This is a genomic window from Acetobacter tropicalis (assembly GCF_030644465.1).
In the GTDB taxonomy this organism is placed as follows: domain Bacteria; phylum Pseudomonadota; class Alphaproteobacteria; order Acetobacterales; family Acetobacteraceae; genus Acetobacter; species Acetobacter tropicalis.
Genome location: NZ_JAUYUW010000001.1, coordinates 2167501 through 2224266 on the forward strand (window position 1 = coordinate 2167501; position 56766 = coordinate 2224266).

The 56766-nt window shown below is 61.1% G+C and carries 54 protein-coding genes, 1 tRNA gene, 2 rRNA genes and 1 pseudogene (2 of these 58 cut by a window edge); 49 read left to right on the forward strand and 9 right to left on the reverse strand.

Annotated features, from left to right (window positions below):
• From QWU00_RS09775 to QWU00_RS09785, 3 genes are all read left to right on the forward strand, one after another.
• Positions 1-1931: ribosomal RNA gene (locus QWU00_RS09775) — 23S ribosomal RNA — on the forward strand (it extends 810 nt beyond the left edge of the window).
• A gap of 111 nt (positions 1932-2042) precedes the next feature.
• Positions 2043-2158: ribosomal RNA gene (gene rrf, locus QWU00_RS09780) — 5S ribosomal RNA — on the forward strand.
• Positions 2159-2187: 29 nt separating this feature from the next.
• Positions 2188-2264, forward strand: a tRNA-Met gene (locus QWU00_RS09785).
• Here the strand turns inward: QWU00_RS09785 and QWU00_RS09790 are convergent.
• Positions 2221-3945 (reverse strand): recombinase family protein, encoded by a 1725-nt coding sequence (locus tag QWU00_RS09790; RefSeq protein ID WP_081938986.1) that lies wholly within the window; start codon positions 3943-3945, stop codon positions 2221-2223. The two genes, QWU00_RS09785 and QWU00_RS09790, sit on opposite strands and share 44 nt — an antisense overlap.
• Positions 3946-3957: 12 nt before the next feature.
• Positions 3958-4113: a hypothetical protein gene (locus QWU00_RS09795; protein WP_156105403.1), complete on the reverse strand. Its 156-nt coding sequence runs from the start codon at positions 4111-4113 to the stop codon at positions 3958-3960.
• Between the two features lie 491 nt (positions 4114-4604).
• On the opposite strand from QWU00_RS09795, the gene QWU00_RS09800 reads away from it, so the two are divergent.
• The 5 genes and pseudogenes from QWU00_RS09800 to QWU00_RS09820 all read left to right on the forward strand — a co-directional run bounded on the left by QWU00_RS09800 (position 4605) and on the right by QWU00_RS09820 (position 9135).
• Positions 4605-5717: an iron-containing redox enzyme family protein gene (locus QWU00_RS09800; protein ID WP_035378738.1), complete on the forward strand. Its 1113-nt coding sequence runs from the start codon at positions 4605-4607 to the stop codon at positions 5715-5717.
• Between the two features lie 159 nt (positions 5718-5876).
• Positions 5877-6056, forward strand: a pseudogene (locus QWU00_RS09805) (TetR/AcrR family transcriptional regulator); the annotation flags it as partial.
• A gap of 9 nt (positions 6057-6065) precedes the next feature.
• On the forward strand, positions 6066-6500 hold the full coding sequence (locus QWU00_RS09810; RefSeq protein ID WP_231551622.1) for a TetR family transcriptional regulator C-terminal domain-containing protein: 435 nt from the start codon (positions 6066-6068) through the stop codon (positions 6498-6500).
• Positions 6501-6664: 164 nt separating this feature from the next.
• A complete protein-coding gene (locus QWU00_RS09815; RefSeq protein ID WP_035378733.1) occupies positions 6665-8686 on the forward strand; it encodes a conjugal transfer protein TraG in 2022 nt (673 codons plus the stop codon).
• Positions 8683-9135, forward strand: coding sequence for a hypothetical protein (locus tag QWU00_RS09820; RefSeq protein WP_035378731.1), 453 nt, complete (start codon positions 8683-8685; stop codon positions 9133-9135). The genes QWU00_RS09815 and QWU00_RS09820 overlap by 4 nt, the downstream gene beginning before the upstream one ends.
• Positions 9136-9162: 27 nt before the next feature.
• On the opposite strand, the gene QWU00_RS09825 is transcribed toward QWU00_RS09820, so the two are convergent.
• The gene (locus tag QWU00_RS09825) at positions 9163-9837 is read right to left on the reverse strand and encodes a MucR family transcriptional regulator (RefSeq protein WP_052051225.1); all 675 of its coding nucleotides are present in this window, start codon (positions 9835-9837) and stop codon (positions 9163-9165) included.
• Positions 9838-10443: 606 nt separating this feature from the next.
• On the opposite strand from QWU00_RS09825, the gene trbB reads away from it, so the two are divergent.
• The 12 genes from trbB (at position 10444) to QWU00_RS09885 (ending at position 21818) form a co-directional block, all read left to right on the forward strand.
• Complete coding sequence (gene trbB, locus QWU00_RS09830) at positions 10444-11466, forward strand: P-type conjugative transfer ATPase TrbB (RefSeq protein ID WP_035378729.1); 1023 nt, start codon at positions 10444-10446, stop codon at positions 11464-11466.
• Positions 11466-11819: a TrbC/VirB2 family protein gene (locus QWU00_RS09835; RefSeq protein WP_052051224.1), complete on the forward strand. Its 354-nt coding sequence runs from the start codon at positions 11466-11468 to the stop codon at positions 11817-11819. The genes trbB and QWU00_RS09835 overlap by 1 nt, the downstream gene beginning before the upstream one ends.
• Positions 11819-12094 (forward strand): VirB3 family type IV secretion system protein, encoded by a 276-nt coding sequence (locus tag QWU00_RS09840; protein ID WP_035378726.1) that lies wholly within the window; start codon positions 11819-11821, stop codon positions 12092-12094. The genes QWU00_RS09835 and QWU00_RS09840 overlap by 1 nt, the downstream gene beginning before the upstream one ends.
• 13 nt (positions 12095-12107) lie before the next feature.
• On the forward strand, positions 12108-14552 hold the full coding sequence (gene trbE, locus QWU00_RS09845) for a conjugal transfer protein TrbE (protein ID WP_035378725.1): 2445 nt from the start codon (positions 12108-12110) through the stop codon (positions 14550-14552).
• Complete coding sequence (gene trbJ / locus QWU00_RS09850) at positions 14549-15313, forward strand: P-type conjugative transfer protein TrbJ (protein WP_035378723.1); 765 nt, start codon at positions 14549-14551, stop codon at positions 15311-15313. The genes trbE and trbJ overlap by 4 nt, the downstream gene beginning before the upstream one ends.
• A 3-nt stretch (positions 15314-15316) precedes the next feature.
• Positions 15317-16729: a P-type conjugative transfer protein TrbL gene (trbL, locus tag QWU00_RS09855; RefSeq protein WP_035378721.1), complete on the forward strand. Its 1413-nt coding sequence runs from the start codon at positions 15317-15319 to the stop codon at positions 16727-16729.
• Positions 16729-17412 carry a conjugal transfer protein TrbF gene (trbF, locus tag QWU00_RS09860; protein ID WP_035378719.1) on the forward strand — a complete coding sequence of 228 codons (684 nt, stop codon included), beginning with the start codon at positions 16729-16731 and terminating at the stop codon, positions 17410-17412. Before trbL ends, trbF begins: the two co-directional genes overlap by 1 nt.
• Positions 17409-18416 carry a P-type conjugative transfer protein TrbG gene (trbG, locus tag QWU00_RS09865; RefSeq protein ID WP_035378717.1) on the forward strand — a complete coding sequence of 336 codons (1008 nt, stop codon included), beginning with the start codon at positions 17409-17411 and terminating at the stop codon, positions 18414-18416. Before trbF ends, trbG begins: the two co-directional genes overlap by 4 nt.
• Complete coding sequence (locus QWU00_RS09870) at positions 18413-19636, forward strand: TrbI/VirB10 family protein (RefSeq protein ID WP_035378715.1); 1224 nt, start codon at positions 18413-18415, stop codon at positions 19634-19636. Before trbG ends, QWU00_RS09870 begins: the two co-directional genes overlap by 4 nt.
• Positions 19629-19868, forward strand: a complete 240-nt coding sequence (locus tag QWU00_RS09875) for a DUF2274 domain-containing protein (RefSeq protein ID WP_035378714.1) — start codon at positions 19629-19631, stop codon at positions 19866-19868. Before QWU00_RS09870 ends, QWU00_RS09875 begins: the two co-directional genes overlap by 8 nt.
• 97 nt (positions 19869-19965) lie before the next feature.
• The gene (locus QWU00_RS09880) at positions 19966-20856 is read left to right on the forward strand and encodes a pyridoxamine 5'-phosphate oxidase family protein (protein ID WP_035378712.1); all 891 of its coding nucleotides are present in this window, start codon (positions 19966-19968) and stop codon (positions 20854-20856) included.
• A complete protein-coding gene (locus tag QWU00_RS09885; protein WP_035378710.1) occupies positions 20853-21818 on the forward strand; it encodes a DMT family transporter in 966 nt (321 codons plus the stop codon). Before QWU00_RS09880 ends, QWU00_RS09885 begins: the two co-directional genes overlap by 4 nt.
• A 129-nt stretch (positions 21819-21947) precedes the next feature.
• On the opposite strand, the gene QWU00_RS09890 is transcribed toward QWU00_RS09885, so the two are convergent.
• Positions 21948-22604, reverse strand: a complete 657-nt coding sequence (locus QWU00_RS09890) for an SOS response-associated peptidase (RefSeq protein ID WP_035378708.1) — start codon at positions 22602-22604, stop codon at positions 21948-21950.
• A gap of 12 nt (positions 22605-22616) precedes the next feature.
• Positions 22617-24719, reverse strand: coding sequence for an ATP-dependent helicase (locus tag QWU00_RS09895; RefSeq protein WP_052051223.1), 2103 nt, complete (start codon positions 24717-24719; stop codon positions 22617-22619).
• 156 nt (positions 24720-24875) lie between these two features.
• Here QWU00_RS09895 and QWU00_RS09900 point away from each other — a divergent pair, with 156 nt between their 5' ends.
• The 10 genes from QWU00_RS09900 (at position 24876) to QWU00_RS09945 (ending at position 36932) form a co-directional block, all read left to right on the forward strand.
• Positions 24876-25691: an ImuA family protein gene (locus QWU00_RS09900; RefSeq protein WP_228120624.1), complete on the forward strand. Its 816-nt coding sequence runs from the start codon at positions 24876-24878 to the stop codon at positions 25689-25691.
• Positions 25692-25698: 7 nt separating this feature from the next.
• Positions 25699-27141, forward strand: coding sequence for a DNA polymerase Y family protein (locus QWU00_RS09905; protein WP_228120640.1), 1443 nt, complete (start codon positions 25699-25701; stop codon positions 27139-27141).
• The gene (locus tag QWU00_RS09910; RefSeq protein ID WP_086898285.1) at positions 27138-30305 is read left to right on the forward strand and encodes an error-prone DNA polymerase; all 3168 of its coding nucleotides are present in this window, start codon (positions 27138-27140) and stop codon (positions 30303-30305) included. The genes QWU00_RS09905 and QWU00_RS09910 overlap by 4 nt, the downstream gene beginning before the upstream one ends.
• 367 nt (positions 30306-30672) lie before the next feature.
• Positions 30673-31272, forward strand: a complete 600-nt coding sequence (locus QWU00_RS09915; RefSeq protein WP_035378701.1) for a glutathione S-transferase family protein — start codon at positions 30673-30675, stop codon at positions 31270-31272.
• A gap of 160 nt (positions 31273-31432) precedes the next feature.
• A complete protein-coding gene (locus tag QWU00_RS09920; RefSeq protein ID WP_035378751.1) occupies positions 31433-33523 on the forward strand; it encodes a ParB/RepB/Spo0J family partition protein in 2091 nt (696 codons plus the stop codon).
• 91 nt (positions 33524-33614) lie between these two features.
• Positions 33615-34115 carry a DUF6878 family protein gene (locus QWU00_RS09925; RefSeq protein WP_035378699.1) on the forward strand — a complete coding sequence of 167 codons (501 nt, stop codon included), beginning with the start codon at positions 33615-33617 and terminating at the stop codon, positions 34113-34115.
• Positions 34105-34467, forward strand: coding sequence for a DUF6915 family protein (locus QWU00_RS09930; RefSeq protein ID WP_035378696.1), 363 nt, complete (start codon positions 34105-34107; stop codon positions 34465-34467). Before QWU00_RS09925 ends, QWU00_RS09930 begins: the two co-directional genes overlap by 11 nt.
• A 149-nt stretch (positions 34468-34616) precedes the next feature.
• Positions 34617-35804: a DUF932 domain-containing protein gene (locus QWU00_RS09935; protein WP_035378694.1), complete on the forward strand. Its 1188-nt coding sequence runs from the start codon at positions 34617-34619 to the stop codon at positions 35802-35804.
• A gap of 80 nt (positions 35805-35884) precedes the next feature.
• A complete protein-coding gene (locus QWU00_RS09940; protein WP_035378692.1) occupies positions 35885-36295 on the forward strand; it encodes a hypothetical protein in 411 nt (136 codons plus the stop codon).
• Positions 36288-36932, forward strand: a complete 645-nt coding sequence (locus QWU00_RS09945) for a hypothetical protein (protein ID WP_035378691.1) — start codon at positions 36288-36290, stop codon at positions 36930-36932. Before QWU00_RS09940 ends, QWU00_RS09945 begins: the two co-directional genes overlap by 8 nt.
• Positions 36933-36948: 16 nt before the next feature.
• Here the strand turns inward: QWU00_RS09945 and QWU00_RS09950 are convergent, their stop codons facing one another.
• The 4 genes from QWU00_RS09950 to QWU00_RS09965 all read right to left on the reverse strand — a co-directional run bounded on the left by QWU00_RS09950 (position 36949) and on the right by QWU00_RS09965 (position 39491).
• Positions 36949-37737: a hypothetical protein gene (locus QWU00_RS09950; RefSeq protein WP_035378688.1), complete on the reverse strand. Its 789-nt coding sequence runs from the start codon at positions 37735-37737 to the stop codon at positions 36949-36951.
• A complete protein-coding gene (locus QWU00_RS09955; protein WP_052051222.1) occupies positions 37706-38689 on the reverse strand; it encodes a nucleotidyl transferase AbiEii/AbiGii toxin family protein in 984 nt (327 codons plus the stop codon). The genes QWU00_RS09950 and QWU00_RS09955 overlap by 32 nt, the downstream gene beginning before the upstream one ends.
• Complete coding sequence (locus tag QWU00_RS09960) at positions 38670-39101, reverse strand: hypothetical protein (RefSeq protein WP_035378686.1); 432 nt, start codon at positions 39099-39101, stop codon at positions 38670-38672. The genes QWU00_RS09955 and QWU00_RS09960 overlap by 20 nt, the downstream gene beginning before the upstream one ends.
• 114 nt (positions 39102-39215) lie before the next feature.
• Positions 39216-39491, reverse strand: coding sequence for an HU family DNA-binding protein (locus tag QWU00_RS09965; protein ID WP_035378684.1), 276 nt, complete (start codon positions 39489-39491; stop codon positions 39216-39218).
• 198 nt (positions 39492-39689) lie between these two features.
• Between QWU00_RS09965 and QWU00_RS09970 the strand changes: the two genes are divergently transcribed.
• The 19 genes from QWU00_RS09970 to QWU00_RS10060 all read left to right on the forward strand — a co-directional run.
• Positions 39690-43994, forward strand: a complete 4305-nt coding sequence (locus tag QWU00_RS09970; RefSeq protein ID WP_035378682.1) for a bifunctional class I SAM-dependent methyltransferase/DEAD/DEAH box helicase — start codon at positions 39690-39692, stop codon at positions 43992-43994.
• Positions 43994-45055, forward strand: a complete 1062-nt coding sequence (locus QWU00_RS09975; RefSeq protein ID WP_035378747.1) for a DUF7146 domain-containing protein — start codon at positions 43994-43996, stop codon at positions 45053-45055. Before QWU00_RS09970 ends, QWU00_RS09975 begins: the two co-directional genes overlap by 1 nt.
• A gap of 357 nt (positions 45056-45412) precedes the next feature.
• The gene (locus QWU00_RS09980; protein WP_035378681.1) at positions 45413-46348 is read left to right on the forward strand and encodes a DUF2493 domain-containing protein; all 936 of its coding nucleotides are present in this window, start codon (positions 45413-45415) and stop codon (positions 46346-46348) included.
• Positions 46345-46791 (forward strand): hypothetical protein, encoded by a 447-nt coding sequence (locus QWU00_RS09985; protein WP_035378678.1) that lies wholly within the window; start codon positions 46345-46347, stop codon positions 46789-46791. The genes QWU00_RS09980 and QWU00_RS09985 overlap by 4 nt, the downstream gene beginning before the upstream one ends.
• Positions 46792-47522: 731 nt before the next feature.
• Positions 47523-47846, forward strand: a complete 324-nt coding sequence (locus QWU00_RS09990; RefSeq protein WP_035378674.1) for a DUF736 domain-containing protein — start codon at positions 47523-47525, stop codon at positions 47844-47846.
• Positions 47847-48187: 341 nt separating this feature from the next.
• Positions 48188-48334, forward strand: a complete 147-nt coding sequence (locus QWU00_RS09995; RefSeq protein ID WP_164076296.1) for a hypothetical protein — start codon at positions 48188-48190, stop codon at positions 48332-48334.
• A 163-nt stretch (positions 48335-48497) separates the two neighbouring features.
• Entirely contained in the window at positions 48498-48935 is a 438-nt protein-coding gene (locus tag QWU00_RS10000) for a hypothetical protein (protein WP_035378669.1), read from the forward strand.
• Positions 48936-49051: 116 nt separating this feature from the next.
• Positions 49052-49264: a transcriptional regulator domain-containing protein gene (locus QWU00_RS10005; RefSeq protein WP_166443806.1), complete on the forward strand. Its 213-nt coding sequence runs from the start codon at positions 49052-49054 to the stop codon at positions 49262-49264.
• Complete coding sequence (locus tag QWU00_RS10010) at positions 49224-49871, forward strand: DUF2285 domain-containing protein (protein WP_228120627.1); 648 nt, start codon at positions 49224-49226, stop codon at positions 49869-49871. Before QWU00_RS10005 ends, QWU00_RS10010 begins: the two co-directional genes overlap by 41 nt.
• A 211-nt stretch (positions 49872-50082) precedes the next feature.
• Complete coding sequence (locus tag QWU00_RS10015; RefSeq protein WP_081938982.1) at positions 50083-50349, forward strand: helix-turn-helix transcriptional regulator; 267 nt, start codon at positions 50083-50085, stop codon at positions 50347-50349.
• A complete protein-coding gene (locus QWU00_RS10020) occupies positions 50346-51173 on the forward strand; it encodes a replication initiator protein A (protein WP_052051221.1) in 828 nt (275 codons plus the stop codon). Before QWU00_RS10015 ends, QWU00_RS10020 begins: the two co-directional genes overlap by 4 nt.
• Before the next feature lie 247 nt (positions 51174-51420).
• Positions 51421-52164, forward strand: coding sequence for a DNA-methyltransferase (locus QWU00_RS10025; RefSeq protein ID WP_035378666.1), 744 nt, complete (start codon positions 51421-51423; stop codon positions 52162-52164).
• A complete protein-coding gene (locus QWU00_RS10030; protein WP_035378664.1) occupies positions 52161-52637 on the forward strand; it encodes a DUF2840 domain-containing protein in 477 nt (158 codons plus the stop codon). The genes QWU00_RS10025 and QWU00_RS10030 overlap by 4 nt, the downstream gene beginning before the upstream one ends.
• On the forward strand, positions 52634-53263 hold the full coding sequence (locus tag QWU00_RS10035) for a S26 family signal peptidase (protein ID WP_035378662.1): 630 nt from the start codon (positions 52634-52636) through the stop codon (positions 53261-53263). Before QWU00_RS10030 ends, QWU00_RS10035 begins: the two co-directional genes overlap by 4 nt.
• A 46-nt stretch (positions 53264-53309) precedes the next feature.
• A complete protein-coding gene (locus QWU00_RS10040) occupies positions 53310-53651 on the forward strand; it encodes a DUF736 domain-containing protein (protein WP_035378660.1) in 342 nt (113 codons plus the stop codon).
• Positions 53648-54244, forward strand: coding sequence for a hypothetical protein (locus QWU00_RS10045; RefSeq protein WP_035378658.1), 597 nt, complete (start codon positions 53648-53650; stop codon positions 54242-54244). Before QWU00_RS10040 ends, QWU00_RS10045 begins: the two co-directional genes overlap by 4 nt.
• The gene (locus QWU00_RS10050; protein WP_081938981.1) at positions 54244-54909 is read left to right on the forward strand and encodes a lytic transglycosylase domain-containing protein; all 666 of its coding nucleotides are present in this window, start codon (positions 54244-54246) and stop codon (positions 54907-54909) included. Before QWU00_RS10045 ends, QWU00_RS10050 begins: the two co-directional genes overlap by 1 nt.
• Positions 54906-55160: a hypothetical protein gene (locus QWU00_RS10055; RefSeq protein WP_150150576.1), complete on the forward strand. Its 255-nt coding sequence runs from the start codon at positions 54906-54908 to the stop codon at positions 55158-55160. The genes QWU00_RS10050 and QWU00_RS10055 overlap by 4 nt, the downstream gene beginning before the upstream one ends.
• Positions 55157-56766: the 5' portion of a relaxase/mobilization nuclease domain-containing protein gene (locus QWU00_RS10060; RefSeq protein ID WP_035353783.1), read on the forward strand. The gene runs 136 nt beyond the window's last position; only the first 1610 of its 1746 coding nucleotides appear in the window; it begins with the start codon at positions 55157-55159; the stop codon falls past the right edge of the window. Before QWU00_RS10055 ends, QWU00_RS10060 begins: the two co-directional genes overlap by 4 nt.

Consider the following 56766-nt stretch of genomic DNA (forward strand, 5'->3'; position numbering starts at 1 on the left):
GGTAGACCGTCAGGTATTTACCCCGGGGGGTAGAGCACTGGATGGGCTAGGGGGGCCCAAAGCCTTACCAAACCTAACCAAACTCCGAATACCCGGAAGTATAGCCTGGCAGACAGACAGTGGGTGCTAAGGTCCATTGTCGAGAGGGAAACAGCCCAGACCACCAGCTAAGGCCCCTAAATCGTGGCTAAGTGGGAAAGGATGTGGGGATTCCAAAACAACCAGGAGGTTGGCTTAGAAGCAGCCATCCTTTAAAGAAAGCGTAATAGCTCACTGGTCTAATAGAAACCCTGCGCCGAAAATGTAACGGGGCTCAAGCCACGTGCCGAAGCTGTGGGTGCATATCTATGATATGCGCGGTAGCGGAGCGTTCCGTAAGTCTGTGAAGGAGACGGGGTGACCCTCTCTGGAGATATCGGAAGTGCGAATGCTGACATGAGTAGCGACAAACAGTGCGAGAAACACTGTCGCCGAAAGTCCAAGGGTTCCTGCGCAAGGTTAATCCACGCAGGGTTAGTCGGCCCCTAAGGCGAGGGCGAAAGCCGTAGTCGATGGGAATCAGGTGAATAGTCCTGAACCTGCCAGAAGTGACGAATGCAAGATGTTGTCAGTCCTTATCGGATTGGACTGGCTTTTTGCGCATTCCAGGAAATAGCTCTGGCGTATAGACCGTACCCGAAACCGACACAGGTGGACTGGTAGAGAATACCAAGGCGCTTGAGAGAACGATGCTGAAGGAACTAGGCAAATTACTCGTGTAACTTCGGGATAAGCGAGACCCGTTGGTGGGCAACCATTGGCGGGTGGCACAGACCAGGGGGTAGCGACTGTTTAGTAAAAACACAGGGCTCTGCGAAGTCGAAAGACGACGTATAGGGCCTGACGCCTGCCCGGTGCCGGAAGGTTAAGAGGAGGTGTGAGAGCACTGAATTGAAGCCCCGGTAAACGGCGGCCGTAACTATAACGGTCCTAAGGTAGCGAAATTCCTTGTCGGGTAAGTTCCGACCTGCACGAATGGCGTAACGACTTCCCCGCTGTCTCCAGCATCGGCTCAGCGAAATTGAATTCCCCGTGAAGATGCGGGGTATCCGCGGTCAGACGGAAAGACCCTATGAACCTTTACTGCAGCTTTACAGTGGCATCAGAGACATTCTGTGTAGGATAGGTGGGAGGCTTTGAAGCGGGGGCGCCAGTTCCCGTGGAGCCATCCTTGAAATACCACCCTGAATTTTTCTGATGTCTAACCGCGGTCAGTTAGCCTGATCCGGGACCCTGTATGGTGGGCAGTTTGACTGGGGCGGTCGCCTCCCAAAGTGTAACGGAGGCGCGCGATGGTGGGCTCAGGCCGGTCGGAAACCGGCTGTTGAGTGCAATGGCATAAGCCCGCCTGACTGCGAGAGTGACAGCTCGAGCAGAGACGAAAGTCGGCCATAGTGATCCGGTGGTCCCGCGTGGAAGGGCCATCGCTCAACGGATAAAAGGTACTCTAGGGATAACAGGCTGATCTCCCCCAAGAGTCCACATCGACGGGGAGGTTTGGCACCTCGATGTCGGCTCATCACATCCTGGGGCTGGAGCAGGTCCCAAGGGTTCGGCTGTTCGCCGATTAAAGTGGTACGTGAGCTGGGTTTAGAACGTCGTGAGACAGTTCGGTCCCTATCTGCCGTGGATGTTGGAGACTTGAGAGGATTTGTCCCTAGTACGAGAGGACCGGGATGAACACACCTCTGGTGCACCGGTTGTCGCGCCAGCGGCACCGCCGGGTAGCTAAGTGTGGACGGGATAACCGCTGAAAGCATCTAAGCGGGAAACCCACCTCAAAACTAGGTCTCCCCAAGGGCCGTGATAGACCATCACGTCAATAGGCCAGGTGTGAAAGCGCAGTAATGCGTGCAGCTAACTGGTCCTAATCGCCCAATAGGCTCACTCTCTTACCGTTCCCTTAAAAGAACGGCCCGTGCACAGAAATCATCCATGCAAAACGTCATACTTCATCATACCCAACCGTCCACACCACCCCAACTCAAGGGTGATTTGGATGACCTGGTGGCCATGGCGGGGAGTGATCCACCCGATCCCATCCCGAACTCGGCCGTGAAAACCCCCAGCGCCTATGATACTGCGGCTTAAGTCGTGGGAAAGTCGGTCGCCGCCAGGTCTTCCAAATCACCCAAAAATCAACACAAACGCGGGGTGGAGCAGCCCGGTAGCTCGTCAGGCTCATAACCTGAAGGCCGCAGGTTCAAATCCTGCCCCCGCAACCAATGTAGCCTGCTCATTACTTGAAGAGCGCAGTTTTCTTCGGTTGCAGGTCCCCGCAACCAATGTATCCTGTTCAATGAACGACTGAAGAACGTCGTGGTCCGGATGGACTGCGGCGCTTTTTTTGTTGGACGAGAAGTTCAGAATTGCAGCGAGGTCTCCTTCGAGGAAGATGGCAAGCTCGCCGTCCAGCGGAATCAGCTTGATCCGTGAGACCAGAGCGCGCAGCCTCTCGATGGCCTCAAGGCTCGCATCCTCCTTCTGAAGGTTTTCGTAAAGGGCTTCGATGCGTTCCCTGTAGATCACAGCCATGTTTGGATGCAGCAAAGGAGGTGGCTGGGGTGCATCGGCGAGCAGAGCCGTCAGTTCTTCCTTGCGGGCCTCCAGCCGTCCGATCTTGTCCTTCAGCTTGACGCCGGGTACGCCGTCGAGAATGGCCTGGATCGCCTTGTCCAGTTCGCGATCAACGCGGGGTAGTTCCGTGCGCATCGCAGCGAGATCTGCGCCGCGCTCCATTCTCACGCGGTTAACCTCCCGAGTAAACTCATCACAGAACTCCTTGAACAGCGCGGGGTCCATGAGGCGCGTCCGTAGCCCGTTAAGTACAGACTTCTCGAGCATGTCCCGCCGGATGGTCATGCGATTGTCGCAAGTGCCTTTGTTGCGCGCAGTCGAGCAGCCAAGCAGGTTTTTCGAGATCATTGAAAAACCACCGCCACAGCAGCCGCAGCGTGTCATCGCAGTGAAGAGGTGACGAGGACGCTTGAGACTGTTCAGAGGATGGACGCCGTCACCACGTGTCTTTTGCGACCACGTTGTCGTTGCCTGACGGGCCTTGGTCGCTTCCCATAGGTCAGGCTCGACAATTCGAAGTTCAGGAACCTCCTGCAGAATCCATTCACTTTCTGGATTCAGGCGCGAGACGCGCTTGCCAGTTTCCGGATCCTTCAGATAGCGAAGGCGGTTCCAGATCAGTCGGCCAATATAAAGCTCGTTGTTGAGGATGCCGGTGCCGCGGTCACGGTTGCCGTGGATGGTGGATGGTCCCCAGGCACCTCCCAATGGTCCGACAATCCCTTCCGCATTCAGATCGAGCGCAATGGCCCTAGGCGCCTTGCCGTCTGCATATTCACGAAAGATGCGCCGCACGATCGCGGCTTCGCTGATGTTGATCGACCGCTCTCCGCGGACAGCTTCGCCGGCAGCGTCAAATTTTCGGACGACGTCATACCCATAGCACAGACCGCCGCCCGATTTACCGGCTTCAACGCGTCCCCGTATGCCGCGCCGCGTTTTGTCTGCCAGATCCTGCAGAAAGAGGGCATTCATGGTGCCCTTGAGCCCGACATGGAGTTGGGTGACGTCGCCTTCTGAAAGCGTGATGATCCGCACCCCGGCAAACTTCATTCGTTTAAACAGCCCGGCGATATCTTCCTGATCGCGCGAAAGACGGTCCATGGCTTCGGCGAGAATGATCGAAAACTTCCCGCGCTGTGCGTCCTGCATCAGTTCCTGAATACCAGGACGAAGCAGGGAGGCACCAGAGACGGCTCTGTCGCTGTAGCTGTCGACTACGTTCCAGTCCTGACGGGCAGCATATTCCCGACACAGCCTCAGTTGATCCTCAATGGAGGCATCGCGCTGGTTGTCAGAAGAATAGCGGGCGTAGAGCGCGACCTTCATGAAGACCTCCTGTTAGTCCTCCGATCGTGTACGGATCGGTCCGTTTTCATGTTCAATGTAATCCCGCGCCGCCTGCCGGGCGAGGGCTCGTATCAGCGCCCGCAGACCCTCACCGTTACCGTCTCCATGACCGGTAGGGTCGAGAATGACACGGGGCGATGTCGACACTGTAGCGTCTTTTGCGCGCATCGTCCTGCCTTTTCTTGAAGCTCAGATGTGTGCCATCGTGCCTCTCATCGGCACGCAGGAAAATAGAAAACCGCAATAAAACAATGTGGTAAGGAGTATCGTGGCGGGTCGGGGCGTGCCCCTGTCGGTCGTGGCGTGGCGTTTTACGCTCGAAACATTCACGTTCTTGTGAGATTTCCCGCTGACTGGATCAGGAACAGAACAGTCAGTGCGATTCGAAGTGCCGCGGCTTTATGCTGCCTCCGACCACGGGGGGCTGTAAAACTACCTAAAAACAACATACTGCGCGGATCGTACTTTCACAAAAGCATTATACCTGCGGCTAGGCCTTCGGTTCTGCCTCTGCAATTATGACGAATACGCGTCAGTACGGTCTTTTTTCTTGACTCAAAACGGACCGTTTCGTCACTGTGCAACATACAGGTCGCGAGCTGTTTCCAGATTGTACACACATTGCAAGGAACTGCTTTATGCTGACACATGCTGGCGGCGCTGCTTTTGCGCGACCGGAGATCAACATCGCTGACGATACACCGCAGGCACTGCGCCGTCTGGTGAATGATGCACTTTCCAACGACAACGCGGATACGTTCCTTGCCTCTCGCGGAGCCTCGGGTCAGTTGGAGGCGCTCGCGCATCGGTGCTGTGATATGGCGTTTGCACAGAGCGACCTTGCCGCACGGAAGACCGTTCATCGCGTGCTGCATGACCTGTATGGTTTGCATCTCTCCCGACCCCACCCGGGCCTTACTGATAACCAGTACAGTATCGAACTGTTGCGAGCTCGCCGTGCGATCGAAGTTTCGTGGATGGAGTGGGAATTGAGCCAGGCCAGCCCAATCCCGGCCGATGTCGAGCCGGAAGCAATTGGCGACGCCATCAAGTCCCTCTGGAAGAGCCATTCCGGGTATAACCATGCGGTATTCGATTTCATGAAGACCGACGCGTCACGACCGCAGATCATCAAGTATTTTACGACCGATTACGCGCTGAATATGCGTTTTTATGACCTGATCGTGCTGTCTCTTGTCGGTATCGACGAAGATGTCCGGATGGAAGTCGCGCATAATTTCTGGGATGAGATGGGGCAGGGTAACCCAGCCCGCACGCATGTGCGTCTCTACCGCGACCTGCTCGACTATCTCAAGATTGAAGATAATCCGACCCAGTTTGTCGATGCGTTGGGTTGGGAGGGCCTCTCGGGGTATAATCTGCTGCTTTATTTCGCCTTCAACCGGCGGGAATATTTCCGCTCGATCGGTGCGCTTGCAATTACGGAACTCTCGGATCCCGAGCAATACGCCAAATTGCTCTCGGGTTGCCGTCGCGTCGGTATTGGCAACGATCAACCGTCGATTCTGGATTATTACAGCGAGCATGTCGAGGTCGATGCCCTGCATGGCGATGGCTGGATTGACAATGTCATTGTGCCTGTTCTCCGGCGGTATCCCGGTGAAGCGCGATCTGTGCTTGAGGGTGCGGCGATGCGCCTGAACTCCAGTGAAGCGTACTGGGACTGGCAACTGGCCGAAATGAAAGCCGTCAAACCAGTTCCGACCGTGGCCCTGGAGGCAGTCAATTAATCAGATAACGTCCCGTGTATGAACGACCGGTACATTTGATATCGCTTTATTAACTTGTGGAAAGGGAATTGCTGTGGCCTGATCTGTGCCTTGAACTTGTTGACGCACAAAACGTTCCGATTATGAATGAGACGGATTGATGCGAATTCCTGTGAGGTCATGGACGTGCCACAGCAAAAACTCCGCAGAAAGCGGAATGGTCCGGATAGTCGGGCTACTCTCTTAACGACAGCGGGATCCCTCTTTGCCCGTTCGGGTTTCCACCAGGTCAGTGTCGATGACATCGCCGACACCGCGCAGGTCGCGAAAACGGCAATCTACTACCACTTTGGCAACAAAGAGGGGCTGGTGACCGACTTCCTGGAAGGCCATATCGAAACGCTGGAGGCCTCGCTCATTGAGGCCGTGAGCGCGCATAAGGAGCCGAGAGCCCGCCTGCGCGCGGTGTTTGACTGGCATACGGCTTGGTTTCGTCAGCCCGATTTTGCCGGATGTGTGTTCTCTCGGGCAACTGAAGAATACAAAGGAAAGCAGGATGCGATTGCCGAGATTTCGCGACTGCAAAAGCGTAGCCTGCGCCATGCCATCCGGGCGCTTCTGGAAGCGGCCGGGGTTCGGGAAGAGCGATCCGAACAACTTGCCCACTTCATGATCTACCTGCTTGATGGCGCGGTTGTCTCCGCGAATGTGCTGGACGAGAAAGATGCTGCGGATCAGGCGTGGGTCGCTGCGGAACGTCTGCTGGACGATGAAACCCGCAGGCACCCACCCACAAAAAACTGACTCTTGCCGGGTCTGCCTGAAGCCAGAAGGCGTTTGGAAGTGCTACTTACGCCCGCGCCAGTTTGTTTACGCCTCCGCACGCCCGTGCCGTCAGTTGACTGGGAAAAGTCTTGAACTGAAGGGTGTGTCGTCATGCAGAGTTCCTTCCAACTCGGGAGGAATTCATGTCTGGTTCTCGTATCCTGTGGGGGCAACTTTGCCTCTGTTTCCTGATTGTCATTGTGGCTTGGTGGGCCGCGACGCAGTGGGTCGCGTGGCGGCTTGCATTCCAGCCGGAACTCGGTCCCCCGTGGACTTTAGTGGCCGGACGGTGGCCGCTCTATCCGCCATTTCTGTTTCCGTGGTGGTGGTACGAGTTCGATGCCTACGCGCCACACATTTTCGTAGAAGGCGGATGGATCGCCGGATCTGGCGGAGTGCTCGCCTTCCTGACAGCAGTGGTCCTGTCCGTCAGGCGCGCGCGGGAGCATAAACGCACAGCCACCTATGGATCGGCCCGCTGGGCCGAACGCGACGATATCGAGCAGGCCGGACTTCTCGGCCAGGATGGCGTGGTGCTGGGGCGTTGGGAGCGCGACTATATCCGGCATGATGGCCCCGAGCATGTGCTCTGCTTCGCGCCGACGCGCTCGGGCAAGGGCGTAGGGCTGGTGATCCCGACGTTGCTGACCTGGCCCGGTTCAGCCATTGTCCATGATATCAAGGGCGAAAACTGGTCCATTACGGCCGGGTTCCGGGGCCGTTTCGGCAGATTGATCCTTTTCGATCCCACTAATCTCGCGTCATGCGCCTACAATCCGCTGCTGGAAATCCGTCTCGGCGAGTGGGAAGTGCGCGATGCCCAGAACGTCGCCGACGTGCTGGTCGATCCCGAAGGCTCGCTGGAACGACGCAATCACTGGGAAAAAACCTCACATTCCCTGTTGGTGGGAGCCATTCTTCATATCCTCTATGCGGAACCGGACAAAAGCTTGCGTGGTGTCGCCAGCCTGCTGTCCGATCCGAAACGCTCGATCGCGGCCACCCTCGTTGTGATGATGGGCACGCGCCATCTTGGCGAGCGTGGCGTCCATCCGGTGGTGGCGTCGGCTGCGCGCGAATTGCTCAACAAATCCCCCAACGAGCGCTCCGGTGTGCTGAGTACGGCCATGTCGTTCCTGGGCCTGTATCGTGACCCCGTGGTGGCCGAGGTGACGAGCCGCAGCACGTGGCGGATTGGCGATCTCGTCAATCCGGCCCGGCCGACGACGTTATACTTCGTTGTCCCGCCCTCGGACATTAGTCGCACCAAGCCGTTGATCCGGCTGATGCTCAACCAGATCGGACGCAGGCTGACCGAGGATCTGTCCGGAGCAGAAGGGCGGCAGCGTCTTTTGCTGATGCTCGACGAGTTTCCCGCGCTCGGGCGCCTCGATTTCTTCGAAAGCGCGCTTGCCTTCATGGCTGGCTACCGCATCAAAGCGTTCCTGATCGCCCAGTCGCTCAACCAGATCGAAAAAGCCTACGGGCAGAACAACTCGATCATCGACAACTGCCATGTTCGCGTCAGCTTCGCGACCAACGATGAGCGGACAGCCAAACGTGTTTCCGATGCGCTTGGCACCGCAACCGAAATCCGCTCGCAGAAGAACTATGCCGGCCATCGCCTGTCACCCTGGCTGGGGCACCTCATGGTGTCCCGTCAGGAGAGTGCTCGACCCCTGCTGACCGTCGGCGAGATTCAGGAGCTGCCAGCAACCGACGAACTGGTCCTGCTCTCGGGGATGTCGCCCGTTCGGGCAAAAAAGGCTCAATATTTTCGTGACAGCCGGTTTCGGGAACGGCTCTTGCCCGCGCCGGAGACGGGGACACGAGGATTACCGGTCGCACCCGACGACTGGACCTCACGTCCGCAGCCATCAAAGCCTGAGGTCAAGCCCGACACACCAGAGGATGCGGTCAAGGAGGCGGGTGAGGAAGAAGATCCTGTCGGCACCGAGGCGCGCCGTCAGCCGGAAATGGACGTTTCCGAGGAGCCCGACCTGCCACCGCAAGGCGACGAGGACCCCGCGCGTGATGCGCCTATGCGCGAGCGTGAACGCGATCCGATGGAAGAGGAAGACCTTCATGCCGTGCTGACGGCGGATTTGGCCCGCAAAGCCCGTCAGGCGGCTCTTGATCCAGGCAATGATCTGGGGCTGTCATGAGCGGCGCGCGCCAGAAGAAGAAGCGGCTTTCGGTCTATCTGGAGCCGCATCTATGGAAGGGGCTGCGGACGCAGGCTGCCCGACGCTCGATGTCGGACTCCCTGCTGGCCGAAGCCGCGATTGCGGCGTGGCTCGACCCGGAAGGCGCTGGTGGCGATCCCAAAGCGTCGCTGGAAGCCGCCGTGCAGCGGCTCGATCGTCGTCAGGCGCGGATCGAACGCGACCTGTCGATCTCGGTCGAGACGCTCGCGCTGTTCATCCGGCTGTGGTTCACCAGTATGCCAGGTCTTTCTGACAGCATGGCTGCAGCGGCTCGTGCCCAGGGGGCGGAGCGCTACGACCGTTTCGTCGAGATGCTGGGACGGCGGCTGGCCAGCGACAGGCGGTTCCGGACAGACATTGAACGTGAGGCGAATGAAGGCGGCGACGCCGGTGTGAAAAAGGACTGACGAACCATCCTCACGCGTGATCTCAGATCAGCGAGAGAACGCGTTGGCCAGTCGATGTTCATCCGCTTTCCCTGCTGACCGTTCCTTCCGGCCCCCCTTGGCCTTGTTTCGTGTAGGTGATGGTGCCCCCGGGGCCGACCGCGCAGACGCGTCGGTGCGGTCCGTTTTGTCCTCACTCTGGGAGGCACGCTTTCCAAGGCCGATTTTCTGTGCAACCTGACGCCGCATTTCCGTATAATTCGGCGCGACGGTCGGATATTCTTCAGGCAGCCCCCATTTGGCCTTGTAATCCTCAATGGTCATGTCGAAGGCAGCCGCGAGGTGCCGTTTGAGCGATTTCAGCTGTTTCCCATCTTCCAGGCAGATGATGTAGTCGGGAAAGACAGATTCCTTAATCGGGACGGCCGGCTGCTGTTCTTTCTCGACGGTCAGAATTGTCGGCGACGTCGCCTCCGCCGGCGCCTCGTCGACAGTCGCGGACGGTTCAGGCTTTTCAGGAGGCGAGGGAACATTGCTGGTTTTCCGGGATACTCCCGATCCTGTCGTGTTCGGCACAGGCTGTTCCTCTGAAAGCGACGCATAAAGCCGACGTACGAGGTCCGGAAGCTGGTCGGTCTCCACTTTCGTCGTCGCAAGGTGCGCCGTCACGATCTGTGCCATCGCATTCAGACGACCGAGAATGATGTCCTTGTCGCTGCTCAATAGGGTAGTCCTCAATATAGGGTGTGAATCGTTATAAGCTTCGGAAAGCCTGTATTTCACCAACGGATTTGCGCCTTGTCGATTCAAGCACGGGTCACACCTTCCGAGCAACTTTTTGACGCCGCGTGACGTCGATCTTCGGCGCACCGAAAATATTGCCAATCAGCCGTCTTCGTCGGTGTATAGCGTGTCGGGTACAATCACGCGCCGGTTTATAGTTCCAGATACAGTAAAAACTCGCCATATCCAAATATCGTACTATACGCGTTGCCGTTGATGAGCGGGGCCTGATACTCGCGTCCATACTTAATATTTGGCCCGGCTCAAAAGTTTCACGCTCGCGAAGTCAGTTATCGCCATCGTTGCAATCGGTTTCTTCGGCTCACCGTAATTCCTGACAACGCCGGATTAAAAGTTTCAAGCCTAATGCACTGATAAAACGCCAAATTTTTAGCCGTCTACGCCTCTGCCAGTTTGTATACGCTTTCGTACGCCCCGGTACGATGATGGCCGAATTTCTTGTTGCGATCTGGAAACGCGTGCCTCCTCTATTTGTCCCTGTCGCGATCCGGACCTCCCGGTTCGCTTTCCACAACGGGGACGACAATGCACACCCATGCGACGACGAACGAAGCCGTGGCGCGTGGTTTTTCCATGCTGCGCACGGCTATGGGAGAGGCGATCACGAGACAGCTTGCTGATCCGGCAGTTGTCGAGGTGATGCTCAATCCCGATGGACGGCTCTGGATCGACCGTCTGTCAGAAGGGCTGTCCGACACCGGGCACACGATCGGCGCAGCCGATGCCGAACGCATCGTGCGTCTGGTCGCACACCATGTCGGCGCGGAGGTTCATGAGGCCGCGCCCCGTATCTCGGCCGAACTCCCGACAGGCGAGCGGTTCGAGGGATTGCTGCCGCCGGTCGTGACAGCGCCCAGTTTCGCGATCCGCAAGCCCGCTGTCGCCGTATTCACGCTCGACGATTATATCGACGCCGGGATCATCACCGTCGCACAGGCGGCCTATCTCCGCGAGGCTGTCGTCCAGCGTAGAAATATCCTCGTTGCGGGCGGCACGTCTACGGGCAAGACGACGCTGGTCAACGCCCTGCTGGCCGAAGTGGCGAAGACCAGGGACCGCGTGATCCTCATTGAGGACACGCGGGAATTGCAGTGCACGGCGCCCAATCTCGTCGCCCTGCGGACCCGGGAAGGGATCATCACGCTTTCCGACCTCGTCCGGTCCACCCTCCGCCTACGTCCGGACCGCATTCCCATCGGAGAGGTGCGCGGCGCCGAAGCGCTCGATCTGCTCAAGGCGTGGGGCACCGGACATCCCGGCGGCATCGGCACGCTGCACGCCGGCTCAGCGCTCGCAGCCCTGCACCGTCTCGAACAGCTGATCCAGGAGGCTGTGGTGACGGTGCCGCGCGGCATGATCGCGGAAACCATCAATGTGATCGCCGTGCTGTCCGGGCGCGGGACTGCGCGGCGGCTGACGGAACTTGCAACGGTGGACGGACTGGATCCGGCAACAGGCCGTTACCGCCTGACCTCGTTTGATGCCCCGCCTGGCGAAGCAGGGCGTTCACATTCCTTCAACCTTTCCAGCATTGAGAGCACCCTCTGATGTCGCAGACCCTGTCCGCGCGCGTCATGACGCGCGCCCATACCAGTCGCCTGTCCCGTCTGACCAGTATGGCGGCCATCGCGCTGTTTGCTGCAACCTCCTCCGCCTGGGCGTCCGGCTCCGGAATGCCGTGGGAGGAACCGCTCAACCAGATCCTGGAATCCATTCAGGGACCGGTCGCGCGCATCGTCTCGGTGATCATCATCACCGTGACTGGCCTGACCCTGGCCTTCGGGGAAACGTCGGGAGGCTTTCGACGCCTGATTCAGATCGTCTTCGGTCTGTCCATCGCTTTTGCGGCGTCGAGTTTCTTCCTGTCCTTCTTCTCCTTCTCCGGGGGAGCATTGATCTGATGGTGGGATATGACGACAACGCGGTGCCAGGCTTTCATGTTCCGGTGCATCGCTCCCTGACCGATCCGATCCTGCTGGGTGGCGCCCCACGGACGCTGGCGATCGCTAACGGCACGCTGGGCGCGGCGATCTCGCTGGGTCTGCGGCTCTGGCTGGTCGGCGCGGTGTTCTGGATCGTAGGCCACAGCCTCGCGGTCTGGGGTGCGAGGCGCGATCCGCTGTTTGTCGAAGTGGGGCGGCGGCATCTCCGCTATCCCGCCTGGTTCCGGGCATGAGGAGGGCACGGCGATGATGTCCCTTGGCGAATATCGCAATCGTGCGGCACTTCTGTCGGATTACCTGCCCTGGGCCGCGCTGGTCGAAAAAGGTGTCGTCCTGAACAAGGACGGCTCCTTTCAGCGCACCGCGCGCATTCGTGGTCCGGATCTGGATTCCGCCACACCCGCCGAGCTTGTCGGCGTCACCGGACGGCTGAACAATGCCTTGCGGCGTCTCGGTTCCGGCTGGGCAGTGTTCGTAGAAGCGCAGCGCGTGCCTGCGACGATCTATCCCGAGAGCGATTTTCCCGACGCCGCCAGCCAGATGGTGGATCTGGAGCGCCGGGAACAGTTCGAGGATGAGGGCGCGCATTTCGAGAGCCGGTATTTCCTGACTGTAGTCTGGCTACCACCGGCGGAATCATCAGGTCGCGCTGAACGGTTTCTTTATGAGGGCAGGGAGCACGACGGGCCGGATCCGCACGGCATACTGAATTCTTTCATTGACCGCAGCGACCGTCTTCTGGCGTTGCTCGATGGATTCATGCCCGAGGCAGTCTGGCTCGATGACGGCGAGACGCTGACCTATCTGCACAGTACCATCTCCATCCGGAACCAGCGTGTCCGGGTGCCGGAAATCCCGATGCATCTGGATGCCCTGCTGGTCGATCAGCCGCTGTCGGGCGGGCTGGAGCCAAAACTCGGCGATGCCTTCCTGAAAACCCTGACGATTACGGGTTTCCCCAGCCGCACCTTTCCCGGAATTCTGGACGATCTGAACCGTCTGGCCATGCCGTATCGCTGGTCCACCCGTGCCATTCTTCTGGACAAGACCGACGCCACCAAGGTGCTGACGAAGATCCGGCGTCAGTGGTTCGCAAAACGCAAGAGCATCGCGGCCATTGTTCGCGAAGTCATGACCAACGAAGCATCCGTGTTGGTGGACAATGATGCCGCCAACAAGGCGGCCGATGCCGACCTCGCGCTTCAGTCGCTCGGTGCTGACGATGTCGGGCAAGCCTACATCACCGCGACCGTCACGGTCTGGGATGGCAGTGCCGGCATCGCTTCCGAAAAACTCCGTCTTGTGGAAAAGATCATTCAGGGTCGCGACTTTACCTGTATGACCGAGACTCTGAACGCGGTCGAAGCATGGCTCGGCAGTCTGCCCGGTCATGTTTATGCCAATGTTCGGCTCCCCCCGGTCTCGACCCTGAATCTGGCGCACATGATTCCGCTCTCCGCCGTGTGGGCCGGCCCGGAGCGGGATGTCCATTTCAAGGCGCCTCCATTGTTCTATGGCAGGACGGCGGGAGCCACACCATTCCGGTTTTCGCTGCATGCCAGTGACGTTGGCCATACGCTGATCGCCGGACCAACAGGGGCAGGGAAGTCGGTGCTGCTGGCGCTGATGGCGCTCCAGTTCCGGCGCTACGTGGGATCGCAGATCTTCGCCTTCGATTTCGGTGGCTCCATGCGCGCCGCAACACTCGGCATGGGCGGCGACTGGCATGATCTCGGTGGCGGAATGACCGATGATGAACAGTCGGGTGTGGACGGTTTGCCTGGTGTCTCGCTCCAGCCGCTGGCGCGGATCGATGATCCGGACGAGCGCAAATGGGCCAGCGAATGGCTGGGCCAGATTTTTGTCAGTGAAGGGATCGCGCTGACGCCGGAGGTGAAATCCTATCTCTGGTCGGCCCTGAATTCCCTCGCGTCCTCCCCGGAGGAGGAGCGGACCCTGTCGGGCCTGGTCGCACTTCTTCAGTCCAACGCATTGAAGCAAGCGCTCGCCCCTTACTGCCTCGGCGGTCCCTACGGTCGCCTTCTCGATGCTGACACCGAGCGTCTGGGTGATGCCGATGTGGTGGTATTCGAGACCGAAGGGCTGATCGGCTCTGGCGCCGCGTCTTCCGTCCTGTCCTACCTGTTTCACCGCATTGAAGGACGGCTGGACGGGCGACCCACCCTGCTGGTGATCGACGAAGGCTGGCTCGTTCTCGATGACGGGAATTTTTCCGGTCAGTTGCGTGAATGGCTCAAGACGCTGCGGAAGAAGAACGCATCGGTGATTTTTGCCACGCAGTCCCTGTCCGATATCGCCAATTCCCCGATTGCGCCAGCAGTGGTGGAAAGCTGCCCGACGCGGATTTTCCTGCCCAATGAGCGCGCGATCGAGCCGCAGATCATGGCCATCTATCGGGATTTCGGCCTCAACGACCGGCAGATCGCCATTATCGCCCGTGCTGCGTCGAAGCGGGAATATTACTGCCAGACGCAACGCGGCAACCGTCTGTTCGAACTCGGGCTCGGGCCGGTCGCGCTCGCCCTGTGCGCCGCATCCGGGAAGGACGATCACACGCTGATCGATGCTGTGCTGGCGGAACATGGGCAGGGTGGTTTTCTGTCCGCCTGGTTCGAGGCGCGTGGTGTCACATGGGCCGCCGACCTTCTGCGGGACGGAGGTATGCCATGACGGAAAAATCTTTCCGTATTCGCGCAAAACATGTCCGCTTCGGCTGTGTCGTGACTCTTGGCCTCGTTTCCTTTGCGTCCCTCCCGCCAGCCCATGCCCAATGGGCGGTGTATGACGGGGCCAATCACGTGCAGAGCATCCTGATTGCAGCGCGCGAACTCCAGCAGATCGATAACCAGATCACGTCACTGGCCAACCAGGCGCAGATGCTGGTGAATCAGGGTCGTAATCTCGCGACGCTCCCCCTCTCGACACTGTCGACGCTCCAATCGACGGTTTCCCAGACCACAGCACTTCTGGCTCAGGCGCAGAACATCGCCTACAGCGTGCAGTCGGTCGAGCAGCAATATCAGCAGTCCTACTCATCCGTCTCGTCTGGCATGTCTGACAGCACCCTGTTCAGCCAGGCGCAGACGCGGTGGCAGAATTCCGTGGGCGGGTTCGAGGATGCGCTGAAACTCCAGGCCCGGGTGGTGGGTAACATCCCGTCCGACAGTTCGGCCATGACGCAGCTTGTCTCCGCCAGCCAGAATTCTACGGGCGCGTTGCAGGCCGCGCAGGCCGGAAACCAGCTTATGGCTCTGCAATCGCGCCAGTTGTCCGACATTCAGGCGGAACTGGCCGCCAACGGTCGGGCTGCTGAACTGGAACGTGCCCGACAGGCTGCGAACGAAGCGGGGGCCGAGGCGCAATACCAGCATTTTGCGCAGTACGACGCCTATGTCCCCGAGGCGGTCTCTGTTCCCGGTTCGGGAGACTGATCGATGGACGCCAGCAATGTCGGCATTATCGACGGGTTCCTGAACACCTTCGAGACAACCATCGATTCCGGTTTTGGATTGCTGCGGGGCAGCGTCGTGTCCCTCGCCGGATCGCTCTCCGTCCTTGATATGCTGCTGGCAGGGCTGTTCTGGGCCTGGGCGGTGGACGAGGACATTGTCCAGCGTCTGGTCAAAAAGACGCTTTATGTCGGCTTCTTTGCCTTCGTCATCAACCATTTCAGCCACCTGGCCAGCATCGTTTTCAACAGCTTCGCCGCGCTCGGTCTTAAAGCGGGCGGGGGAACGCTGACACTTGCCGATTTCATGCATCCGGGACGGCTGGCCGCGACCGGCCTCTCCGCCGCACAACCGCTGCTTGATGCGGCCAGCAAACTGGTGTTTTCCTTCGGCGCAATTGCCAGCATCGTACAGATCCTCGTGCTGCTTCTGTGCTGGTTCATCGTGCTGGCGGCCTTCTTCATCCTCGCGGTGCAGCTTTTCGTCGCGATTGTCGAATTCAAGCTCACCAGCCTCGCCGGGTTCGTGTTGATCCCGTTCGCCCTGTTCAACCGGACGGCCTTTCTGGCCGAGAAAGTTCTCGGGAATGTTGTCTCCTCCGGTGTGAAGATCATGGTGCTGGCGGTCATTTCCGCCATCGCCTCTGTTCTCTTCAAACAGCTCACCACCTCCTACGGGAACAGTGCGCCGACCATCGGGCAGGCGCTGTCGGTCGTACTGGCCTCACTCTGCATGGTCGGGCTCGCAATCTTCGGCGGCTCCCTCGCCAACGGCCTGATCTCGGGCGCGCCACAACTTGGCGCAGGCGCCGCCGTGGGCACCGGTATGGCGGTCGGCGCCATGGGAGCGGCGGCTGTCGCGGCCCCGGCTGCCATCGCGTCCGGTGGTGGGGCGGTTCTGGCCGCGACGGCCGCTGCCGCACGCGGTGGGGCCGCTGCCGCGGGAGCGGCGTCGAGCGCTTATTCCGTGGGTGCCATGAGCGCTGCTGGCGGGAGTGCGGGAGCGCGCATGGCTGCCGGACTCGGTGGTGTCGCGCGTGCGCCGGGTGCTGCAGCCATGAACGCAGCAAAGAGCAGGGCGTCCGGCGCAGCAGCGTCCATGAAACAGAGTTACGGCGCCGGGGCTCGCAGCGCCTTCACCGCGACAGGGGGGCGCTTTACCGGCGGATCCGCATCCGATGCCACCTCAGGTGGGGGCGGTGGAGAGGCTGGTGGTTCGTCCGGCAGCGGCGGCGGCAATGGCGGCCCTCCCTCTGGTCCCGACAGCAAGCCCCCGCGCTGGGCACAAAAAATGAAGCGCCGCAATGCCGCGACCCACGCGGCCGAGGCGGCCCATGTCATCCGCTCCGCCGATGGCGGCGGCGGATCCGCATCCATCGATCTTTCGGAGAAACAATGATGTTCCGTCGCTCCACCACACGGTACGGGATTACGCCCGCGCCCGTGACACCCTATCAGCAGGCGGCCCAGATCTGGGACGAGCGGATCGGCTCCGCACGGGTGCAGGCCCGGAACTGGCGGCTGATGGCTTTTGGCAGTCTGTTCCTCTCGGCAGCACTCGGGGTCGGTCTGGTCTGGCAGTCCGCGCGTGGGACCATCGTGCCCTGGGTCGTGCAGGTCGACAGGCTTGGGCAGACACAGGTGATCGGCCCCGCGACCACGTCCTATGTCCCCACGGATCCGCAGGTGTCGTGGTATCTGGCGCGTTTCATCGAAGATGTGCGTGGCCTGTCCGCCGATCCTGTCGTTGTGCGGCAGAACTGGCTGCAGGCTTACGAGTTCACCATGATTTCCGGCGCACAGGCGCTGAACGACTATGCCCGCCTCAACGATCCATTCTCGCGGATCGGTCATGAGCAGGTCGAAGTCGATGTGTCGTCGGTAATCCGCGCATCGCCCGGCAGTTTCCGCGTTGCCTGGACCGAGCGGCATTATCGCGATGGCGCCTTCACCGGAACCGAACGCTGGACCGCCATCCTCACGGTCATGATCGTCACCCCGCGCACGGCCGATCGTCTGCGGAAAAATCCCCTCGGCATCTACGTCACCGCCATCAACTGGTCGAAGGAACTCGGACAATGATCCGTATGGTCTTGCGCGCCCTGCCGCTGGCGCTGCTCACTCTGTCGGCCTGTGCCGGACAGTATCATCCGCCCGCCATTCGCTATGACGACGCGATGCGGGCAACACGCCTGCCCGATCCACCCAAGCCGGTGCAGGTGGTGGAAGTCGCCAGACCTTTGCCGCTGCCGGGCCAACTGAAACCGCTACCGCCGCGCAGAGTTCAAGCCCGGCATGTCGCACCGGACGTCGCCGACCCGGCCGCGCGTGTCATTCAGGCCAATCTGGCCGCGCGCATCCAGCCGACGCGGGCGGGCTTCATCAATGCCGTTCAGGTCTATCCCTACAGCCCCGGCGCGCTCTATCAGGTCTATGCTTCGCCCGGCGACATCACCGACATCATGCTCCAGCCGGGCGAGAAGCTCGTTGGCAGCGGTCCGGTTGCGGCCGGAGACACCGTGCGCTGGGTTATCGGTGACACGTCAAGCGGCAGTGGCACTGCCAAACGTGTCCATATCCTGGTCAAACCGACCCGCCCGGACCTCACGACCAATCTGATCGTCAATACCGACCGCCGGACCTACCTGGCGGAACTGCGTTCCACACCGGCGACCTACATGGCGTCCGTGTCGTGGGACTATCCCGAGGACGATCTGATCGCGCTGCACCGTCAGAATGACGACGCCGAAGAAGAGGCTCCTGTGGATGCGGGGCTGAATCTCGACGATCTGCATTTTCGCTACGCCATACAGCCAGCAAAAGGCGGGGTGCCCCCGTGGCTGCCCTCGCGGGCTTTCGATGACGGACGCAAAGTCTATATCGCTTTCCCGAGCGGGATCGGGCAGGGGGATCTGCCACCTCTTTTCGTGCTGGGGCCGGACGGGAACCCGGCTTTGGTCAATTACCGGGTCCGCCAGAACTGGATGATCGTTGACCGCTTGTTCGCCGCGGCCGAGCTGCGTCTCGGCGACAAGACCAGCGAGCAGCGCGTGCGCATCGTGCGCACTGACGGGCGGCCGTCATGAGCGAGGACAGAGAAGAGGGGGCAGGGCAGGACACCGCTCCACGCCCTGATCAGAATGCCCCGCCCAATGGGGGAAACCCGGCCCCACCCGATCTGCGCCTGCGTGCCGAGCGTCCACGCGTCGTGCGTCTGTCGCGGACGGTGATCTGGTCACTCGGGGGGATCGGCGTCATCGTCGTGGCGTTCGCCCTCGGATATGCGTTGGAAGCCAGCCATCGAGCGCCGTCAGCATCAGTCGGTCCGGACAATGCGTCCCCACCATCTGCGGCAGGTCTGGACAACCTCCCGAAAGATTATTCCAATGTGCCCAGGCTCGGACCCGCGCTTCCCGGTGATCTGGGCAGGCCAATCCTCAACGCGCAGCGGCAGGGCAAATCAATCCCTGCCAATGCGATCGGCAACGAGGATGCGCGTCGGGCTCAGCAGGAAATTGATGCCGCCATTGGCAGCAAACTGTTTGCCTCAGTCGATGTGCGTGATCAGCATGACGTGCAGCCGGCTTCATCTGCGACCTCAGCGTCCCCTGGCCAGGGTGCAGGAACGACCAGCACCGGACCACAGGCAGAGAACCGGGCCTTTCTCGCGGGTCAACCTGACCGGCAGACCATCAGCCCCGATCGGATTTTGCCGCTCCTCTCCCCTTACGTGCTTCAGGCCGGAACGGTCATTGCGGGCGCGCTGAACACGAAGATCAGTTCCGATCTTCCGGGCCAGATCGTCGGGCACGTCACCCAGAACGTCTATGACAGCCCGACAGGGCGCTATCTCCTGATCCCGCAGGGCAGTACGCTGTTCGGTGCCTATAACAGCGGCATTTCCTTCGGGCAGCAACGCACCCAGATCATCTGGACCCGGCTGATTTTCCCGGACGGCGAAAGCCTCGTGCTGGAGAAACTGCCCGGCGCCGACGCGATCGGCCAGTCCGGCCTGTCGGACGAGGTGAACAACCACTGGGGCCAGTTGTTCAAAGCCGCACTGGTGACCACGCTGCTCAGCGTCGGGTCGGAAGCTGGCACGAGCCAGAGCGAGAACAATCTCGCCCAGGCCATTCGCAGTGGCGCCAGCAACGGGTTCTCTCAGGTGGGATACCGGCTGGTCGACCGCTCACTCGATATTCAGCCAACCCTCACCGACCGTCCCGGTCTGCCGTTCACGCTTCTGCTGGGGCGCGACCTGATACTCAAACCTTATGTTGCGAAAGGAGAACATCGCAATGGATAAGCTTCGTATCACCGCAATTCCCGACAGTCGTCCTGTCCGGATGACGATTGCCTTTCCCGCGGACATTCATCGTGACCTTCTTCTGTATGCCCGTTTTCTCGCGGAGGAGAATGGCGACGACACCAATGTCGGCAAGAACCCGGCCCGTCTGGTTCCAATTATGGTGGCCCGGTTCATCGAACGTGATCGTGTGTTCCTCAAGAAACGGAAGGAGGAAGGCGAAAAACCCTGAAAGTGAATAGCCAATAAACGGACCGTTCTGTATTGTTGCTCGGAGATGCTACGTGGCATGTTTGCCTCATTCAGTTCCGACATGACGGATCACGACGATGGATAACACGGCGACCGCATTTCACGAGGGCGAACGGCGTGCGCAGGCACTGGCTGGCGTGGCCGCACCTTCGAGCACTTTCATTCGCTCCTTCATGACAGAGCAGCATCGCACGTTCTTTGCATCGCTGCCTTATGTCGTGCTGGGTGCCCTTTCTCCCGACGGCTGGCCGGTTGCAACGCTTGCTACCGGCGTGCCCGGCTTTCTCTCAAGTCCTGACGAGATAACACTTCATCTCGCCTGGCATCCCCTATCAGGAGATCCTGTGGCTGAAGCGCTGGCGCCGGAACGCCCGATCGCGATCCTCGGGATCGAGTTTGCGACACGCCGACGCAACCGCGCCAACGGCACCGTTCTGGCGAACGACGCGGACGGCATCCGGATGCGCGTTCTGCAGAGTTTCGGAAACTGTCCAAAATATATCCGCCCACGTGAGCCACGATCGCTGCTTCGATTACCCGGTGCCGTGGAGAGATATCCGGCACCAGACGCTGAGGCGCGCGACGTCATCATGACCGCCAGCACATTCTTCATCGCCTCCTGCGCATCGTCTGTCGTCCACGGCGGCATGGATGTCTCGCATCGCGGCGGACCATCAGGTTTTGTGCAGCTCAACGGTGATGTCCTGACTGTTCCGGATTACCCAGGTAATCGTTATTTCAACACGTTTGGAAACTTTCTGGAAAATCCTCGGGCTGGTCTTCTCTTCATCAATTTCGACAACGGTGATCTTCTGCATCTGACGGGTGAGGCGTCTGTTTCGTGGAGCGGTGCAGGGCGTTCGTTTGATGTGCGTATTCGAGAGGTGATCCGACGCAGGAAGGCTCTGTCGCTCGGTTGGGTGGAGGGACCTGATATTGGGATCGTATCGTCGAGCCACGACGTATGACCGCAAACCGCATTCGTACTCCACGCATCGTAGAGCGTGTTATGGCGTATGCGTCACTTGGATTGCCACCGCTGTTCTGGGCCGGAAATTTTATCGTCAGCCGTGCGGTTCGCGATCTGACCGCACCCCTGACCCTGTTGACCGTCCGCTGGGTCGTTGCTTTTGTCTGCCTGTCGCCGTTTGCGCTCCCTATCATGCGCCGTGATGCTCCTCGTTATTGGCAGCATCGCTGGCTTATGCTCGGGACGGCGCTTACAGGGATCGTCGGCTTCAATGCCCTGATCTATGTTGGTGTACGAACGACCACGGCGAGCAACGCCCTTCTGATGAACGCGCTGATACCACTCATGATTGTTTTCTTCGGTGCGATCTTTTACCGGCAGCGACTTACACTCGCTCAGGGCGCTGGTCTGATACTTTCGTTGTTGGGCGTGTTCACGCTGGTTCTGCACGGCCAATGGTCACAATGGAGCGCCCTCGCGCTCGTGCCGGGAGATGCTGTTGTCCTTGCTGCGATGGCTTGCTTTGCGTTTTACACGCTCTGGATCCGTCGCCTGCCGGCAGACCTCGACCGGTTGGGTGTGCTGGGTGCTCATATCACGATCGGCGTCTGCCTCCTGTTGCCGCTCTGGTTCATCGCTCCGATAAGTGCGACATCTGCTCATTGGACGATTTCATTTGCCGCAGCTGCCTTATATGTGGGCATTTTTCCGTCCGTTCTGGCCTATTTACTCTACATGCGCGCTGTCAGATTTTTTGGTGCGGAACGTGCAGGCCTGAGCATTCATCTGATCCCGGCCTTTGGAGTCATACTCTCGACGTTGTTTCTTCACGAACGTCTGCATCTCTGGCACGCTACAGGCATTGTAGCGATTGCTTTGGGTCTGGTGTGTTCGTCTTTCCGGCAGGCCTCTGCACCGCCGACCAATGGCGGCGATGTCTCGCACGTTCGGGAAGTATGAGCCCAACGATATGGAGATCACCACACGATTAACTCTGATTGATGAGAGATCAGCATACTTGGGATTTTTGTTGCACTCGTCTTTTCTACTTATATCCGGGATGAAAAATGCAAGAAGTATGATCCCATTTTAGCTTCCATTTTCCACGAGGTAGGGTGGTTCACGACGGGCCAAACGCCCATCTGACAGAGGCCGTTGAAGCCCCAGCGCCTCCTCTGCTGGCGCATTCATCCACACATCCAGCTCATCCGGCTGCGTCAGAATCACCGGCATGGCTTTCGGATGGATGGCTCCAACTTCCCGGTTTGCCTCGGTGGTCAGAAATCCAAACAGGTCATCCGTTGTCTCTCCATCAGCCAGTTTCCGCACGGATGTCCATCGGCACCAGATACCGGCAAAGAAAGCCAGCGGCTCTCCGTCGCTGCGGGCAAACCACACAGGCTGTGATTTCCCATCAGGCAAACGCTCGGGTTCCGAGAACGCTGTCAGCGGAACCAAACAGCGGTGCTCCACCCCTTCCCAGCGCTTCCACCATGCAGATCCCGGATTGCGGATATTGGTCACACCGCGATCCACCTTATGGCCTTTCAGGTAACCGGGGGGAGTCGGCATACCCCAGCGGGCCATGAGCAGTTCACGACCGCCTTCCCCGTTCCTCACAATCGGCGCCATCGTATTCGGGTAGATCTCCGGCAGCGGCTGGAGATTGCCCGTGCGATCCTCAAGAACTTTCGCGATCTCGCGGATCGCCTGCGGGTTGGAAGTCATGGAATAGAGATTGCACATCCGCCTGCTCCCTTACGACCACATGCCGCGTAATCTGGCTGCCATATCGATCCGCACCGACTTCACCGCCTCCTGCCTTGCCTGCTCTTCCGGTTTCACGACAGGCCATGACACGGCTTCGAACAATGGCAGCATGTCCCGGTCGATGAAGCGTGTACGTGAAGCATAGACATGTCGGTCGCCCCGGCTGTGCTGGCCATGCACATAGAAACGCTGCGGCACCATGATATCGAGACTGTCTTTCGCCCTCGTCATGGCCACATAGAGCAGGCGGCGTTCCTCCTCGATATCGTCCTGCTCGCCCGTCGCCAGATCAGACGGAATGCAGCCATCGACTACGTTCATGAGGAACACATTCTTCCACTCCTGCCCCTTGGCGGAATGAATGGTCGAGAGGATCAGATAGTCTTCATCCAGCAACGGCACGCCAGCCTGATCGGACGTGGCATCCGGCGGGTCCAGCGTCAGTTCGGTCAGGAATTTCTCGCGTGACGGGTACCCTCCGGCAATCTGCTCAAGCTGCACCAGATCGGCCAGACGGGTGGAGGCGTCCTCGTGCAGCCGCTCCAGATGTGGCTCATACCAGTACCGCGCGGCTGCAATCTCGCCCGGCCAGCCGACCTGATGGCTGCCGAGAGCGGTCAGCATATTCACGAAACCCGCCCAGACCTCACCACTCCGCTGTGGCGCTTTGACATCCTTCAACGCCTCGAAGGGATGGGCATTCTCGCCCATCGTATCCAGCACGCGCCGGGCTGAACCCGGCCCCACGCCCGGCAGAAGCTGCAATACCCGAAAGCCCGCGATGCGGTCGCGTGGGTTCTGGGCAAAACGCAATAGCGCCAGCATATCTTTCACATGCGCACTGTCGAGAAACTTCAGGCCACCGAATTTCACGAACGGAATATTGCGCCGGGTCAGTTCCACCTCCAGCGTGCCGCTATGGTGCGAAGCCCGGAACAGCACAGCCTGCTGCTTCATTGGTGTTCCGGCCTCACGCTCTTCCAGCACTCGATCGGCAATGTAGTTGGCCTGCGCCGTGTCATCCCAGATAGTGACCAGTCGTGGCTTTTCCTCCGAAGCCCGCTCGGTCCACAGATCCTTGGTGAACCGCTCCGTCGCCTCGCCGATCACCGCATTGGCGGCATCCAGAATGGGTTTCGTGGAACGATAGTTCCTATCCAACGTCACGATGCGCGCCGGGGAATCGAAAGACACTGGAAAATCCAGAATGTTGCGCACGGTCGCCGCCCGGAAGGCATAGATGCTCTGCGCGTCATCACCCACCACCGTCAGGCCTCGGCCATCGGGCTTCATGCCCAGCAGCATCTCCGCCTGCAGCCGGTTGGTGTCCTGATACTCATCGACCAGCACATGATCCCATTTGCCGCCGATATCTGCGGCCAGAACCGGGTTGCTGACCATTTGCGCCCAGCACAGCAGCAGATCGTCATAATCCAGCACGCTCTGCTCCTGTTTCGCCGTGACATAACCGGCGAAAAGCTGTTTCAACTGGGCTTCCCAGCCCGCGCACCACGGATAGTGCTTCAGCAATACATCGGCGAGCGGCGCGCCTGAATTCACCACACGGGAATAGATGGCAAGGCACGTGCCCTTGCCGGGGAACCGCTTCTCGGTTTTGGAAAATTCCAGATCATGGCGGATCAGATTCATCAGGTCAGCGGAATCTTCGCGGTCATGGATCGAAAACGCCGGATCCATGCCGATCTGCTGGGCATACTCCCGCAGCAGCCGCGCACCGATGGAGTGGAACGTCCCAGACCAGGCCAGCGCGTCAGCGAGAGGTCCGGCCTTGTCGCCCAGCACGGTTTTGCAGATGCGTTCTACCCGCCGCGTCATCTCCACACTGGCGCGGCGCGAGAAGGTCAGCAACAGGATGCGGCGCGGATCAGCCCCTGAGGCGATCAGATGCGCGACCCGATGGGCCAGTGTGTTGGTCTTGCCCGAACCAGCCCCGGCGATGACCAGCAGCGGGGATGAATCCGCCCCGCCTGTCGAGACTCCGGTCCCGTGCGTGACAGCCTGTCGCTGGGCCTCATTCAGACGGGACAGATAATCATCGCTGCCCGAAGCAGGAGAAGGTTCTGGATTCAATTCCTTAGCGCACTTTCATCAACGATACTGATCGAACATCGCTAACCAGCATGCCGGATACAGAGCGAATTTGCATTGACTTGCGTAGCATGATTGGAACAAATCAGGAACATATAATCAGGAAATTTGCCTGCATAAGGGACGCCGAGCCGTGACATGACTGCTGAAACCCATAAAAAACCCGGTCTGGAGACGCTGCGGGCCGCGATCAGTCGTCTCGAAGGACAGACCAGTCGCAAGCGTGCCACACTGCCCTTTGGGTTAGCGGAGATCGACCGGAGACTTCCCGGTGGAGGGCTGACTCTCGGAGCCCTGCATGAGATCGCTGGAGGCGGCAACGACGCCCTCAACGCCGCTGCCGCCGCCCGTTTTGCTGCCGGTATCGCCGCACGTACACAAGGTCAGGTGTTATGGATTGTGACAGTTGCCGATCTGTTTACTCCCGCACTTCAGCAGGTTGGCCTTCCACCCTCGCGGGTGCTTTTTGTCGAGAGTGGCACCGATCGTGACGTGCTGGCCTGTTTCGAGGAAGGACTGCGTCATCCGGGCCTGGGCGCGGTGGTCGCCGAAGTCGGTCGCCTGACCATGACGGCTTCGCGCCGGTTGCAACTCGCGGCTGAAAGCGGTGGCGGCATCGGTCTCGCCCTCCGACGGTGGAGACGACAGAGGGATGCCGCTGATTTCGGGCAGCCGACGGCGAGCACCACACGCTGGCGGGTCTCGCTTCTGCCATCGGCGCCGCTGCCGGTTCAGGGGGTAGGGGAGAGCCGCTGGTTGCTGGAACTGATCCGGACACGATCCGGCGAAAGCGCCGACTTCGAGGTGGAGGTACGAAATGGACAGGCAGGATTGCGGATTGCCGGAAGTCCGGACAAAACAGCAGGAGCCGAGGCGAACCACGGTGATCTGGCTTCCGTTCTGGGCCACCGACCGGCTCCGCCGCGAACGGGGCGACGGCGCGCCTCCGCCTGAACAGCCACTGGTCCTCGCGGGGCGCGAGGGCAGTCGTCGCGTCGTGCTGGCCGCCGACCGCGCTGCCCGTAAAAGCGGGGTGGTGATCGGAATGCCAGTTGCCAAAGCGCAGGCGCTGATTCCGGGCCTGGCGGTTCAGGACGGTCAGCCCGAAGCGGACCGTGCGGCGCTGGAACGGCTGGCGCTGTGGCTGCAGCAGCGGGTCAGTCCCATCGTGGCGGTCGATGCGTCCGGCAAGTCGGCGGACGGGCTGGTTCTCGACACCACCGGAGCCGATCATCTCCTGGGCGGTGAGGCCACAATGTTACGTGACATTGTTCGTCGCCTGAACGGATCCGGTATCACGGCGAGAGCCGCCGTCGCTGATACGCTCGGAGCAGCCTATGCTGTCACGCGCACCACGCCGGGCACGGCGATTGTCGTTCCACCCGGAGAGCACGTCGCTACTCTGGCGGATATGCCGATCGCTGCTCTCCGCCTCCCGACCAACGTCGTTGCCGGAATGGCCGACCTCGGCCTGACTCGGGTCCGCGATCTCGAGAACGCGCCTCGCGCCCCGCTGGTGCTGCGCTTCGGTCCGGAAATCACACGAAGGCTGGATCAGGCCTATGGCAGGGTGGAGGAACCCATCCTGCCGATCCGTCCGGTCGATCCCGTCGCGGTGTCGCGCAACTTCGCCGAGCCAATTGCCGCCGCCGAAACCATCGCGCGCTATATAGGCAAACTGGTGCCGCCGCTCTGCATCGGCCTCGAAGAACGCGGCCTCGGTGCACGGCGACTGGATCTCCTGCTGCATCGTGTCGACAACGCCGTGCAGGCGGTGCGTCTCGCGCTGGCTCGGCCCGTCCGCGATCCGAAGCATCTGCTGCGTCTTCTGTCTGACCAGATTGAGACCATCGAACCCGGGTTTGGCATCGAGCGTATGGAACTGATTGCCATGCTGGCCGAACCAGTGGAGCGGCGCCAGCAGGTCTCATCCCTGATTGAAGAACCGGAGGCCGATCTGTCCGGACTGGTCGATACACTGGCCAACCGGCTGGGCAGCGGGGCGCTTTACCGCGTTGTGCCAGTGGAAAGCGATGTTCCCGAGCGTTCAGTTCAGCGAGTACCGCCGCTTGCGCCAATTCAGGATACGACCTGGCCCGAAGGCTGGCCGCGACCGACCCGTCTGTTGCCGCGACCCGAGCCGATCGAGACCATGGCCATGCTACCCGACCATCCTCCGGTATTTTTCGTCTGGCGAGGCCTGCGCCACAAGGTGAAATGCGCAGACGGGCCGGAGAGAATATTCGGAGAATGGTGGAAAGGTGATGCGGAGCTGACCACGGCGCGGGATTATTTCCGCGTCGAGGATACGTCTGGCGAGCGATTCTGGCTGTTCCGCGCCGGTGACGGCGAACACGGCGAGACCGGATCGCAACGTTGGTTCCTGCATGGGCTCTTCGCATGAGCGCTTCGGCACCGCGCTACGCCGAACTTCAGGTCACGAGCTATTTCTCCTTTCTGCGCGGCGCGTCGTCGCCCGGTGAACTGTTCGGGCAGGCGAAGGCGCTCGGGATCACGGCCCTCGGTGTTACCGACAGGAACACGCTTGCCGGCATCGTTCAGGCGCATCTTGCCGCAAAGGAATTCGGGGTGCGCCTGGTTGTCGGCTGTCGCCTCGATTTGGAGGACGCGCCGCCCGTGCTGGTCTATCCGACCGACCGGGTCGCGTATGGCAAGCTGTGCCGCCTGCTGACGCTCGGCAAGGCCCGGGCGGGGAAGGGGAAGTGCCGCCTGCTCTGGCGTGATCTGGTGGAATGGGGCGAAGGACTGCTCGCCGTGCTGGTGCCGGATGTCGCCGACGAGGAGTGTGCGGCGCATCTGCGGCGGTTGCGGGAGGCGTTCGGTGACCGCGCCTATATGGCGCTCACCCTGCGCCGCCGCCCCAACGACCAGATGCGGCTTTACGACCTGGCCAATCTCGCCCACGCCCAGCGCGTGAAGACTGTCGTCACCAACGACGTGCTGTTCCATACCCATGATCGCCGCATCCTGCAGGACGTCGTCACCTGCATCAGGCACAACACCACCATCGAGCACGCAGGCTTTGCCCGGGAGCGTCACGCCGACCGCTACCTGAAACCACCGCCGGAGATGGCGCGGCTGTTTGCGCGGTATCCTGAGGCGATCGACCGCACGATGGAGATCGTCGAACGTTGCCGGTTCTCTCTGGACGATCTGGCCTATCAGTATCCCGACGAGATCGAGATTCCGGGCCAGACCCCGCAACAGGCGCTGGAGGACCTGACATGGCAGGGGGCGCGGGAGACCTATGGCGGCATAATCCCGCCGGACGTCGAGACGATTTTGCGCCATGAACTCACGCTCATCGGGCGCATGCAATACGCGCCGTATTTCCTGACGGTGCATTCCATCGTTCGTGAAGCGCGGCGACGGGACATTCTCTGCCAGGGACGGGGCTCGGCGGCCAATTCCGCCGTGTGCTTCGTGCTCGGCATCACCGCCATCGACCCATCGCGCACCACGCTCCTGTTCGAGCGGTTCATTTCCGAGGAACGGGGCGAACCACCGGATATCGACGTGGATTTCGAGCATGCTCGACGCGAGGAGATCATCCAGTGGGTCTACGATCATTACGGTCGCGACCGCGCGGCGCTGACCGCCGTGGTGATCCGCTACCGCGCCAAGGGCGCGTTGCGCGACGTCGGCAAGGTGATGGGGCTACCGGAGGACGTGATTGCTCTGTTGAGCAAACAGATCTGGGGCTGGTCGCGGCATGTCGAAGCAGAGAAATTTGCCGAGACCGGGATCGATCTGACCGACCGGTGCATCCGCCTGACGCTGGACCTCGCGCGCTGTCTGATCGGTGTACCGCGCCATCTCTCGCAGCATCCCGGCGGGTTCGTGCTGACCCGCGACCGGCTGGACGAGCTGGTGCCCATCGAGCCGGCGGCGATGGATCAGCGCCAGATCATTGAATGGGACAAGGATGATATCGACGCCCTGAAATTCATGAAGGTCGATATCCTGGCGCTCGGCATGCTGACCTGCATGAAAAAAGGGCTGGACCTGCTCGCTGCGCACAAGGGCCAGCATTTCACGCTTCAGACCATCCCGGCCGAAGACCCCCGGACCTACGCCATGATCCGCAAGGCGGACACCATCGGCGTGTTCCAGATCGAATCCCGCGCGCAGATGTCGATGCTGCCGCGCCTCAAGCCGCGTACCTATTATGATCTGGTGATCGAGGTCGCAATCGTGAGACCCGGCCCGATACAAGGAGATATGGTCCATCCGTATCTACGGCGCAGGGAGGGGCTGGAAGAGCCGGATTATCCGACACCGGAACTGGAGGAGGTGCTCAAGCGCACACTCGGCGTACCGCTGTTTCAGGAGCAGGTGATGCAGGTCGCCATGGTCTGCGCGGACTTCACCGCCGCCGAGGCGGACGGGCTGCGTCGGGCAATGGCGACGTTCAAGAACACCGGCACCGTGTCCCATTTCCAGACCCGTCTGCTCGAAGGCATGACGCGCAAGGGCTATCCGGAAGAGTTCGCGCAGCGCATTTACCAGCAGCTCGAAGGTTTCGGCTCCTACGGTTTTCCGGAAAGCCATGCGGCCAGTTTCGCCATTCTCGCCTATTCGTCGTCCTGGATGAAATGCACCCATCCGGACGTGTTTCTGGCCTCGCTTCTGAATTCCCAGCCGATGGGTTTCTACGCGCCCGCGCAACTGGTGCGCGATGCCCGGGACCACGGCATTGAGGTCAGACCGGTCTGTATAAATTCTTCCCGCTGGGACAGCACTCTTGAAGGCGAGGATGACGATCGCGGCTGTTTCGCGGTGCGGCTGGGGATGAGCCTGGTCAAGGGGCTGGCCAACGCCCATGCGGCGGCGCTCGTGGCGGCGCGGCTACGGCGGCCGTTCGCCTCGATCGACGATCTGTGGCGTCGGGCCGGGGTGCCGCAGGAAGCGCTGGTGCGTCTGGCAGAGGCCGACGCTTTCCGGCCGGCGTTCGGGCTGGCACGGCGCGAGGCGCTGTGGGCGATCAAGGGCCTGCATGACGAACCGCTGCCGCTCTTCGCCGCGGCTGCGCAGTCCCGCGAAACCGACGAGCCGGCGATGGCGCTGGTCCCGATGACCGACGGCGCCGAGGTGGTGGGCGATTACAACCATCTTGGGCTGAGTTTGCGCGCCCACCCCGTGTCGTTCCTGCGGGAGGATCTGCGGCAACGCCGGATCGTGCCCTGCGGCACGGCCATGGTGCTGCGTGACGGTAAACGGGTCGAAGCGGCCGGACTGGTGCTGGTGCGCCAGCGGCCCGGATCCGGCGAGGGGGTGTGTTTCATCACGCTGGAGGACGAGACCGGCATCGCCAATCTGGTCATCTGGCCCGACATCTTCGAGAAATACCGATCGATCATCCTCTCGGCCAGCATGGTGGCCGCCAGGGGGCGCGTCCAGCGCGAGGGGGATGTCGTGCATCTGGTGACGCTGGAACTCACCGATCTGTCCGGATTGCTCCGTCAGGTCGGAGCGCGGGGAGGGGACGACGATCCGGCCAGTTCGGGTCTCGACAGGCTCAGTTTCAGGTCACGGAATTTCCATTAGAAGCACCTTCAGGCTTTTCCTTGACACCCATTTTGGCTACCGTGGTCAGTGGCGTGTGGAAACGCTTTTTGCACTGGGCGGCCTCCTATGTCGGGTGGCCTGCCAAATAGAACACCTGGACCTATGGTCTCGCGGTGAACGGCTTCGGTTGTCCACTGTAGGGAAATAGGCAGGAGGTGGATACGCCCAGCGCAAAACACCTTTCCAACCGCCCGACGCCAGGGAATGGCGGGGTGAATTGCGCGTTAACAGAATTGTACCGACCGGTCACTCCTTGCGTCGATCATTGATTTCGTTTTGTCTCCAAACTTGATGCGCCGGGGACAGGTGATCTGCTCCGGCGGAAGAAACCAAGGAACGACCGGTTATGACATTACCAATACTCTACAACTGTCCCCCATCGGGAAACTGCTACAAGGTTCGGCTGTTCGCAGCGCTGACGGGCATTGAACTTGACATTCAGGATGTCGACCTTGTGGCAGGAGCACATAAAACAGCCGCGTTCACCGCCCTCAACCCCTGGCAGCAGGTACCGGTCCTGCAGGACGGAGAGACCGTGATCTGGGATTCTCAGGCCATTCTCGTCTATCTGGCGGAAAAATACGGCAAGACAGACTGGTGGCCGGCAGATCCGGCAACCCGGGCAGCCGTCATCGAGTGGCTGTCGGTGAGCGTCAATGAAATCCAGCATGGTCCGGCAGACGCACGGCTTGTGAAATTGTTCGACTATCCCCTGCGTTACGACGATGCCGTACGTAACAGCCAGCGAACGCTCAAGGTCATTGACCAGCATCTGAGCACCCAGAAATGGCTGTCAGCAGACCGACCCACTATCGCGGATTGTGCCGCCTATCCGTATCTCGCACTGGCGCCGGAGGGCGACATCGCCCTTGATCCTTACCCGTCATTACGGCGCTGGATCGATAACATGGAAAAGCTGCCGGGCTATGTTCCCGTTGATCACTAAGCGATTTTACGCATGGCTACATCCGTGCCCGTTCTTTCCTCATGGGGAAAGCCGTGCACCTCGAAGCGGCTATGAAGAGGGAAAGTGAAGTTGGGAATTCCGTGACGGGTTGAGAGGGTAGGAGAGAGTCTCCTGTCCGCCCGTCATGGAGTTTTTCGCCATGGCAACCGCCGTTTCCAAAATCGCGCTCAGTTCCTCGCGTGACATTCCGTTCAACAAGCTGGTCCTGTCCCAAGCCAATGTCCGGCGTGTGAAGTCCGGTCTTTCGATCGATGAACTGGCCAAGGATATCGAGCGCCGCGGGCTGTTGCAGAGCCTGAATGTCCGCCCCGTCCTCGACGACAGCGGGGCCGAGACCGGCACCTACGAAGTCCCGGCTGGCGGGCGACGTTTTCGCGCGCTCGAACTGCTGGTGAAGCAGAAGAAGCTGAACAAGACCGCCCCGGTGCCCTGCGTCGTGCGCGAGGCAGGATCGTCCATACTCGCCGAGGATGATTCTCTCGCCGAAAACGTCCAGCGCGTGGCCCTGCATCCGCTGGATCAGTTCCGGGCCTTCCGCGACATGCTCGAAAAAGGCATGTCCGAGGAGGAAATCGCGGCGGCGTTCTTCGTGCCGGTCACGGTCGTCAAGCAGCGTCTACGCCTGATGAGCGTCTCCGAAAAGCTGCTGGACGTCTACGAACAGGACGGCATGCGGCTTGAGCAACTCATGGCGTTTTCCATCAGCGATGACGCGGCGCGTCAGGAGCAGGTCTGGGAAATCGTCGCCCAGAGCCATAATCGCGAACCTTACGTCATTCGCCGGATGCTGACGGAAAAGGCAGTCAGGGCGTCGGATGCTCGTGCGCGGTTTGTCGGTCTGGACGCCTATGTCGCGGCAGGCGGTCACGTCATGCGCGACCTGTTCGAAGCCGATGATGGAGGCTGGCTGCAGGATCCTGTCATTCTCGACCGCCTCGTGATGGAGAAACTACAGGCCGCCACCGAGCAGGTCAGGGCCGAAGGCTGGAAATGGGTCGAGACAGCCCTGTCGTTCCCCTGGGGGCACACCCGCCACCTGATCGAGATCGACGGGACGCTGGCGCTGCTGTCCGAGGAAGAGACCGCACGTCTGGCCGTCCTGCGTGCGGAGCAGGAAACCATAGAAGCCGAATACGCCGAGGCCGAGGAACTGCCCGACGAAATCGATCATCGCCTTGGCGAGATTGAACAGGCCATCGAAGCCCTTGAAACCCGTCCCGCAATTTTCGATCCGGGCGACATCGTGCGGGGTGGGGCCTTCGTCAGCCTCGACAGTGACGGCACGCTGCTGATCGAGCGCGGGTTCGCCCATCCGGAAGACCTTGAAGATGAAAACCTCTCCGACGCGCACGATCCTGCGGCAGCCCTGGAAGACGGCGACGCTCCCGAAGACCATGCTGACAACGCGACCACCGATGCGACAGGACAGCACATCGCGTCCGACGACGCCGAAGACGAGGATGATCTCCGCCGCCCCATCCCGGATCGCCTGCTCTCCGAACTGACCGCATGGCGGACGCTGGCCCTGCGGGACGCGTTTGCCAGCAACCCTGATGTGGCGCTGACCGAATTCCTGCACACGCTCTGCCTCAGCCTGTTCCGCGACGATCGCAGCGGTGCCTGCCTCGAAGGCGGGGTGCGCGTTGTCGGGTTCCCGATCCAGGCGCCCGATCTGGGCAGCAGTCTGGCGGCCCATGCCCTGCGCGCGCGGCACGAAGGATGGAAGCAGGATCTCCCGCAGGACGAGGACGAACTCTGGGCGTGGCTGGATCGGCTGGATGAGACCAGTCGTTCGGCCCTTCTCGCGCACTGCCTCTCTTTCGGGGTGAATGCCCTGTTCGAGAAGGTCAATCCGCACGGGTCAGTTTCTCCGCGCGCGATTGAGCGCCGACTGGCCCGCAGCAACCGGCTGGCATCGGCCCTGCGCCTTGATCCGGTCGAGGCGGGCTGGCAGCCGACGGTCGAAAACTATCTCGGTCGCGTGACCAAGCCGCATATTCTGGACGCCGTGCGCGAAGCACGCGGTGAACAGGCGGCGGGGCTGATCGCGCATCTCAAGAAAGCGGATATGGCCCGTGAGGCGGAACGGCTGCTCGAAGGTTTCGGCTGGTTGCCCGAAGCACTGCGTGCGGGGCTGCCTGAGCATGCCGCGCCTGACGAGGAACAGAACCACACAGCGGAAGACGTGGAACTGCCGGCCTTCCTGAACGCCGAGATCGCCGCTGAATAACCATTTCCCAACCACTCAGGGCCGTGATCCCGAGGTTCGCGGAGTCACGGCCCGCCCTTTCTTCCAACTGTATGATCCGATGGAGCTTGTCATGTCAGAAACATCAGGCGTCCCCGCCACCCCTGAAGCTGCCCCGGTTGACTATACGCTGCGCTGGCAACGTCACGAAGCAGCGCAGAGAGATGCGGCGGTGCAGAACCGGCGGATTGTATTCGCCACACTCGCCCTTCACGGCATCACCCAGGTCAAGGTCTCCTTTAATGGCGAGGGGGACAGCGGCCAAATAGAGGATATCACTGTCACGCCCGAAGACCAGGCCGACATTCTTCAGCGCGAAATTGCCATGAAGACCACGTCATGGCCCGATGCTGACGTTACCCAGGTGTCCGGCTCCCTCAACGATGCGATCGAGAATGTCTGTTACGACGCCCTTGCACAGACGCATGGCGGCTGGGAAAATAATGATGGCGCATATGGCGATATCATTTTTGACGTGCCTGAGCGAACCGTCACGCTTGAATTCAACGAGCGCTATACGTCCTCGGAATATTACGAACATAGCTGGACAGAGGAGGCCGACCATGGCGCATAGTTATCATCATGCCCTCTCTTCCGTGCGGCAGTGGGGTGGAACGGTAGACGATTTCCTGCCAATTCATGACTTCTTCGACGAGTCCAAGCGGATATCGGCAGACTTCCGTCACAGGGCCTTGCGGCATCATGCTGAAGGGATCTACCTCGCGGAGCGGATATTTGGTGTCACCCTTACGCTTTCAACGGGCAGGGTCGTGCCCGTCCGGCTGATCGGTGAGCAGCATATGCGCGAAGATTTCGGCTTTATCCCGAGTTTTGTAGACTGGCTGAAGGAAATCCGGCCGCAACCGTGGATGGGACGGGCGAAGTCTCTGCATCAGATGCTGGAGACCGACCTCGACAACTCATGATAACGTTCTGAACACTCTATTATTCTCTATGGTCATGACGCGGCTTTCGGTCTCCGGAAGCCGCATTTTTTCATGTTGGTCATGCCCTGAAGAGGGAGAGGGCGGCTTCGCCTTTTGTGCCGAATATCCGGCGCAAGAGGAGAGTTTCCATGACCATGACCGTTCTTCCTTCAGCCCGTCCCGCCAGCGGGTTTCGTATTGATCCTTCCCGTGGCCGGGTTGACCACCGTGTGGCGTCCGAGTGGTATTCCCGGCCCGATGACGAGCGTTATCTCTCACTCGCTGATCTGCACGCGGCGACCCTGAGCCGTGCGGAACGGGCGACAGCGCGCACGGTGGAGAGCCGCGCCATCCGCGTGGACGCGTCACGCGACAACGCCGAGCGGCTGACCCTGTCTGTCCCCGGCCAGAGTGCGCCGGTTGCGCCGACCCATTGGTCTTTCGGGCAACTGTGCAGCCTTGTTAGCGCGCCGTCGTCTTACCTGCGTAATCTTCCGGCTCCGCTAGCCGCGATCAACTTACAGCATGGGTTGCTGTCCCATCGGGCGGAACTGGTCAAGACGCTGGAGACCGGCGACGGCCGTGTCGAATTGCGGGCCGTGACCGGGCCGGATTACGGCCGGATCTGGGACCACGAGCTTGTGGGTGCGGTGCGAAAAATTGCCGGTAATGGAACAGGGGATACGAACTGGAAAGTACCGGGTGTCATTGACTGGGCGACCATGACCCATAATCCGCATGTGGACATCACGAAGGAAACCACAACCCTGTATGCCTCGGACAGGGACGTTTTCCTGTTTCTCGTCGATGATACGCATCCGATCGAGGCGGGACGGCTGCCAAATGGCGATCCTGATCTTTTCTTCAGGGGGTTTTACGCATGGAATTCCGAAGTCGGTAGCAAAAGCCTCGGTATTGCCTCTTTCTACTTGCGCGGTGTGTGCCAGAACCGGTTGATCTGGGGGCAGGAAAATCTGCAGCAGATCACGATCCGGCACAGCAAGTTTGCGGCCTCCCGCTTTGTCCAACAGGCTGCACCTGCGCTGCGGAATTTCGCAAACGCCAGCACAGCATCGTTCGTTTCCGGAATTCAGGAATCACGCAAGCAGATCGTAGCCCGTGACGAGGACGACCGCGAGCGTTTTCTGCGCCGACAGGGCTTCTCGAAACCCGAGACGGCGAAAATCATCGAGACGGTCCTGCATGAGGAAGGCCGGCCACCGGAAAGCGTGTTCGATTTCGTGCAGGGTATTACGGCCTTTGCCCGCACAAAGAGCAATCAGGACACGCGGCTCGATCTGGAAGGCAAGGCCCGCAAGCTCATGGAGCGGGTCTGATCTTCCAGCTGCATTTTTCATCGTTGCCTTTGCGAAAGCCCGGATTTGTTCCGGGCTTTTTCTGTATGGAGGGTCCGAAAATGGCCGATTATTTTACGCATTTCTCCTGCCTTCTCGACGTAAGAACACATGAAAACGCGCTCAAAGCGCTGGAACTCTATCGGAACGAGACGGAGGATGAAGATGGTTTTTGTCTCTCTGACGGGTTCTCCCTTCTGCTGTCTAGGGAAGGCTCTTCTGAATTGTGGATCCATGATGAGTCTGGCGGCGACCCGGAATGCGTCATCGCATTCGTGCTGAAATGCGCGGAAGCGTTTTCACTCTCCGGTTTGTGGGGAATGGAGTATGCAAATACCTGTTCGCGTCCCCGTCTCGACGCTTTCGGGGGTGGCGCGCATCTCATTGATCTTGGGGCGGGTAAATCCGTCGGCTGGACCAGCACCAACGAATGGCTGGCCGGTGCTCTCGAAGGAGATGATCCTGATGCCTGAGATCCTCTCCGTCACCGTTTATCAGATCGATGAACTGTCCGCTGCCGCTCGCGAAAAAGCCCGTTGCTGGTATCGGGATACTCTGGACGCTTTTCCCTGGTGGGATGCTGTCTATGAGGACTTTCTGCGCATATGCGCCGTAATCGGGGTGGACGTTGCGACGGTATCACGGCGTTCGACAGGCCCGTCCAGCGTATGCGATCCCTGCATCTATTTCCGGGGGTTTTCCAGTCAGGGGGACGGCGCCTCGTTCGAGGGTGTCTACAAATATGCGCCGCGTGCGTCCCATAAAATCCGTCAGTACGCGCCGCAGGACGAGGCGCTTCATGCCATTGCAGACCAGCTAACTGCGCTCCAGAGGTGGAATTTCTACCAGCTGACCGCGCGGATTACCCAACGCGGCCTCTATTACCATGAATATACGATGCGGATCGACGTCAGTCGCGACAGCCCGTCGGATCAGGATATGACGGCTGACGCGGAGGAAGGGGTTACCGAGGCCCTGCGCGATCTGGCACGCTGGCTGTATCGTTCTCTTGAACGCGAATGGGACTATCAAACCACCGATGGGGTGATTGATGACGCCATCCGCGCCAATCGATATACGTTTACCGTAGGAGGAGACCGGTTTTCATGATTGGCAAAGATGCAAGCTAGATACGTGGAGACAATAAATGCGCGAGACTGGAGAGCATGTGCCAAAAATGTATCCCGGATATTTTAGCCGAAAAATATCCCACCCCCCACACAGTAAGAGCGGCACGTAACAAAATAATAAAAGCGCATAGCAGAGGAGGAAATCCCTCCATAGATTTTGATGTAGTAAGTAAGCACAAGAATAAATAGAACTGAGATCCTAGGTATTTTATAAATCCAGAGAATGAGGAATATGTGTTGGACCACGCATTAAAATTAATGCCTCGGGCAAATATTTCTTGGCGTCGTATACGTCCTTTTTCCCACTGATTTTCTGTCGTTAATAGAAACTCGCGCGCGATAGCTGAAAGCGCATGGGCGAAGAAAAACATGTCCATGCCCATGATGATCATATTACCTGATATGGAAGACCATTCCTGCGGCTGCGCAATATGAGGCAAGCAAAGGTAGAGCGCGATCGTGGTCAGGCCGCTCGTCAAGATGCCCCTGAAGAAGGGGCGGATAAATTCAGGCCCCCCTCTGACGAGACCGTACCAGGTTCCGGCTGCAGCTACGGAGGCGACATAGACCCAGATCGGAAACTGGCCGCAATCCGGATGTTTGTCAGTCCACAGGAATGCCATAAGTGTAAGGACGGCGGGTGCGGTGACAGTTTCATCAACGGTTTCAGACCGCTTGCCAATGCGGAGCAGCCAACGGACGATCCTGCCGGTTTTTCCTTTGGAAAAGTGATAATCTTTATCGTCGTTGTCTTTATTTCGGTCGTTTTCTATTTGGTTCGACATCGTTCTTTTCATCTACATGATTTTCGGTTTCTTTAATGGCGGCATAGAGACTCTGTACTGACGCCATCGCCGTGTCGTAGGTGAAATGTTCGCCGTAAACCATGGATGCCTGAAACCGATCGAAGGAATCACGACATTCTGAATTCGTCATAAGATAGGCTAACGCCTGTTCGGTGCCTGCCTCCGGGTCTGCGGCATACGCAGGGAACCACCTCTTAAACTGCTCTGCGTCACTGACCATGATCTGTCTGGCAAGTGTCGAGACGCGAGGCAGATCGAGATGGGGTAGGATGCAATGCAGGTCGTAGACGTGCCGGATCAGGAAGCGGTCATAAGCGTCTGTTTTCCGTCCTTCCAGATAACCTGCTGTCCGACGGGTCAGGGCCACGAATTTCTCTGCAGCGGTCTCGTCCACGGAAATGCAGGTGATCTGCTGTATCTCTGGTTCGCAATTCGTCGCCTCGCTGACGAACGACCGGACCGATCTTTCGACGGTCGGGAGAGCGGCGGGGGCATATGTCAGTTCGACGAGAAGGTGCGGGCGCAGTTCGACGTCTTCGCCCGTGCTGTCCGCATAGCTCAGCTCGGCGCAGATATAGTGGTTTTCATTTTTCGCGGAAATGACCGGATCGGGAAACCCGAGGTCTGCGGTGATTTTTCTGATGGTCTCCTTCAGGGCGCCCAGAATTTTCCGGGCCGCATTCTTACTCGACGGCAGCGGTGTAATCGCGATCTTCAGATCCACGTCTTCCGACATTCTGGCGACCAGCCGATGAGCACGAGCAAGGCACGTGCCGCCAGCAAAAACCAGACTTATCCCTTGAGGGAGGTCCGTATGCTGAAGTGCTGCCAGCACCTCGACAACGCGGTAGTCCTTTTCCACGAGAGATGCTGATGACAGGTCAAGCGCATCGGCAACCTCAGCGAGCAGATCAGGCGTAAGGCTTTTCAAACCGCGCCTCGAGGTTTCGGTAGCGCAGTTTCCGGTTGAACCGGCTCTGGACTTCGAAGACCGGATTGGCCTGAACCTGTGTCGTGCGTCCGTTATTGTACTGTTGGACCGCATCGGACTCCCGCCAGTTGACCTTCAGTTTGCTGAGAGTCTGACGTACGGCTCCATCAAAGCCGCCGCGGACGGCAAGCATCGGGCGACCAGTCAGGCCGTTCGTTTTCACGCGGGCGTAGACCCCGTAGCCCAGACGCGCGATCTCGCCTTCGACAATGAGCTGTCGAAGGGCTCTTTTGACACTGTCATATTCGCCAAGGTCGGCGAAGTCACGCGGCACGAAGACGTCGCTGCGTGCGCGGCGAATGCGTGTCTTCAGCCGATCTTTCAGTGTTCTGGTGCGACGTGGCTGGGTCATGATGACCTCAATGGACCTCCCTGATGCTCCTGCACAGTAACAGAAACAGGACATTCCGATCCACAAAAATAGGACATCCTGCTGTTTGTCAGGACCATCGGAGAGGGCGCGTTTTCAGTCGTTCAACGCGTCTTTCAGGGCCTTGGCGGGCGTAAACGTCAGCTTGCGGGAGGCAGCGATCTGGATCTTGTCACCGGTCGCCGGATTGCGTCCTTCCCGGGCCGGCACGTCCTTGACCTTGAATTTGCCGAAGTCGGGCAGGGAGATCTCCTCGCCTTTTTTGGCTGCGGCGGTCATCGCCTCCACGAGCGCATCGAGCACCTTGCGGGTGTCGGTCTTGCTGGCGTCGGTTGTCTCGGCGATCTGATCGACCAGTTCGGAAATTTTCATGTGCAATGCCTTCTGTAGGAATGGTTCAGGCGTAAGCCTCGCAAAACCGTTACGAAGAGATTGTGGCGGCTTCAAGCCCCGCGTGCCCCGGATGTGCGGCAGCGGAGAGGGAAAGGGTGGTTCTGAACCGGGTGGTTCCGGTGCGGGAGAGGGAGGCGTGCCGGGACCGTCCGTCTTTTTTCCCCGGAGACTTCCGTCATGGATTGGCCTGTAACCCCTATCGGTGAGACGAGCGGTCACGCCGCCGCACGACTGCTTCTCGCCCATCTCGAACGCGGTGAGAAACTGGACGCCAGCCGGTTGCGCCAGGCGATGGAGAGCGCCTTCAAGGCCCCTGATGCGACAGGCGCGTGGGACTGGAAAATGGCTTATGACGCTGCCGAAGCCGCGTCCGTCCTGTTCCTGCGCCGCTATGGACCGGCCCTGATGGCCCGCGCCTCGGGCGATGCGGATCTCCTCACCAGCATTGCACGGCTTGCGTCCCTTATGCCCTCGCAGACGCGTCGGTCGGACGACAGCCAGACCTGGCAGCAGTTCTCAACGCCTCTGCCACTGGCGTTCTGCCTGATGCGGGCGGCGGGTCTCGCGCGCGGCGAGCACGTACTCGAACCGTCCGCCGGGACCGGTCTTCTGGCCATCTTCGCCGAACTGGCCGGTGCCTCGTTGACCCTCAATGAATTGGCGCCGGGCCGTGCTGACCTGCTGGCAGCGCTCTTTCCGGCAGCCCGCCTGTTCCGGCATGACGCCGCACAGATCCACGACTATCTGCCGCAGAGCATTCAGCCGGATGTGGTCATTATGAATCCGCCCTTCTCGGCGACGGTGCATGTGGCCGGTCGCTCACCTGACACGACCTTCCGGCACATCGCCTCAGCACTGGACCGGTTGCGGCCCGGTGGTCGGCTGGTCGCCCTGACCGGCCTGTCCTTCTGCCCTGATAACCCGCGCTGGACCGATGGTTTCTCCACCCTTCAGGCCAAAGCCCGTCTGGTGTTTTCGGCGGGTGTCGCGGGGCCGCTCTATCGGCAGCATGGCACGAGCGTTGAAACGCGGCTTCTGGTGTTCGATCGCACACCTGCTTCCGAGCCATCGCACTTCATCGCGGCCCACGGCACGGCCCCGGATTTTCCGACCCTGCTGGGCTGGATCACCGGTGATCTGCCGTCCCGTCAGCCGCAGACGCGCCAATCGTCGCCAGTGTTACGCTCTGCTGCTCTTTCTTCGCCTCGCACTGTGCGTGGCTATATCGGGCGTAAGGCCGCCGCCGCACCGCGTCACAGGACGGTCCCGGAGATGCAGGACGTACTTCTGTCATATGACATCCTGCCGTCGGATGAGCATGGAACCGCGGCGACACGTCTGTCTGATGCCCTGTATGAGGATTATCGTCTCCAGACCCTCGCAATTCCCGGCGCCCGGCCGCATCCCACCAAATTGGTCCAGTCGGCTGCCATGGCCTCGGTGCGCCCGCCCGGGCCTTCCCACAAGCCAACCCTCCCTGATCCCGTCATCCATGACGGCCTGCTCTCCGACGCCCAACTGGAATCCGTCATCTATGCTGGCCAGGCCCATGATCGCTTTCTGGCAGGTCGGTGGAAAGCCGATCACACATGGGACATCCTCACCCGTGTCGGTGAGGACGATCCCGATGGTGTCCGGTTCCGCCGGGGCTGGTTCCTTGGCGATGGCACCGGCACCGGAAAAGGCCGCCAGGTCGCGGGTATCATTCTGGACAACTGGCTCAACGGCCGCAGGCGCGCGGTCTGGGTGTCGAAGTCGGACAAACTGCTCGAAGACGCGCAGCGCGACTGGTCGGCGCTGGGAATGGAACGGCTTCTGGTCACACCTCAGTCGCGCTTTTCGCAGGGCACCACCATCCGTCTGACCGAGGGCATCCTGTTTACCACCTATGCCACGCTCCGGACGGAAGAGCGTGGCGCGAAAGCCTCCCGCGTCCAGCAGATCGTCGAGTGGCTGGGGGCTGATTTCGACGGGGTCATCATCTTCGATGAAGCCCACTCCATGCAGAATGCCGCCGGCAGCAAAGGGCAGCGGGGCGATCAGGAAGCCTCCCTGCAGGGGCGTGCCGGACTACGACTGCAACATGCCCTGCCGGACACGCGGGTGGTGTATGTCTCCGCCACGGGTGCGACCTCGGTCCACAATCTGGCCTATGCCCAGCGTCTGGGCCTCTGGGGCGGGGAGGATTGCCCCTTCGTCACGCGGGCCGATTTCATTGCCGCCATCGAGGCCGGCGGTGTGGCGGCCATGGAGGTGCTGGCGCGCGACCTCAAGGCCATGGGGCTCTATACCGCCCGGTCGCTCTCCTATGACGGTGTCGAATATGAACTGGTCGAGCATCAGCTCACGCCAGAACAGATCCGCATTTACGATGCCTTCGCCCAGGCGTTCATGGTCATTCATAACAATCTCGATGCCGCCATGCAGGCCGCCAACATCACCGGAACGGACGGTACGCTGAACCGGCAGGCCAAGGCCGCAGCCCGCTCGGCCTTCGAGAGCACGAAACAGCGGTTTTTCAACCATCTGATCACGGCCATGAAAACCGTGACCCTGATCCGCGCGATCGAACGCGATCTGGCCGAGGGCCATGCAGCCGTCATCCAGCTTGTTTCAACGGGGGAGGCCCTGACCGAACGGCGGCTGGCCGAGATCTCGCCGGAAGACTGGAATGATTTGCGGATCGATGTGACGCCAAGGGAATACGTCCTTGGGTATCTGGAACATTCCTTCCCGGTCCAGCTTTACGAACCCTATAGCGACGGGTCGGATCATGTGTATTCACGGCCGGTCTTTCACGATGGCAAGCCTGTCCTGAGCCGTGAGGCCGTGGCCCGGCGGGATGCGATGATCGAACAGCTTGCAGCCCTCCCGGCACTGCCTGGCGCGCTTGATCAGATCATCCAGCATTTTGGCACCGATGCAGTAGCCGAGGTGACCGGCCGCTCGCGGCGCGTGGTGCGCAAGGGGGATCGGCTTGCCGTGGAAAGCCGACCCGCCGCCGCCAGCCTGATCGAGACCCAGGCGTTCATGGATGACGCCAAGCGCATTCTGGTCTTCTCGGATGCCGGAGGCACCGGCCGGTCCTATCACGCCGAACTTTCCGCTGCGAACCGGCGTCTGCGGGTGCATTATCTGCTGGAACCCGGCTGGAAGGCGGATGCCGCCATTCAGGGGCTGGGTCGCACCAACCGGACCAATCAGGCGCAGCCGCCTCTGTTCCGGCCGATTGCCACGGACGTAAAAGCGGAAAAACGCTTTCTCTCCACCATCGCCCGCCGGCTGGACACGCTGGGCGCCATGACCCGGGGCCAGCGCCAGACGGGCGGGCAGGGGCTGTTTCGCCCGGAGGACAATCTCGAAAGTCCCTATGCGCGCGATGCGCTGCGGCAGTTTTACCGTCTTCTCGCCCGGGAGAAGGTCGAAGGCTGCACACTGGCGCAATTCGAGGATGCGACGGGTCTGTCCCTGGTCGATGATACGGGCCTGAAAGACAAGCTTCCGCCGATTTCCACGTTCCTCAACCGGATGCTTGCCCTGCCGGTGGCGCTGCAGAACCTGCTCTTCGCGACGTTCGAGGATCTGCTGGCAGGCCGTGTCGAGGCGGCAGTGGCGGCGGGTGTCTATGATGCGGGTCTGGAAACCCTGCGCGCAGACAGTTTCACCATTCTCGCGCGCCAGACCATTCACACCCATGCGGAAACCGGCGCGGACACGGAATTGCTGACCATCCGGGAACGCCGGCGGTCAGAACCCGTTACGTTGTCGCAAGCACTGGCTCTGGGACGGGAGCGGGAGTCCGGTCTTGTGCGCAATACCCAGTCCGGGCGGGTCGCGGTGCGTGTTCCTGCACCCGGTCTGGTGACGGAAGACGGGGAGTTCGAGTGGCGTGTCCGGCTGGTCAGGCCCATGGACACGCAGATCCTCTCGCGTGACGCCTTCGCGGCGAGCCACTGGAAGCCTGTGGATGAGGACACCTTCGCGGCCTTGTGGGAGGCGGATCTGCGCACGGTCGATGAATTCGTCGAGACCGAGTTCCATATGGTGACGGGGCTGCTGTTGCCGGTCTGGAAAAGCCTGCCGACGGACCATGCACGGGTCTACCGGTTGCAGACCGATGACGGTGAGCGCGTGCTTGGCCGGCGCGTGCCCGTGGCATGGGCCACCAGTGCCGGGGCGACTGGCAGTCTGTCGCCGTCCGGGCAGGACGCACGCACAGCCTTGCTGGACGGCGGAACGGTCCTGCATCTGGCCGAACGGATGCAGGTGCGGCGGGTCCGTGTGATGGGGCGGCCGCGGATCGAACTGACCGGCTTTACCGAAGGGATGCGGGAACGTTTGCGGGCCTACGGCCTGTTTTCGGAAATCATCTCGTGGACATTGCGGTTTTTCGTGCCGGTCGATGAGGCGGGCGATAAGGTTCTGGAACGGCTCTTCGAAACCTGGCCGATTGAGCGCGTGACGGAAAGGGAGGCGGCATGATGGCGGAGCATGATGCACGGGACCTGTCACGCCGTCTGGCGGAGAACGCCGAGGCGGTGTGCCGTCATTACCTCTCGGCCGGGCGACGGCATGGCAATTACTGGCTGGTCGGCGATGTTCGTAACACCCCCGGCCGCTCGCTTTATGTCCGCCTGCATGGCCCTTCGGAAGGGCGCGGGGCCGCCGGGCGCTGGACGGATGCCAGCACCGGTGCGTTCGGCGATCTGCTCGACCTGATCCGTGATTGCCTCGGTCTGATCGAATTCCGCGACGTTGCTGACGAGGCGCGCAGCTTTCTGGCGCTGCCTCAGCCTGAACCTGACCGGGCGGCGGATCGCCCGCGAACGTCCCCGTCGCACCGGCCCGGGACGGGAGGCAGCAGCACGGACGCCGCACGCCGCCTGTGGGATGCCAGCCGGCCCCTGTCCGGTGTCGCGGCTGTCTATCTGCGGGGACGCGATCTGACGCGCTGTTCCCCTTTGGCTGCCCTGCGTTTTCACCCCGACTGCTACTATCGCGCTGATGCCGACAGTCCGCCCGAGACCTGGCCCGCGATGATCGCCGCCGTCACCGATCTCGGAGGTCGCGTCACCGGCGTTCATCGCACCTGGCTGGCGTGCGATGGACGCGGCAAGGCGCCTGTCGCCATACCCCGTCGGGCGATGGGCGATCTGCTCGGCCATGCCGTGCGTTTTGGCGCAGCCTCTGACGCTCTGGCGGCAGGCGAGGGGATCGAAACGGTGCTGTCGCTCCGCGAGGTCATGCCCGATCTGCCACTGGCCGCCTGCCTGTCCTCGGCGCATCTCGCCGCCATGGCGTTTCCGCCTGCCCTGCGCCGCCTCTACGTGCTGCGCGATGACGACCCGGCCGGCGACCATGCGGTGACGACCCTGCTCGCCCGGACGCAGGAGGCCGGGATCGAGTGCCTTGTGCTGTCACCGCGTCTGGCGGATTTCAACGATGATCTGCGCTATCTCGGGCGCGGGGCGATGCGGGCGATCCTGCATCCCCAGCTTGCCCCGCAGGACGTGGCGCGGTTCCTGCAACCCGTCGCGCACTGAGGCGGGCCGGGAAGGGGGTGTGGGGGCATCGTTTTTCCTTGTCGTGCGGGGCTGTCCTGCCTTGCTTCCGGGTGGGGCACGCCCGCGGGCCTTTTAAGAGGGGGAGCGGGCGTCAGCCAGGCCGGGCCTGCAATGGCGGAGCCGGCTATTTTCCGCCGCGCCCTCACACCCCACGCGGCAGGCCGCGTGGGGACCCCGGTTCGGTGCGCTTTGCATCGCGAAGCAAAATAGCCGTCTCCCTGCCATCCTCCACTGCGTTCCGGCCGCGCGTGGCGCGGTTCCGGTCCGGCCTTCGTCTGCCGCTATCCGCCCCTGGAAAGGCCGCGAGGGGCGCGGCCGAGACCGGAGGACAGACCCATGACCCGCACACAGGACGATTTCGAACCCGCACACGCTACCTCTTCCACCGCCCATGTGCTGGCGGAACTCCAGCTTTATGGCCACCGTCCCTTCGAGGACGAGCCGGACCCGAGGCCCTTGCCTGACGCCAGCCAGATCGAGGGCGCGGTCGCTGACATCTTCGATGCCCTGTCAGCCACGCTGACCGACACGCGGCTGGAACCCGATCTCGAACCGCTGCTCTGGTCCACGGTCAACGTCTTTCACCGCATGGTCGGGCAGGTCGAACGGGATCTCGATCGCAACGAGGCAGCGCAGAAGCGCAGCCAGCAGGAACAGGATGGCAGCGAGATCCGCTCGGTGGAACTGGAACGTCTCATCGCCGAGGGCCTGACCCTGCTGGAGCGACGCAACGCTTACGAGATATTCCGCGACCTCGCCTGCGACCAGTTTGAACGTCTGACCATGTCGCCCTGGCGACCGCGTTCCGGTTCGCTGGTCAGCCGCAGCACCCTGACGGCGTCGATGATCGATAGCCGCGATTTCCTCAACGCCCGCCGCAAGGCCGAAGCCGAACTGCTCGTGCCTCCCGGGCCAAAGGTCGCGGTCACTGGCGGCCTCGATTACGAGGACCATATCCTGATCTGGAACCGGCTGGACAAGGTGCGCGAGAAGCACCCCGACATGGTGCTGCTGCACGGAGGTTCCCCCAAGGGCGCGGAATTCATCGCTTCCCGCTGGGCCGATCACCGGCAGGTCGCGCAGATCGCCTTCAAACCGGACTGGAACCGGCACGGCAAGGCTGCCCCGTTCCGGCGGAACGACGCCCTGCTGAAAGTCCTGCCCGTCGGGGTCATGGTATTTCCGGGATCGGGCATTCAGGACAATCTGGCCGACAAGGCGAAGCAGATGGGCATCCCGGTCTGGCGGTTCCGCAAGGACAGTGGCGCGTGAGCGCCATCGTTCTCCAAGAAGGGTATATCAACATCCGTGGTGAGAAGAGTTTATTCTTTCGATATGCTTTTATAAATGCAGGAGATGCTCTGAACGCCGCTATAGGCACCGTCGATATGAAATGGTTTCCCCTCTTCGCAAAGAAGACGCCGATAATAGTCGCCATCTCCCGATACTCGACCCGTGCCTATTTCGGGAACTGGCTGAATTTTTTTGATTTCAATCCGATGTCCGGAATAGCAGGTATGTGCCTTGAATTCTTTGTCCAGATCCTCCGCGCTCCTGTTCTTTCCGATCTCGTTTACAGCATCGACAGAACAGGACGATACGCTCTGAGCACTCGCCGCAGATATATTGGCCAGCATAAATCCAGAAAAAATGGGAAGAACGAAAAGACCGGCCTTCATGATAACGAGTTCCTCTTTTCTATACGAAAGCATTGAGTCGATCGCACAATGTAGAAATGCAAAATAGAGATATATCAACATATGACTTCGATAAAGTGCGCCTTCGCAACCTGTTTCCACACTGAAGGAGATTAAGCCGGACTGCCCCACCCCTCACGCCGGACTGGAGGAGGGAAGAACTTTTCCCCGTTCCGGCTGCGGGGACGATGGATGAGGGAGGCGGTGGTCCCCTTCCGCGTCGGTGAACAGGTCGAAACTGCAGTGGCGAAGCAGGGATCGTCCAGCGGACAACTGGCTGCCCAGCCTTCGTTGAAACGACGGGTCCATAGAATGCGGCTCGAACCGTTTGTAGCAGGGACGCGGCAGATAGGGGCGGGTGTCTCTAGCCGCGATCCGCGCCAACAGCAGGTAAGACGGTCGCACCGGGCGAGCGCGATATCCTCCTATGTCGCACGTTCCCCACCTGTCGGACCGGTCATGCCGGCATCGTCTCTCCATGGGCTGGCGGGTCCGCACACCATGGCCTCTGTCGGATGGCTGATCTAGCCGAAGACCGGCTGCGCCTCGATCGGCTGGCCGCAACGGCGTTCCGGAACTTTCTTCCCCTGCCGGCTGCGCCGTCATTCCTCGCGAGACAAGAAAGTTCCGGCCCTGCCGTCCTCCGCTGCGCTACGGCCCTGAAGGGTGCTGTGCCGCTCGCCTCCGGCTGGTCGATCGCCATCGAGGCCACGGTGGTCGCGGCCCGATAACAGCATGGAGATACGACAATGGCTAACATCGGTTCCTTCAAGAAGGTGGGTGAAGGCTTCGAAGGCGAAATCGTCACCCTGGCCCTGCAGGCCCGCAACGTCCGCCTGGTGGCGGAAACCAACCGGGCCAACGACAACGCCCCCAACTACCGCGTCTACCTCGGACGGGTTGAACTCGGCGCCGCATGGACCCGCCGCTCCAACGAAGGCCGCACCTATCTGAGCCTGAAGCTGGACGATCCCTCCTTCGCCGCCCCAATCTTCGCCAACCTGTTCACCGACGAGGAAGGGGAAGGCTACACCCTCATCTGGACCCGGCCGCGCAGCCGGAACGGGGAGTAATGTCCCCACCACCAACCCCGCCCGGTCTCCCCGGGCGGGGCCTTCCGGGCTTCTTTTCCCACGTGCTTTTCCGGGGCGCGGGCGGCAGCGCTGGTCGCCCGACGTGAGGCACAGGAGGAATACGAGGCTTTCCCTCAGCCTTCCCATTGTACCATGCGCGAGGGCGAACCGCGTCAAGGACACGTGGTCCCCCCAATTTTGCCCGACGCACCCTTCGGGCACGCCGAACAAAATCGGCTCCCCCACGCGCCGGCAGGCCGGTCGCCTGCGGCGATCCCTGACCCGGTCCACCCCGGCATGAGCCGTCCGTCCTGTCTTCGAGAAACGAAAGGAGCAGGACGATGACCACGTTACACGACCACATTCAGATGCTGCGTGCCGAACTGACCAGCTTTCACCTGAGCCGTCGCGAGCGCCGACAGATCGAGCGCGAACTGGAGCATGCCATGGCGCAGATCGCAGCGACGCACCGGCGCTCGGACGAATGAGCCGGGCGGAACGGCAGTCCCATGCATGTAGGTGGGGAACACTTCTGGTAAGCCTGTTTGAGCAAAACATCCCCGCCAGATCATATTGGGTACATCTTTTTTTCTGGAATAACTACCGAACGGTACGTATTATAATGTCCCGTAATGTTTGCCGGAGGTGGAGATGATTGTCATCGGGTTCATCTCGTGGGTCTTGGGGATCGGACTGCTCTGTTGGGTCTTCTTTAGCCTTGTATCCATTGTCGTGCCCACAATGGCGGGACTGATCGTCTTCTTCTGGACATATCGCATGGGTGCCGGATTGGCGGCCGTTCTTCCTGCCATTATTGCTGGTAGTCTCGTACTATGGCTATTTCGGGTAGCGCTGACGACGGCCCGGCGTCCCGAAATCAGACTTGCCGTAGTGCTTGCCTTCTGTTTTCCGGCCTCTGTTGCGGGATACTTCGCCACAACTGGATTGGCCGAGATCGGCATTTCTTCTCCGCTCATGCGGATCATCCTCGGAGTGTTGGGTGCCGCTGTCGTCGGGGCGGCCTCTTTTGCGCGGCTTGCCCCTGACGCTGATCTTGTGACCGGAACATTCCCTTCTCGACGCAATTAGCGCGTCCCTGGCGCTGTTCGGGCGCAACGGACGTTTGCCGACACGAACCGATCAGATGCTGCTTGTGATTGATCTTTGGATGACGCGTCCACGTGATGACAGGAGATTGGCCGACGATGGAGACACGACCCGATTGGTATAGTCCCGGATTTCTGGACAGGGCGTTCACGCTCGACCTCCCTGATTTTGCGCAGGAGTTCCTCTCCCTGAATCAGGATTATGTGCGTGGATACCATGCATTTACCGGACTCTCCGACTCAGACGAGACGGTCCGCCAGCGCAATCTCGATGCTTTTGCACGTCAGTGGGGCCTCCGATTTCCCTGTTGACCCGTCCATCCCTGCGTGGGCTGCCCCTGCGCTTTGGGCGGCGGAGGCTCTCTCTGCCATCATCGCGCTGGTCCGCGCCCCTGAAATCTACACAGCCGCCACATTTACACCCCTGATCCTGACACCACACATTCATGCCGCAACCGCCGATGACGGCCTTCACGTCATCATGGGAGATCGGGCCGGACCGCTGCGGTTATGGATCGCCGATGACTGCCACGGCAGACCCGCTGTCGTGATTCCTCTTGATGAATCCTGTTGGGTACGTCTTCATCATTTGCGTCGCTTCATCGAGCATCTGTATGGCAGGAGGAGCGGTCCGTTGCCCAACGTCTTTCGCCCCACACGCTATAGAATCAGGCGTCTTGCCCACGCCTTGCAGGCGCTCACCGCCAAACGTTCCGGCGCCACGGCGCGTGACATCGCGGCCCTGACGGACCCCGAAGTGAAGTCTCTGAGCGGCTCTCTGTGGAAAGACGTTCACCAGCGTGCCCGCGTCGAACGCCTGCTGACGCTTGGGGAGCAACTTGCCGCCGGCGAATACCTCGCCTTGCTGCAATATGGTCGTCGTGCATTTCCGCAGACGACATCGCACACTCCCTGCTGAAAACAACCGTCTTCTCCATAAGGTGTTCTGATTCGCCTCGCCAGTAAACGCGACGCGGCGCCCACTGAACATAGTCTGTCTGCCGTGCTGATGGGGTGGACGATTCCTTGGGAGCCCCCTGTTTTCGTCCACCACCCCCGGCCTTTTTTTTCGCCAGTCTCCGCCCCGGTACGCGGCGTTACGCCACGTCCTGTTTCAGTGGAGAATAGTCATGGTCAGGAAAAGGCCCCAACCGAGACCGGCCCGGCATCTGCGGACCCCACAGGCTGCTGAATGGCTCGGTATTTCACCAAGAACACTTGAACGATACCGCACAATTGGCGGTGGTCCTGTCTTCTACAAGCTCGGTAACCGCGTCACCTATACAACTGGAGATCTGAAAACATGGGTCGAAAACGGCCTTTCAAAGTCTATTTTCTCTAAAAATTACATCCTCATGCGCGCGGGTGTCGCACGGCGCGGAAAGGGGCGATCATGACCCCCTGCATGCCCCGTCTCTTCATGTCCAACGCGTTCTTTGCGCTGGGGAAGGGACGCCGTCACGCCCCGCTGCGCTTCAGGCAGGGCAGTCAGAACATCCTCGTTTCGTCTCCGATGGCGCTTGCGACCATATGGGACGCTGACATCCTGATCTGGGCAACATCGACGATGATTGCGGCGCAGCGTTGCGGCGCCCCGATCCCGACAGTCCTTCAGGCCACACGGTATGAGATCCTCGGCTTTCCGGGGCGCTGCGTCTCGGGTGGGTATTACGAGCGTCTGCCAGACGGGCTCGAACGCCTCAGCCGGACCAATGTCGTCATGAGCGCGTCAGAATGGACTGATGAGCAGACCGGCGCGCCGTGGATCGAAGACTGGCGGATCTCCGCCGGCTTCGTCCAGATCCGTCTCGCCGGCTGGGTGCGCGAAGCGGTTCTCACGCCAAGGGCCGTGCTCGCGCTTGACCCGGCGTATTTTACCCTCACTAGCGGTCTCGAACGACTGCTCTACCTGATCGCACGCCGCCATGCTGGACGGCAACGTGACGGGTGGGTTTTCGAGGTCGCCCATCTGCACCGCAAAACAGGAATTACCCAGACGCTCACAGCGTTCGTGGCGATCCTCCGGCGCATAGCCCGCAGCAACCCGCTTCCCGGTTATCGCATCGAACTGTCCGATCTGAACTGGCCGGAACGCGTGCGCCTGAAGCCCGCTCTCGATGCATCTGTGGATAAGTCTGTTGATATCCCTGTCGATAATTTTGTGCGGACACGCCTATCGACCAGTGAATCCACGCCTATCGCGTGCGAAAACCATCGATAAGGGACTGGAAAACAATGACAAATCGTCTCTCTCTAAAGAGTCTAAATAGACTCTCTTTGTACATGTGTACCGCGTGCGACCCAATGTATGGCCCATGGCGTGCGATCTTCTTCGCGCCGCAGGGCTGCGACATACGCCGAACCAATATCGGGAACGGTCCGTTTTTCCCGTCTCCTGTTCCACCTCGTCGGAGCCGTGGCCGCCACCTGAGCGGACGACGCGGGCAGGGCGCTGCGGAGACATCGTCATGACGCTGCTCTGCGGCGACTGCCGCAACCTCATGCCGGCGCAGGGGCCGTATGACCTGATCCTCGCCGACCCGCCCTACGGCGAAACCTCCCTGTCGTGGGATCGGCGCGTCGAGGGCTGGCTGCCGCTGGCAGCACAAGCCCTGACGCCGTCCGGTTCGCTGTGGGTGTTCGGTTCCCTGCGCAGCTTCATGGCGACCGGGACGGACTTCCGCACGGCCCGCTTACGGCTCGCGCAGGAGATCGTCTGGGAGAAGCAGAACGGCAGCGTGTTTCACGCCGACCGCTTTCGGCGTGTTCATGAACTGATCGTGCAGTTCTATCCCGCGACCGCCCGCTGGCAGGACATCTACAACGAAGTGGCTACCACGGACGACGCCCGGGCGCGGACGGTGCGCCGTAAGCACCGCCCGCCGCACACCGGCGCCATCGCGGCATGCACCTATCGCAGCCTCGACGGCGGCCCGCGTCTCGCCCGCTCCGTGCAGCGTTTCCGCAACGTTCATGGGCGCGCCATCCACCCCACCGAAAAGCCGGTGCCGCTGCTCGACCTGCTGGTGCGCGTGAGCTGCCCGCCTGACGGCCTCGTCGGCGACTGGTTCGCCGGGTCCGGCGCGGCCGGCGTCGCCTGCCGACTGGCCGGCCGCCGCTATGTCGGTTGCGAAATCGACCCGGACATGGCGCGGCGCGCCCGCGATCGCCTTGCCACCATCCTTCCCTTTCCCGTCGGAGAACCGTCATGAACGATCTTCGTGCTCCTACCGGTGCGCAGCTCGATCTGGTCTGGATCGAGACCCGCATCGAGCACTGGTTGCGCTTCGGCATTCCCGAGACCAGCGTCAGAATTGACCGCCACAGACGCCGCGTGAGTTTCGCAGCAGGCGATGTGTTTGCCCTGATGCGCTGGCTTGCCAGCGACACGGGCGCCGTCACGGTGTCCATCGACATTGTGCGAGTTATGCCGCCGGGCGAGCCATGCGCCGTTCTGCCATGGATCACGGGCGCTGCCGACAGGCTGCTGCGTCAGACCGGCGACGGGCCAGTCCGCGCGGTGCTCGATGCTATCACCCGCATCGAACGGCAGCCGTTTGACCCGCGCACTGTCTGCCCGGATTACTGGCGCGATCTCGACGCGCGACTGCGGGCCGGGCTGCGGCCCCCTCTTTACTGTCGCGCCCGCCATGAGGCGTGGCTCTGGCGGAGAACCGCGTCATGACCCGGCGCGGCTGGTTGTTCACCACCTATTTCGCAGCACTCACGACACTGGCGACGACCGGTATCTCGCCCACGCCACACTGGATGTGGAACGCCACCGCCAGCGTGCCGGTCGGGCTGTATCGGGTCACGCCGACGGCCGCTCTGCGCGTCGGCGACATCGTGGCGCTGCATCTGCCCGAGCGCGACGCGACGCTGCTGGCGACACGCGGCTACCTGCCCTTCGGCGTGCCGCTGCTCAAGCCGGTTGCAGCACTCGCCGGTCAGACCGTCTGTCGTGTCGGCCTGCGTGTCACCATCGACGGGAAGACGGTCGGAGAGGCCAAAGCCGTTGACCATCGGGGGCGTCCGCTACCCGGGTGGCGAGGGTGCCGTCATCTCGCGCCGGGGCAGGTCTTCGTCATGAACCCGGCGGTCCCGGCCAGTCTCGACGGACGCTATTTCGGTGTCCTGTCGGCCGACACCGTGATCGGTCGTGCCACCCCTGTCTACCTGCGCACGGGCGAGGCAGAGCCACCGCCTCCGCAGTTCGCAGCGCTTCCGGATCTGCCGGACCCGCGACCACGGTTCCCCACGATGCTGGTGCGTCCAGCGGTTCAGCGGCCGCCCGAGCCGCCGCTCGAGTGACGTCGCCAGACCTTTTCACAATCCCTGACACGAAAGCTCTCAACCCATGACCCACATCGGTGTCTTCACGCGCACGGCGAGCGGCTTTGCCGGCCGCCTGCGCACACTCGCCCTTGACGCGGAACTGACCGTCGTTCGTGCCGAGAACGCGAACGCGGAGCACGCGCCCGATTATCGCATCCATCTCGGCGATAATGCCGAAGCACCGGAGATCGGGGCAGGGTGGACCCGTACCGGGGAACGAGCTGGCGAATATGTCTCGGTGCTGCTGGATGATCCTTCATTTGTCCAGCCGATCCGCGCCACCCTGTTTCAGGCCGGTCGTGGCGGTCGTGTCTGGAACCTCGTCTGGACGCGCGCTGCCAGGCGTCAGGGAGGCCGGGAATGACGCTTGCCCGTCTCCGGCTCGGCTATGCCGACCCGCCCTACGTGAACTGCGCCCACCTCTATCGCGGACAGCCGGACTACGCGGGCGAAGTCGATCACGCAGCACTCGTCCGACATCTCGATGCGACCTATGACGGCTGGGTGCTGCACGCCGCCGCGACACCGGCGTCGATCGCTACGCTGGCCCCACTCGTCATGGACACCGGTGCGCGCTGGATGGTCTGGGTCAAAGGCTTCGCTGCCTTCAAGCGCAATGTGCCAGTCGCCTATGCGTGGGAGCCGGTCATCATCAAGGCGGCGCGGCGCCCTGTCGTCAGCCGTCGCCAGGTGATGCGGGACTGGATTCAGGAGAGCATCACCCTGCGTCGGGGACTGACCGGAGCGAAGCCCGAGGCGGTGTGCCACTGGGCGTTTGAGTTGCTGGGCGCCCGGCCCGACGACGTGCTGGACGATCTCTACCCCGGCACCGGAGCCGTGACCCGGGCATGGGAGTCGTGGCGACGGAAGTTCGTCCTGCCACAGCTCTCCCTCTCGCCGCCGAAACGTCACCCGGATGATCCACCGCTGGACATGCTCATGCCGGAGGATTTGTGATGTCGACACCGGTTTTCTGTCGATGGGGCACCCTGACGGTTGCCCGGTTCGGGCTCGCGCTGGCGCTCTCGCCGGTTCCGGTCCATGCACAGGATCTCGACCCACTGGTAAGGGAGGCGGCTCGTCAGGCTGCTATCCCGCCGTCATGGATACACGCCGTACTGCGCATCGAGAGCGACGGCGATCGGCATGCCATATCATCGGCGGGCGCCATGGGGCTGATGCAGATCATGCCCGCCACCTGGCGTGACCTGCGCCGTGCCCTCAATCTCGGCGCTGATCCTTTCGACCCGCATGACAACATCGTCGCCGGCGCCGCCTATCTGCGCTGGCTGCACGACCGCTACGGGGACGCCGGGTTTCTGGCCGCCTATAACGCCGGTCCCGGACGCTATGACGAGCATCTGGCGACCGGTCGACCGCTGCCCGACGAGACGCGGGCTTACGTGACTGCGGTCGCACGTCGGATGGGGGACAACGCTGTTTCGACATTTCTTCGTCAACTGCCGAAGGCTTCGCCAGTCTCGCACATTTCCACCGAGAAGCTGTTCGTCGGTCCTGTGCGGGCTTCAACGAGTGGGACGATGACGACCGGCGTGAGCCTTGTTCCATCGGCTTCACCATCGGATCTCTTCGTTTCGGTCGGCTGGAGGGATGGACCATGACGGCATGGTGCATGCTGGCTCCTGCCTCGTTGCCACGTCCGGGTTTGGATGGGCACAGAAGGACGCTGGGGGAGGGGGTTGCGTATAGGCAGGATAAAAGCCGCGAGGTGCGGCACGGTTGGGGGTGGTTTTGTGGCGGGTTTCTGCGGATTTTCGGCACCCTCTGCGAGGTGCGCGGAGCTTTGAAGCCTGCCGGTTCCCGTTTCTGGCGGTTTACCGCCATTTCGCGCACATCGCGGGCATTAGCATGAAGAATGACGACGATTTCCGGGTTCGTCCCGGACGCATCCGTTCCCCTGGCGCCCAGCGTGCACGTCCCTTTATCGCGCAGGCCCTGGCGGCAACCCAGCGTGCTGGGGGCATGGGGCGGGGACGTCAGGGAACTGGAGGAAGTGGTCGCTCGACCTTCGGGCGTGGCCGTGTCGCGAGCGCGCATGCCAACCGGTTTCTGACCACCCGATCGCGTGGGGTGGTGATCAAGGCCCGCGTGGTGAAGCACGGCCCTCGGGCCGCACCGCTGACGCCCCACCTGCGTTATCTGCGCCGCGAGGGCGTCACGAAGGACGGCGCGAAGGCAAAGATGTTCGGCCCGGAACAGGACGAAGTCGATCCCAAAGCCTTCGCCGAGCGCTGTGCCGATGACCGTCACCATTTTCGTTTCATCGTCTCGCCAGATGATGCGGTGGAAATGGCGGACCTGAAGCGCTTCACGCGCGATCTTATGATGCAGGCTGAGCATGATCTCGGCACGAAGCTCGACTGGGCGGCGGTTGATCACTGGAACACCGAACATCCCCATGTCCATGTCATCGTGCGCGGCAAGGCGCAGGACGGCGAGGACTTGGTAATCTCGCGCGATTACATCCGTGAAGGCATGCGTGGTCGTGCGCAGGAACTCGTGACCCGCGAGCTTGGTGTGCGCAATGACATCGAGATCCGGCGTGCCGTCGAACGTCAGGTCGAGGCGGATCGCTGGACGCAGCTTGACCGCCAGCTTCAGCGCGATGCAAATGAGCACGGGATCATCGACATGCGTCCCACGCCCGATCGCCGGTCCGATACGTTCGAGGTACTCAAGGTGGGCCGTCTCCGGCGCCTGGAAGGCTTGGGGCTGGCGCAGCAGATCGGGCCGGGTCGGTGGGCGTTGGAGGAACACGCGGAGGCCACGCTGCGTGAGATGGGTGAGCGCAACGACATCATCAAACGGATCCACCGTGGTCTCGCCGAGCAGGGCGTCGAGCGCCCGCAATCCTCGTGGGTGCTGGCCGCCGAGGAAACCGCCCATCCCGTCATCGGCAAACTGGTCGGGCGCGGGCTGGATGATGAGCTGAAGGGTACGGCCTTCGCAGTGGTGGATGGGATCGATGGGCGTACGCACCACATCCATCTTCCGAGCCTGGAGGCAACCACCGACGCTCCAATGGGGGCGATCGTTGAATTGCGCCGGTTCGAGGACGCAAAAGGACGGGCACGTGTTGCGTTGGCGGTGCGGTCGGACTTCACACTAGACCAGCAGGTGGAGGCGCAGGGGGCGACGTGGCTGGACCGACAGGCTGTAGCGAAGGAACAGCCGGAACTCGGGGGTGGTTTCGGGGCTGAGGTGCGGGATGCGATGCGTCAGCGCGTTGATTATCTCGCACGGGAGGGGTTCGCACAACGGGAAGGGGGGGAGCGCGTCAAGTTCGAGCGTGGCTTGCTCACTGCGCTCCGTAATCGGGAGGTAAGGGCACTGGGCGAAAGGCTTGCGCTGCAGGAGGGAAAGGCCTTCGACTTTGTTGCTCCTGGCGACAACGTGGCCGGTGTCTATCGGAAACGTCTTGCTCTTGCATCAGGGCGGTACGCGATGATTGACAACGG

What these genes read in the sequence shown, in the direction of transcription:
- trbE (WP_035378725.1), top strand. Translation starts at nt 12,108, where the DNA reads ATGATGTCCCTTGGCGAATATCGCAATCGTGCGGCACTTCTGTCGGAT.
- QWU00_RS10010 (WP_228120627.1), top strand. Translation starts at nt 49,224, where the DNA reads ATGCTTTTGCACGTCAGTGGGGCCTCCGATTTCCCTGTTGACCCGTCC.
- QWU00_RS09980 (WP_035378681.1), top strand. Translation starts at nt 45,413, where the DNA reads ATGACCCGCACACAGGACGATTTCGAACCCGCACACGCTACCTCTTCC.
- QWU00_RS09935 (WP_035378694.1), top strand. Translation starts at nt 34,617, where the DNA reads ATGACCATGACCGTTCTTCCTTCAGCCCGTCCCGCCAGCGGGTTTCGT.
- QWU00_RS10045 (WP_035378658.1), top strand. Translation starts at nt 53,648, where the DNA reads ATGACGCTTGCCCGTCTCCGGCTCGGCTATGCCGACCCGCCCTACGTG.
- QWU00_RS10035 (WP_035378662.1), top strand. Translation starts at nt 52,634, where the DNA reads ATGACCCGGCGCGGCTGGTTGTTCACCACCTATTTCGCAGCACTCACG.
- QWU00_RS09930 (WP_035378696.1), top strand. Translation starts at nt 34,105, where the DNA reads ATGGCGCATAGTTATCATCATGCCCTCTCTTCCGTGCGGCAGTGGGGT.
- QWU00_RS10055 (WP_150150576.1), top strand. Translation starts at nt 54,906, where the DNA reads ATGACGGCATGGTGCATGCTGGCTCCTGCCTCGTTGCCACGTCCGGGT.
- QWU00_RS09925 (WP_035378699.1), top strand. Translation starts at nt 33,615, where the DNA reads ATGTCAGAAACATCAGGCGTCCCCGCCACCCCTGAAGCTGCCCCGGTT.
- QWU00_RS09915 (WP_035378701.1), top strand. Translation starts at nt 30,673, where the DNA reads ATGACATTACCAATACTCTACAACTGTCCCCCATCGGGAAACTGCTAC.
- QWU00_RS09885 (WP_035378710.1), top strand. Translation starts at nt 20,853, where the DNA reads ATGACCGCAAACCGCATTCGTACTCCACGCATCGTAGAGCGTGTTATG.
- QWU00_RS09970 (WP_035378682.1), top strand. Translation starts at nt 39,690, where the DNA reads ATGGATTGGCCTGTAACCCCTATCGGTGAGACGAGCGGTCACGCCGCC.
- QWU00_RS10015 (WP_081938982.1), top strand. Translation starts at nt 50,083, where the DNA reads ATGGTCAGGAAAAGGCCCCAACCGAGACCGGCCCGGCATCTGCGGACC.
- QWU00_RS10030 (WP_035378664.1), top strand. Translation starts at nt 52,161, where the DNA reads ATGAACGATCTTCGTGCTCCTACCGGTGCGCAGCTCGATCTGGTCTGG.
- QWU00_RS09995 (WP_164076296.1), top strand. Translation starts at nt 48,188, where the DNA reads ATGACCACGTTACACGACCACATTCAGATGCTGCGTGCCGAACTGACC.
- QWU00_RS09945 (WP_035378691.1), top strand. Translation starts at nt 36,288, where the DNA reads ATGCCTGAGATCCTCTCCGTCACCGTTTATCAGATCGATGAACTGTCC.
- QWU00_RS09835 (WP_052051224.1), top strand. Translation starts at nt 11,466, where the DNA reads ATGTCGCAGACCCTGTCCGCGCGCGTCATGACGCGCGCCCATACCAGT.
- QWU00_RS09960 (WP_035378686.1), bottom strand. Translation starts at nt 39,101, where the DNA reads ATGACCCAGCCACGTCGCACCAGAACACTGAAAGATCGGCTGAAGACA.
- trbF (WP_035378719.1), top strand. Translation starts at nt 16,729, where the DNA reads ATGTTCCGTCGCTCCACCACACGGTACGGGATTACGCCCGCGCCCGTG.
- QWU00_RS09975 (WP_035378747.1), top strand. Translation starts at nt 43,994, where the DNA reads ATGGCGGAGCATGATGCACGGGACCTGTCACGCCGTCTGGCGGAGAAC.
- QWU00_RS09870 (WP_035378715.1), top strand. Translation starts at nt 18,413, where the DNA reads ATGAGCGAGGACAGAGAAGAGGGGGCAGGGCAGGACACCGCTCCACGC.
- QWU00_RS09890 (WP_035378708.1), bottom strand. Translation starts at nt 22,604, where the DNA reads ATGTGCAATCTCTATTCCATGACTTCCAACCCGCAGGCGATCCGCGAG.
- trbG (WP_035378717.1), top strand. Translation starts at nt 17,409, where the DNA reads ATGATCCGTATGGTCTTGCGCGCCCTGCCGCTGGCGCTGCTCACTCTG.
- QWU00_RS09920 (WP_035378751.1), top strand. Translation starts at nt 31,433, where the DNA reads ATGGCAACCGCCGTTTCCAAAATCGCGCTCAGTTCCTCGCGTGACATT.
- trbJ (WP_035378723.1), top strand. Translation starts at nt 14,549, where the DNA reads ATGACGGAAAAATCTTTCCGTATTCGCGCAAAACATGTCCGCTTCGGC.
- QWU00_RS10025 (WP_035378666.1), top strand. Translation starts at nt 51,421, where the DNA reads ATGACGCTGCTCTGCGGCGACTGCCGCAACCTCATGCCGGCGCAGGGG.
- QWU00_RS10050 (WP_081938981.1), top strand. Translation starts at nt 54,244, where the DNA reads ATGTCGACACCGGTTTTCTGTCGATGGGGCACCCTGACGGTTGCCCGG.
- QWU00_RS09875 (WP_035378714.1), top strand. Translation starts at nt 19,629, where the DNA reads ATGGATAAGCTTCGTATCACCGCAATTCCCGACAGTCGTCCTGTCCGG.
- QWU00_RS09990 (WP_035378674.1), top strand. Translation starts at nt 47,523, where the DNA reads ATGGCTAACATCGGTTCCTTCAAGAAGGTGGGTGAAGGCTTCGAAGGC.
- QWU00_RS09965 (WP_035378684.1), bottom strand. Translation starts at nt 39,491, where the DNA reads ATGAAAATTTCCGAACTGGTCGATCAGATCGCCGAGACAACCGACGCC.
- QWU00_RS09910 (WP_086898285.1), top strand. Translation starts at nt 27,138, where the DNA reads ATGAGCGCTTCGGCACCGCGCTACGCCGAACTTCAGGTCACGAGCTAT.
- QWU00_RS09840 (WP_035378726.1), top strand. Translation starts at nt 11,819, where the DNA reads ATGGTGGGATATGACGACAACGCGGTGCCAGGCTTTCATGTTCCGGTG.
- QWU00_RS09940 (WP_035378692.1), top strand. Translation starts at nt 35,885, where the DNA reads ATGGCCGATTATTTTACGCATTTCTCCTGCCTTCTCGACGTAAGAACA.
- QWU00_RS09800 (WP_035378738.1), top strand. Translation starts at nt 4,605, where the DNA reads ATGCTGACACATGCTGGCGGCGCTGCTTTTGCGCGACCGGAGATCAAC.
- QWU00_RS09820 (WP_035378731.1), top strand. Translation starts at nt 8,683, where the DNA reads ATGAGCGGCGCGCGCCAGAAGAAGAAGCGGCTTTCGGTCTATCTGGAG.
- trbB (WP_035378729.1), top strand. Translation starts at nt 10,444, where the DNA reads ATGCACACCCATGCGACGACGAACGAAGCCGTGGCGCGTGGTTTTTCC.
- QWU00_RS10020 (WP_052051221.1), top strand. Translation starts at nt 50,346, where the DNA reads ATGACCCCCTGCATGCCCCGTCTCTTCATGTCCAACGCGTTCTTTGCG.
- QWU00_RS09790 (WP_081938986.1), bottom strand. Translation starts at nt 3,945, where the DNA reads ATGAAGGTCGCGCTCTACGCCCGCTATTCTTCTGACAACCAGCGCGAT.
- QWU00_RS10005 (WP_166443806.1), top strand. Translation starts at nt 49,052, where the DNA reads ATGGAGACACGACCCGATTGGTATAGTCCCGGATTTCTGGACAGGGCG.
- QWU00_RS09950 (WP_035378688.1), bottom strand. Translation starts at nt 37,737, where the DNA reads ATGTCGAACCAAATAGAAAACGACCGAAATAAAGACAACGACGATAAA.
- QWU00_RS09815 (WP_035378733.1), top strand. Translation starts at nt 6,665, where the DNA reads ATGTCTGGTTCTCGTATCCTGTGGGGGCAACTTTGCCTCTGTTTCCTG.
- QWU00_RS10000 (WP_035378669.1), top strand. Translation starts at nt 48,498, where the DNA reads ATGATTGTCATCGGGTTCATCTCGTGGGTCTTGGGGATCGGACTGCTC.
- QWU00_RS09900 (WP_228120624.1), top strand. Translation starts at nt 24,876, where the DNA reads ATGACTGCTGAAACCCATAAAAAACCCGGTCTGGAGACGCTGCGGGCC.
- QWU00_RS09880 (WP_035378712.1), top strand. Translation starts at nt 19,966, where the DNA reads ATGGATAACACGGCGACCGCATTTCACGAGGGCGAACGGCGTGCGCAG.
- QWU00_RS10040 (WP_035378660.1), top strand. Translation starts at nt 53,310, where the DNA reads ATGACCCACATCGGTGTCTTCACGCGCACGGCGAGCGGCTTTGCCGGC.
- trbL (WP_035378721.1), top strand. Translation starts at nt 15,317, where the DNA reads ATGGACGCCAGCAATGTCGGCATTATCGACGGGTTCCTGAACACCTTC.